The sequence below is a fragment of the Cohnella zeiphila genome, assembly GCF_014212055.1.
GTDB lineage: Bacteria > Bacillota > Bacilli > Paenibacillales > Paenibacillaceae > Cohnella > Cohnella zeiphila.
In genome coordinates this window covers 1-55,451 of the sequence record NZ_JACJVO010000012.1, presented here as the reverse complement: position 1 = coordinate 55,451, position 55,451 = coordinate 1, and the positions used below count along the sequence as shown (strand labels likewise).

Annotated in this window: 60 protein-coding genes and 1 pseudogene (1 of these 61 running past the window's edge); 20 read left to right on the top strand and 41 right to left on the bottom strand. The window is 54.9% G+C overall.

Annotation, left to right across the window (positions count from 1 at the left end; all coding sequences use genetic code 11):
- From H7C18_RS10985 to H7C18_RS10970, 5 genes and pseudogenes are all read right to left on the bottom strand, one after another.
- On the bottom strand, window positions 1-117 hold the beginning of the coding sequence (locus H7C18_RS10985) for a TetR/AcrR family transcriptional regulator (protein ID WP_185129105.1). The gene continues 477 nt to the left of window position 1, outside the view; 117 of the gene's 594 nt are visible here — the first part of the coding sequence; its start codon is at window positions 115-117; the stop codon falls past the left edge of the window.
- Window positions 118-384: 267 nt separating this feature from the next.
- Window positions 385-729 (bottom strand): DoxX family protein, encoded by a 345-nt coding sequence (locus tag H7C18_RS10980; RefSeq protein ID WP_185129104.1) that lies wholly within the window; start codon window positions 727-729, stop codon window positions 385-387.
- Between the two features lie 67 nt (window positions 730-796).
- Window positions 797-952 (bottom strand): annotated as a pseudogene (locus H7C18_RS36005) (transcriptional regulator); the annotation flags it as partial.
- A gap of 30 nt (window positions 953-982) precedes the next feature.
- Window positions 983-1,405, bottom strand: a complete 423-nt coding sequence (locus tag H7C18_RS10975) for a DoxX family protein (RefSeq protein ID WP_185129103.1) — start codon at window positions 1,403-1,405, stop codon at window positions 983-985.
- 21 nt (window positions 1,406-1,426) lie between these two features.
- On the bottom strand, window positions 1,427-1,906 hold the full coding sequence (locus H7C18_RS10970; RefSeq protein ID WP_185129102.1) for a GyrI-like domain-containing protein: 480 nt from the start codon (window positions 1,904-1,906) through the stop codon (window positions 1,427-1,429).
- A gap of 109 nt (window positions 1,907-2,015) precedes the next feature.
- Between H7C18_RS10970 and H7C18_RS10965 the strand changes: the two genes are divergently transcribed.
- Window positions 2,016-2,981, top strand: coding sequence for a helix-turn-helix transcriptional regulator (locus H7C18_RS10965; RefSeq protein ID WP_185129101.1), 966 nt, complete (start codon window positions 2,016-2,018; stop codon window positions 2,979-2,981).
- Between the two features lie 55 nt (window positions 2,982-3,036).
- Here the strand turns inward: H7C18_RS10965 and H7C18_RS10960 are convergent, their stop codons facing one another.
- Window positions 3,037-3,570, bottom strand: a complete 534-nt coding sequence (locus tag H7C18_RS10960) for a TetR/AcrR family transcriptional regulator (RefSeq protein ID WP_238357633.1) — start codon at window positions 3,568-3,570, stop codon at window positions 3,037-3,039.
- 152 nt (window positions 3,571-3,722) lie between these two features.
- On the opposite strand from H7C18_RS10960, the gene H7C18_RS10955 reads away from it, so the two are divergent.
- Entirely contained in the window at window positions 3,723-4,478 is a 756-nt protein-coding gene (locus H7C18_RS10955) for an SDR family oxidoreductase (RefSeq protein WP_185129099.1), read from the top strand.
- Window positions 4,479-4,630: 152 nt separating this feature from the next.
- Here H7C18_RS10955 and H7C18_RS10950 read toward each other — a convergent pair whose 3' ends face one another.
- Window positions 4,631-5,485, bottom strand: coding sequence for an SDR family NAD(P)-dependent oxidoreductase (locus H7C18_RS10950; RefSeq protein WP_185129098.1), 855 nt, complete (start codon window positions 5,483-5,485; stop codon window positions 4,631-4,633).
- On the bottom strand, window positions 5,482-6,372 hold the full coding sequence (locus tag H7C18_RS10945) for an NAD(P)H-binding protein (protein WP_185129097.1): 891 nt from the start codon (window positions 6,370-6,372) through the stop codon (window positions 5,482-5,484). The genes H7C18_RS10950 and H7C18_RS10945 overlap by 4 nt, the downstream gene beginning before the upstream one ends.
- A gap of 119 nt (window positions 6,373-6,491) precedes the next feature.
- Between H7C18_RS10945 and H7C18_RS10940 the strand changes: the two genes are divergently transcribed.
- The gene (locus H7C18_RS10940; protein WP_185129096.1) at window positions 6,492-7,043 is read left to right on the top strand and encodes a TetR/AcrR family transcriptional regulator; all 552 of its coding nucleotides are present in this window, start codon (window positions 6,492-6,494) and stop codon (window positions 7,041-7,043) included.
- 74 nt (window positions 7,044-7,117) lie between these two features.
- Here the strand turns inward: H7C18_RS10940 and H7C18_RS10935 are convergent, their stop codons facing one another.
- The gene (locus H7C18_RS10935) at window positions 7,118-7,492 is read right to left on the bottom strand and encodes a Rossmann-fold NAD(P)-binding domain-containing protein (protein ID WP_185129095.1); all 375 of its coding nucleotides are present in this window, start codon (window positions 7,490-7,492) and stop codon (window positions 7,118-7,120) included.
- Window positions 7,493-7,623: 131 nt separating this feature from the next.
- Here H7C18_RS10935 and H7C18_RS10930 point away from each other — a divergent pair, with 131 nt between their 5' ends.
- Complete coding sequence (locus H7C18_RS10930; protein ID WP_185129094.1) at window positions 7,624-8,157, top strand: TetR/AcrR family transcriptional regulator; 534 nt, start codon at window positions 7,624-7,626, stop codon at window positions 8,155-8,157.
- Between the two features lie 169 nt (window positions 8,158-8,326).
- On the opposite strand, the gene H7C18_RS10925 is transcribed toward H7C18_RS10930, so the two are convergent.
- The gene (locus tag H7C18_RS10925; protein WP_185129093.1) at window positions 8,327-8,731 is read right to left on the bottom strand and encodes a VOC family protein; all 405 of its coding nucleotides are present in this window, start codon (window positions 8,729-8,731) and stop codon (window positions 8,327-8,329) included.
- Between the two features lie 398 nt (window positions 8,732-9,129).
- Here H7C18_RS10925 and H7C18_RS10920 point away from each other — a divergent pair, with 398 nt between their 5' ends.
- The 4 genes from H7C18_RS10920 (at window position 9,130) to H7C18_RS10905 (ending at window position 12,980) form a co-directional block, all read left to right on the top strand.
- Window positions 9,130-10,092, top strand: a complete 963-nt coding sequence (locus H7C18_RS10920) for an AraC family transcriptional regulator (RefSeq protein ID WP_238357632.1) — start codon at window positions 9,130-9,132, stop codon at window positions 10,090-10,092.
- A 144-nt stretch (window positions 10,093-10,236) separates the two neighbouring features.
- Complete coding sequence (locus H7C18_RS10915; RefSeq protein ID WP_185129092.1) at window positions 10,237-11,187, top strand: aldo/keto reductase; 951 nt, start codon at window positions 10,237-10,239, stop codon at window positions 11,185-11,187.
- 550 nt (window positions 11,188-11,737) lie between these two features.
- Window positions 11,738-12,133, top strand: coding sequence for a DoxX family protein (locus H7C18_RS10910; RefSeq protein WP_185129091.1), 396 nt, complete (start codon window positions 11,738-11,740; stop codon window positions 12,131-12,133).
- Between the two features lie 73 nt (window positions 12,134-12,206).
- Complete coding sequence (locus H7C18_RS10905; protein ID WP_185129090.1) at window positions 12,207-12,980, top strand: pirin family protein; 774 nt, start codon at window positions 12,207-12,209, stop codon at window positions 12,978-12,980.
- 36 nt (window positions 12,981-13,016) lie between these two features.
- Here H7C18_RS10905 and H7C18_RS10900 read toward each other — a convergent pair whose 3' ends face one another.
- Window positions 13,017-13,979 carry a helix-turn-helix transcriptional regulator gene (locus H7C18_RS10900; protein ID WP_185129089.1) on the bottom strand — a complete coding sequence of 321 codons (963 nt, stop codon included), beginning with the start codon at window positions 13,977-13,979 and terminating at the stop codon, window positions 13,017-13,019.
- Window positions 13,980-14,106: 127 nt separating this feature from the next.
- On the opposite strand from H7C18_RS10900, the gene H7C18_RS10895 reads away from it, so the two are divergent.
- Window positions 14,107-15,000, top strand: a complete 894-nt coding sequence (locus tag H7C18_RS10895; RefSeq protein ID WP_185129088.1) for an alpha/beta hydrolase — start codon at window positions 14,107-14,109, stop codon at window positions 14,998-15,000.
- Window positions 15,001-15,261: 261 nt separating this feature from the next.
- Here the strand turns inward: H7C18_RS10895 and H7C18_RS10890 are convergent, their stop codons facing one another.
- The 4 genes from H7C18_RS10890 to H7C18_RS10875 all read right to left on the bottom strand — a co-directional run bounded on the left by H7C18_RS10890 (window position 15,262) and on the right by H7C18_RS10875 (window position 17,789).
- Window positions 15,262-15,549 carry a Dabb family protein gene (locus H7C18_RS10890; RefSeq protein ID WP_185129087.1) on the bottom strand — a complete coding sequence of 96 codons (288 nt, stop codon included), beginning with the start codon at window positions 15,547-15,549 and terminating at the stop codon, window positions 15,262-15,264.
- Between the two features lie 29 nt (window positions 15,550-15,578).
- Window positions 15,579-15,953, bottom strand: a complete 375-nt coding sequence (locus H7C18_RS10885; protein ID WP_185129086.1) for a nuclear transport factor 2 family protein — start codon at window positions 15,951-15,953, stop codon at window positions 15,579-15,581.
- 24 nt (window positions 15,954-15,977) lie between these two features.
- Window positions 15,978-16,778, bottom strand: a complete 801-nt coding sequence (locus tag H7C18_RS10880; RefSeq protein ID WP_185129085.1) for an SDR family oxidoreductase — start codon at window positions 16,776-16,778, stop codon at window positions 15,978-15,980.
- A gap of 78 nt (window positions 16,779-16,856) precedes the next feature.
- Window positions 16,857-17,789: a helix-turn-helix transcriptional regulator gene (locus H7C18_RS10875; protein WP_185129084.1), complete on the bottom strand. Its 933-nt coding sequence runs from the start codon at window positions 17,787-17,789 to the stop codon at window positions 16,857-16,859.
- A 271-nt stretch (window positions 17,790-18,060) separates the two neighbouring features.
- Between H7C18_RS10875 and H7C18_RS10870 the strand changes: the two genes are divergently transcribed.
- On the top strand, window positions 18,061-18,330 hold the full coding sequence (locus tag H7C18_RS10870) for a hypothetical protein (RefSeq protein ID WP_185129083.1): 270 nt from the start codon (window positions 18,061-18,063) through the stop codon (window positions 18,328-18,330).
- A gap of 24 nt (window positions 18,331-18,354) precedes the next feature.
- Here H7C18_RS10870 and H7C18_RS10865 read toward each other — a convergent pair whose 3' ends face one another.
- Window positions 18,355-18,852 (bottom strand): JAB domain-containing protein, encoded by a 498-nt coding sequence (locus tag H7C18_RS10865; protein ID WP_185129082.1) that lies wholly within the window; start codon window positions 18,850-18,852, stop codon window positions 18,355-18,357.
- Window positions 18,853-18,987: 135 nt separating this feature from the next.
- Between H7C18_RS10865 and H7C18_RS10860 the strand changes: the two genes are divergently transcribed.
- From H7C18_RS10860 to H7C18_RS10850, 3 genes are all read left to right on the top strand, one after another.
- On the top strand, window positions 18,988-19,206 hold the full coding sequence (locus H7C18_RS10860; protein WP_185129081.1) for a helix-turn-helix domain-containing protein: 219 nt from the start codon (window positions 18,988-18,990) through the stop codon (window positions 19,204-19,206).
- A 99-nt stretch (window positions 19,207-19,305) separates the two neighbouring features.
- Window positions 19,306-19,533, top strand: coding sequence for a helix-turn-helix domain-containing protein (locus tag H7C18_RS10855; protein ID WP_185129080.1), 228 nt, complete (start codon window positions 19,306-19,308; stop codon window positions 19,531-19,533).
- Between the two features lie 339 nt (window positions 19,534-19,872).
- Window positions 19,873-20,244, top strand: a complete 372-nt coding sequence (locus tag H7C18_RS10850) for a VOC family protein (protein WP_185129079.1) — start codon at window positions 19,873-19,875, stop codon at window positions 20,242-20,244.
- Between the two features lie 395 nt (window positions 20,245-20,639).
- On the opposite strand, the gene H7C18_RS10845 is transcribed toward H7C18_RS10850, so the two are convergent.
- From H7C18_RS10845 to pyrH, 5 genes are all read right to left on the bottom strand, one after another.
- Window positions 20,640-22,175 carry a caspase family protein gene (locus tag H7C18_RS10845; protein ID WP_185129078.1) on the bottom strand — a complete coding sequence of 512 codons (1,536 nt, stop codon included), beginning with the start codon at window positions 22,173-22,175 and terminating at the stop codon, window positions 20,640-20,642.
- A 51-nt stretch (window positions 22,176-22,226) separates the two neighbouring features.
- Window positions 22,227-22,898 carry a hypothetical protein gene (locus H7C18_RS10840; protein WP_185129077.1) on the bottom strand — a complete coding sequence of 224 codons (672 nt, stop codon included), beginning with the start codon at window positions 22,896-22,898 and terminating at the stop codon, window positions 22,227-22,229.
- 477 nt (window positions 22,899-23,375) lie between these two features.
- The gene (locus H7C18_RS10835; protein WP_185129076.1) at window positions 23,376-25,397 is read right to left on the bottom strand and encodes an AAA family ATPase; all 2,022 of its coding nucleotides are present in this window, start codon (window positions 25,395-25,397) and stop codon (window positions 23,376-23,378) included.
- 78 nt (window positions 25,398-25,475) lie between these two features.
- On the bottom strand, window positions 25,476-25,955 hold the full coding sequence (gene rlmH, locus H7C18_RS10830) for a 23S rRNA (pseudouridine(1915)-N(3))-methyltransferase RlmH (RefSeq protein WP_185129075.1): 480 nt from the start codon (window positions 25,953-25,955) through the stop codon (window positions 25,476-25,478).
- 136 nt (window positions 25,956-26,091) lie between these two features.
- On the bottom strand, window positions 26,092-26,829 hold the full coding sequence (gene pyrH / locus H7C18_RS10825) for a UMP kinase (protein ID WP_185129074.1): 738 nt from the start codon (window positions 26,827-26,829) through the stop codon (window positions 26,092-26,094).
- A 295-nt stretch (window positions 26,830-27,124) separates the two neighbouring features.
- Between pyrH and udk the strand changes: the two genes are divergently transcribed.
- Window positions 27,125-27,748, top strand: coding sequence for a uridine kinase (gene udk, locus H7C18_RS10820; protein ID WP_185129073.1), 624 nt, complete (start codon window positions 27,125-27,127; stop codon window positions 27,746-27,748).
- A 64-nt stretch (window positions 27,749-27,812) separates the two neighbouring features.
- Here udk and H7C18_RS10815 read toward each other — a convergent pair whose 3' ends face one another.
- Together H7C18_RS10815 and H7C18_RS10810 are read right to left on the bottom strand one after the other, a co-directional pair.
- Window positions 27,813-29,486 (bottom strand): SGNH/GDSL hydrolase family protein, encoded by a 1,674-nt coding sequence (locus tag H7C18_RS10815; RefSeq protein WP_185129072.1) that lies wholly within the window; start codon window positions 29,484-29,486, stop codon window positions 27,813-27,815.
- A 65-nt stretch (window positions 29,487-29,551) separates the two neighbouring features.
- Window positions 29,552-30,727: a YhgE/Pip domain-containing protein gene (locus H7C18_RS10810; protein WP_185129071.1), complete on the bottom strand. Its 1,176-nt coding sequence runs from the start codon at window positions 30,725-30,727 to the stop codon at window positions 29,552-29,554.
- Window positions 30,728-30,901: 174 nt separating this feature from the next.
- Here H7C18_RS10810 and H7C18_RS10805 point away from each other — a divergent pair, with 174 nt between their 5' ends.
- On the top strand, window positions 30,902-31,501 hold the full coding sequence (locus H7C18_RS10805) for a TetR/AcrR family transcriptional regulator (protein ID WP_185129070.1): 600 nt from the start codon (window positions 30,902-30,904) through the stop codon (window positions 31,499-31,501).
- 23 nt (window positions 31,502-31,524) lie between these two features.
- Here the strand turns inward: H7C18_RS10805 and H7C18_RS10800 are convergent, their stop codons facing one another.
- The 10 genes from H7C18_RS10800 to H7C18_RS10755 form a co-directional block, all read right to left on the bottom strand.
- On the bottom strand, window positions 31,525-31,785 hold the full coding sequence (locus tag H7C18_RS10800; RefSeq protein WP_185129069.1) for an HPr family phosphocarrier protein: 261 nt from the start codon (window positions 31,783-31,785) through the stop codon (window positions 31,525-31,527).
- Window positions 31,782-33,512: a phosphoenolpyruvate--protein phosphotransferase gene (gene ptsP, locus H7C18_RS10795; RefSeq protein ID WP_185129068.1), complete on the bottom strand. Its 1,731-nt coding sequence runs from the start codon at window positions 33,510-33,512 to the stop codon at window positions 31,782-31,784. The genes H7C18_RS10800 and ptsP overlap by 4 nt, the downstream gene beginning before the upstream one ends.
- On the bottom strand, window positions 33,509-34,672 hold the full coding sequence (locus H7C18_RS10790; RefSeq protein ID WP_185129067.1) for a mannitol-1-phosphate 5-dehydrogenase: 1,164 nt from the start codon (window positions 34,670-34,672) through the stop codon (window positions 33,509-33,511). The genes ptsP and H7C18_RS10790 overlap by 4 nt, the downstream gene beginning before the upstream one ends.
- Window positions 34,669-35,103: a PTS mannitol transporter subunit IIA gene (locus H7C18_RS10785; protein ID WP_185129066.1), complete on the bottom strand. Its 435-nt coding sequence runs from the start codon at window positions 35,101-35,103 to the stop codon at window positions 34,669-34,671. The genes H7C18_RS10790 and H7C18_RS10785 overlap by 4 nt, the downstream gene beginning before the upstream one ends.
- Window positions 35,100-37,214, bottom strand: coding sequence for a BglG family transcription antiterminator (locus H7C18_RS10780; RefSeq protein WP_185129065.1), 2,115 nt, complete (start codon window positions 37,212-37,214; stop codon window positions 35,100-35,102). The genes H7C18_RS10785 and H7C18_RS10780 overlap by 4 nt, the downstream gene beginning before the upstream one ends.
- A gap of 73 nt (window positions 37,215-37,287) precedes the next feature.
- Window positions 37,288-38,784 carry a PTS mannitol transporter subunit IIBC gene (locus tag H7C18_RS10775; protein WP_185129064.1) on the bottom strand — a complete coding sequence of 499 codons (1,497 nt, stop codon included), beginning with the start codon at window positions 38,782-38,784 and terminating at the stop codon, window positions 37,288-37,290.
- A gap of 853 nt (window positions 38,785-39,637) precedes the next feature.
- Entirely contained in the window at window positions 39,638-40,795 is a 1,158-nt protein-coding gene (gene rlmN / locus H7C18_RS10770; RefSeq protein ID WP_185129063.1) for a dual-specificity RNA methyltransferase RlmN, read from the bottom strand.
- 91 nt (window positions 40,796-40,886) lie between these two features.
- Complete coding sequence (locus tag H7C18_RS10765; protein WP_238357642.1) at window positions 40,887-42,320, bottom strand: MFS transporter; 1,434 nt, start codon at window positions 42,318-42,320, stop codon at window positions 40,887-40,889.
- A gap of 241 nt (window positions 42,321-42,561) precedes the next feature.
- On the bottom strand, window positions 42,562-43,104 hold the full coding sequence (locus tag H7C18_RS10760; protein ID WP_185129061.1) for a TetR/AcrR family transcriptional regulator: 543 nt from the start codon (window positions 43,102-43,104) through the stop codon (window positions 42,562-42,564).
- 108 nt (window positions 43,105-43,212) lie between these two features.
- Entirely contained in the window at window positions 43,213-43,590 is a 378-nt protein-coding gene (locus H7C18_RS10755) for a winged helix-turn-helix transcriptional regulator (RefSeq protein ID WP_185129060.1), read from the bottom strand.
- A gap of 141 nt (window positions 43,591-43,731) precedes the next feature.
- On the opposite strand from H7C18_RS10755, the gene H7C18_RS10750 reads away from it, so the two are divergent.
- Window positions 43,732-44,946 (top strand): MFS transporter, encoded by a 1,215-nt coding sequence (locus H7C18_RS10750; protein ID WP_185129059.1) that lies wholly within the window; start codon window positions 43,732-43,734, stop codon window positions 44,944-44,946.
- 23 nt (window positions 44,947-44,969) lie between these two features.
- Window positions 44,970-45,812: an aldo/keto reductase gene (locus H7C18_RS10745; protein ID WP_185129058.1), complete on the top strand. Its 843-nt coding sequence runs from the start codon at window positions 44,970-44,972 to the stop codon at window positions 45,810-45,812.
- 57 nt (window positions 45,813-45,869) lie between these two features.
- On the opposite strand, the gene H7C18_RS10740 is transcribed toward H7C18_RS10745, so the two are convergent.
- Genes H7C18_RS10740 through H7C18_RS10730 form a run of 3 tightly spaced genes read right to left on the bottom strand, consistent with a single transcriptional unit; the run spans window position 45,870 to window position 48,135 of the window.
- The gene (locus H7C18_RS10740; RefSeq protein ID WP_185129057.1) at window positions 45,870-47,000 is read right to left on the bottom strand and encodes an AbrB family transcriptional regulator; all 1,131 of its coding nucleotides are present in this window, start codon (window positions 46,998-47,000) and stop codon (window positions 45,870-45,872) included.
- Window positions 47,001-47,031: 31 nt separating this feature from the next.
- Window positions 47,032-47,679 (bottom strand): MBL fold metallo-hydrolase, encoded by a 648-nt coding sequence (locus tag H7C18_RS10735; protein ID WP_185129056.1) that lies wholly within the window; start codon window positions 47,677-47,679, stop codon window positions 47,032-47,034.
- A 54-nt stretch (window positions 47,680-47,733) separates the two neighbouring features.
- Entirely contained in the window at window positions 47,734-48,135 is a 402-nt protein-coding gene (locus H7C18_RS10730) for an RrF2 family transcriptional regulator (RefSeq protein ID WP_185129055.1), read from the bottom strand.
- A gap of 172 nt (window positions 48,136-48,307) precedes the next feature.
- Between H7C18_RS10730 and H7C18_RS10725 the strand changes: the two genes are divergently transcribed.
- Complete coding sequence (locus H7C18_RS10725; RefSeq protein WP_185129054.1) at window positions 48,308-48,871, top strand: sigma-70 family RNA polymerase sigma factor; 564 nt, start codon at window positions 48,308-48,310, stop codon at window positions 48,869-48,871.
- A complete protein-coding gene (locus H7C18_RS10720; protein ID WP_185129053.1) occupies window positions 48,819-50,480 on the top strand; it encodes a DUF4179 domain-containing protein in 1,662 nt (553 codons plus the stop codon). The genes H7C18_RS10725 and H7C18_RS10720 overlap by 53 nt, the downstream gene beginning before the upstream one ends.
- A gap of 107 nt (window positions 50,481-50,587) precedes the next feature.
- On the opposite strand, the gene H7C18_RS10715 is transcribed toward H7C18_RS10720, so the two are convergent.
- Both H7C18_RS10715 and H7C18_RS10710 read right to left on the bottom strand, forming a co-directional pair.
- Window positions 50,588-51,328 carry a Bax inhibitor-1/YccA family protein gene (locus H7C18_RS10715; protein WP_185129052.1) on the bottom strand — a complete coding sequence of 247 codons (741 nt, stop codon included), beginning with the start codon at window positions 51,326-51,328 and terminating at the stop codon, window positions 50,588-50,590.
- Window positions 51,329-51,998: 670 nt separating this feature from the next.
- Entirely contained in the window at window positions 51,999-52,358 is a 360-nt protein-coding gene (locus H7C18_RS10710; protein WP_185129051.1) for a YidH family protein, read from the bottom strand.
- A 125-nt stretch (window positions 52,359-52,483) separates the two neighbouring features.
- Between H7C18_RS10710 and thrC the strand changes: the two genes are divergently transcribed.
- A complete protein-coding gene (thrC, locus tag H7C18_RS10705; protein WP_185129050.1) occupies window positions 52,484-53,875 on the top strand; it encodes a threonine synthase in 1,392 nt (463 codons plus the stop codon).
- Window positions 53,876-54,214: 339 nt separating this feature from the next.
- On the opposite strand, the gene H7C18_RS10700 is transcribed toward thrC, so the two are convergent.
- The 3 genes from H7C18_RS10700 to H7C18_RS10690 all read right to left on the bottom strand — a co-directional run.
- Window positions 54,215-54,529 carry a hypothetical protein gene (locus H7C18_RS10700; RefSeq protein WP_185129049.1) on the bottom strand — a complete coding sequence of 105 codons (315 nt, stop codon included), beginning with the start codon at window positions 54,527-54,529 and terminating at the stop codon, window positions 54,215-54,217.
- Window positions 54,522-54,989: a UPF0158 family protein gene (locus tag H7C18_RS10695; protein WP_185129048.1), complete on the bottom strand. Its 468-nt coding sequence runs from the start codon at window positions 54,987-54,989 to the stop codon at window positions 54,522-54,524. Before H7C18_RS10695 ends, H7C18_RS10700 begins: the two co-directional genes overlap by 8 nt.
- 84 nt (window positions 54,990-55,073) lie before the next feature.
- A partial coding sequence (locus H7C18_RS10690) for a topoisomerase C-terminal repeat-containing protein (protein ID WP_185129047.1) occupies window positions 55,074-55,451 on the bottom strand: 378 nt, incomplete at its 5' end.

Genomic DNA, 55,451 nt, shown 5'->3' with positions numbered 1-55,451 from the left:
GCTCATCTTCGTACCGGAGAGCCCTTTCTCCGCGAAAATTTTAAGAGCCGCCTTTTTGATCTGGTCTTTGCGTTCGTCGAGCGCTTGTTCGGCTTGCGTTCTTGCGGTTCTTGGCATAGGTTACACCTCTTCCCTCTCTCGTCTCCCCCCCGAATAGGTCTGCGATGCGGCAACGAGTCCCGGATCAAAGGAATACGCGGATACATGCGTGGTTTTCTTCTTTTCAATTGAATGATTCATTCATCTATAGTATATGAACCGTTCATTCATTTGTCAACTTGTGATCCGGTTCTTCGCGCTGTCTGTAACGGCAAGTTTTAGGGCCATCCTTTTGTGGGATGGCCCTCGTTTTACTTTGATAGCATGACCGGTCGGGGAGTCCCTTCAGGCTTGCACGACTACCAAAGCAGCCGCAATTAAAGTAATCACGAAAGCCGGCACTGCCTGACTAACAGGATGCTTGACTCTGAGATGCGAAAGGCATGCGACCAGCATGGTAATGCCGATCCAAATGCCTGCCCATGCGGCTACCTCCCGATCCCAATAGCCAATGACAAGCCCGGCTGCCCCGGCTAGTTGGACGACTCCCGTAACCGCTCGGAACCATTGCGGCAATTGAAGCGAATCAAACATTTCAACGAAATTTTTCCCGCCGGCCAGCTTGCTTGCGCCTCCGAAGGCCATAGCGACAAGCAGAAAGCTTTGAAGAACAACAAACACGATATTCATCGGCTTCTCCCTCCTATTGCCGGTATACGTCCGTTGCCGGGATTCGACGACGTTACCCTACCCGACGTTATTTCAATCTCAAGCCGCCGTCTCGCTGCCCCATCTCTACCGTTGCATTGGGCCCGCCGACATAGGCGTAATGATCGGCTGCCGGCAACACTTGACCGAAGGCAACGCCCGCAAGCATACTGCCGAGCTCATCGGCCGACTTCCCTTCCCCTTTTCACGTAGTGCCAATGGTGGTAGAAGTTCATTAGAGTCTGCGGCTTTTCGGACGCAGCGCCCAGGAGGCGATGCCAAGCGCGGCATAGAAAAGCGGGAGAATCACATGGAATCCGCCATCGCCGTAATCATGAGCGAACACGTGAGATAGGGCCGCGCCCGTCATGAGAAAAAAGATACCGCTATAAGCCCATTCCTTAAGGCGAGGGAAACCTGGCAGGAGAATCGCAAGGACTCCAAGCAATTTCCAGGTCCCGAGAATGTTCGTGATATATAACGGGAAACCAATAGCGGTAACCAAATCGACATTGCCGCCATATCGCATCAATTGCCCGATCCCGCTTAAGGTAATGGAGAATGCAAGAATGACGGTGACGGTCCAATAAGCGGCCGTTCTTCCGATCGGGCGGGATTCAACCTTCGCGATTTTTTCATTACCGGTAATCGTGCTCATCCTTATTCCTCCTTTGGTTAATCACTTTTCCACAACCGGAATCCACATTTCCCCGTATACAAGGCCGTCTCGCCGCCCCATCTCAACCGTTGCATTGGGCCCGCCGACATAGGCGAAGGTATCGGCTTCCGGCAACACTTGACCGAAGGCGATGCCGGTAAGCATGCTGCCGAGCTCCTCCGACGTCTTCGCTTCGCCTTTAATGACGAGGTATTGTCCCTTAGGGAACGGGATCAGCCTGTGTTCTTCCGGTACCGATGCTTCCGTCATGACGCCGGCATAATACATCCTCTTGCGGTTGACCAATTCGTTGACGGCAAAGATGTAGTCGTTCGCGGCGACCGCCTTCAAAGCGTCAAGCCTTCCATCCTGCTCCACGGTCCGCCAAAAGTTTTCCTTCTCTTTGTTCATGCCGGCATAGTCCGTGTAATCGCTCTTCAATTCCGTTCCGATGCCCAGTACGAAAAAGCCGTCTTTTTCCTCAAGGGTGTACGCTGCCATCATCCAAGCTCCTTTTTTTTTGAAATTGATCAAGCCATTTGTTTTTCTGCTTGATGGGTTTATAATAACGATAAATCATGTCAAAATATGATACCGTTTAGAGGGCCCGATGAGAAAAGTAGAACGGATTAACGTCATCATGCGGTACATCAACAACCGCGCCCATTTTACCATTTCGGAGATCATGCAGGAGTTTAACATCTCCCGTTCGACGGCCATTCGAGATATCAGGGAAATCGAAGCGATGGGAATGCCTCTGGTCGCCGAAGTCGGGAGGGACGGGGGTTATTCCGTGATGAACAATTCCGTCCTGCCCACCGTCCGCTTTACCGACAATGAGATTAAAGCTCTTTTTATCGCTTTTATGGCCACCCGAAATCTGCAACTCCCTTATCTCAAGAGCCGTCACTCTTTAGCGGAGAAATTGCTCGGCCTTATCTCTGAGAACCAGCAGGACGATCTTGTTCTGTTAAATCAAATTTTGCTCTTCGAAGGGACCAACCCCCACAATCCCGACCTGCTGGATCTTTCGGATCTGCCCCATCCCATGCTGGAACAGCTCATCCAAATCCTTCTTGCAGACAGATATTTAGCGGTTTCCGTGGAAGAAGGCAGGGAAATCAAATCTTATCCCATCTTTCTCATGCGCCTATATCGCGAAAAAAGCTCTTGGCAAATTGAAGGCTTCGACCTGGAGGAGGAAAAGAGGCGGATCATCCCTGTCGACAATCTCACCGATGTCAAACCGTACCCGGGGAAAAAAAGAATGAGCCGGAAGAAGATTGCAGAACAACTAAGCAAGCAGGAAGAAGCCATCAACCTGGTCCTCGAACTTGGTCCCAAGGCGATCGCCCAATTCAAAAAGTATCATCCTTTAAAAATAACCATTTCTTACACGAATCCTTATCAAACCACGGCTATTTTAAAGACTTTCATCCATGTCCATCATCCGGATGAGCTGGCCGAAATCATAAATTGGCTGCTTTTCTTAGGCGGAGATATCAAGGTCAGGGAGATACCGAAAGAGGTTGTAGAAGGGTTACAGGAGAGAGTGGGTGTATTCGGTCGGCACTGAATCAGGCCGATCCGATACTCCGCCGATATCAATCGCTAATCCTATTTTCGTCCGCTTATTCGTCCGTCGATCCCGCAATCCCTGCTTCGATCAGCTTCCAGACCGCTTCGAACTCCGCTTTGAAATCAATCAGCAGCCAATTGTCTGCATAAGCCGGCGCGGAAAAATAAGAAAAAGCCAGCAAAATAGCATGAAGCCGCCCAACGTCCTCCATGCCGCTCGCCGCCTTTAAGCTTCCCGCCAAATCGCCGATGTGCCGTGCGAGTACCGCCGGATTTCGATCGATATAGGCCGTATACAGCTTAAACATTTCCGGCTCGCGCACATAAGCTTCATATTTCGATTGACTCAATATCCAGAGCCAGTCGTGCACGATATCCTTCGTAGACGAGTATTTATTCGCGTCAAATGGAAAAATCCCCGCCAGTTCACGGTCCAGCCACGACAACGCAAGCTCGGTCCACAACTCTTCTTTGCCCGAGAAATACTTGTAGATCGCGGCGTGGGTTGTCCCCAGCTCGGAGCCGACCTTGGACAGATTCACTTTCTCCATCCCGTGTTCGACGACCATTCGATGTGCGGTTTCCAAAATGAGTTCTCTGCTCAAAGTTTTCATGGTCTTATTATACGGATAGACGCGATCGGTTACAACTGTTGACTTTTGTAACTAGACGTCGTATGCTTAATTCACTCATTAGTTACAAATATTAAAATGTGTAACCGAAAAAGGAGAGTCACTTTATGAAGCTTGCAGGTCGTACAATCGTCGTTACTGGCGGCACTTCGGGCATCGGTCTTGCATTCGCCTTGAATTTGTTGAATCGCGGCAATAAAGTCATCGTCATCGGCCGGAATCAAGCAACCCTCGATCAAGCGACAAACAAACATAAGGGGCTCATCGGGCTGCAAGGCGACGTCTCCAATGCGAACTCCGTTCGTGAAATGGCCGCATCCCTTCGTAACCGCTACCCGGATGTTTCGATCTTGTTCAACTCGGCAGGGATTATGCGCGCATTCGATTTGATGAACGATACCCTCGACTTGGAGCGAACTACCGCGGAGGTGGAGACGAACTTGAACGGAACCATCTGGATGACGGAAGCGTTGCTCCCGCAATTGGCCCGGCAAGACGAAGCCATGATCGTAACCGTAAGCTCCGGTCTTTCCTACGTCACTTCTCCCGTTCATCCCGTCTATTCGGCTACAAAGGCAGGAGTGCATATGTTCACCGACGCGCTGCGAATCCAACTCAAGAAATCGGGAAAAAATATTCACGTTATGGAGCTTGTTCCGCCCCTCGTTGCGGAAACCAATCTTCAATCGGGCATGCAAAGCGGCAGCCGCGTTCCCAATATGAACCTGGATACGCTCGTGAAGCACGGGATCCAAGGAATGGAGCATAACAAAAAGAGGATCGTTCCGGGCTTCTCCAAATTTTTGCGCTTTGCCGGGAAATACTTTCCGGATGCCCTTTCGAATGCGATGGCACGGGGGTGAGAGGCTAATCCATAGCCCCTTCCACAGCTCATGGAGAAGATTCAAGCGGCGGTCGTTTCCTGGTATTGCATCAGGGCGACCGCTTTGTATTTTTGATCAGCAATTCCTTTAAGGTTCGCTTCTCCTCCGCGGTAAGGACGCTAGCGGCCCGGTTAGCCACTTGTCAGCTCTTCGCACAAGGTCCACAGTTTGTTGCCTGCTCCTTCATCAAACTGGGTCTGAATCGGTACGATCTGCTTCTTATCGTCGAAGAACACGCCATTTGCGCGCTCTATTTCTTTCGCTGACGCCAGATAAACTCCGATCCCGCATTCTGCTTTGACAGTTGCGTTCATGAGAGGTGCAGCGAGCCTTAGATACCAAGGCGCGTTCCTCGAAAGGTTGGATTTCACAAACCCCGGATAAAAAGCGTTGGAGGTCACTCCCGTTCCTTCCAGACGCTTTGCCAATTCGAAAGCAAATAGCGTCTTGGCGAACAGCGATTGGTTGGCTGCACGCATCCCGCTATACTGGTGCTCCATTTGAATATCATCGAAGTTAAGGACGGGATTCTTAAAAAATCTGGGGTTACCCGACACTGTGATCACGCGTGCAGGTCCGCTTTCTTGGAGGATGTCGAGCAGCCGGTTCGTCAGCAGATAATGACTAAGCACATTGACCGCGAACATACGATCGATCCCGTCGGCCGTCCATTCCTTCTTAAAATAGATTGCACCGCAAGCATTAACAAGCACATGCAATTGATCGTATTTCCGCTTGATCACGTCGCTGACTTCCCGGATCGATGACTGTAGGGAAAGGTCCGCCGCCACCCAATCTCCCCTGCTGTTGCCTGTAGCTTCCGAAATCTCCTTTAATGCAGCTTTTCCACTCTCCGCACTTCTGCCGATGATCACGACCTTGGCGCCGAGATTGGCTAGTCCCTTTGCGATTGCTTTACCTACTCCGGACGATCCTCCTGAAATTAAAAATACTTTGTTTTTAATATCCGTACGTGTTTCGTTCATCGTCTCTCCCCCTTGTATGCAACAGCAAAAACCTTCGCGAAATCTGCGAGCTTGACTTTGCCCAGGTGGTAGTCGGTGGCGCGGAGACTGGCGTAAAATTCATCGGGGCTCTCGCCGGCGCGGCTCATTAGGGCGAAGCGGTTAGCGGTGTCCTCGTGGAAGCCTGCTTTCATCATATTTTCAACGAGGGCTTCGAAAGGGATTTGTTGGTATTTGGCTTCGATCCCATTCTCGGCAAGAGCCTTGAGCCAGTCGTTGCCTGCGGCCCAGTCGCTAACGACGAATTTCGCGCTTTTGCCCGTAGGGGTGTGATCAATCAGGGCGTAAGCGACGTCCGCAATATCCATGGGGCTGACCCAACCGTGCGCGATGTCGGCTGATACTGGACTGAAGATGGTTTGCCGGGCTTTAAGGGTTTGCATGTCGGCAAAAAGATTGCTGTAAAAGCCGACAGGACGAATATGAGCAACGTTCACGCCTTCAAGCGAGTTAAGCGCGTCTTCTGCAAAATGATACATGTAAAGGATGCCGGCGTTGGGGTTGTCGGCGCCGACCGAGCTGAGGTTGACGACGTTTCTCACTCCCGAATTTTGCACGGCGGTCTTATAATTTTCAGAAAGCTCGATTGCGCTCTGCCACATGTCGATGCCGGAGGCTGGATGGATGCCTGAAATCATGAGATAAACAACGTCGCTGCCTGTGAAAGCCCGGGTTAGGAAGTCGACGTCCCGGTTTGAACCGACCGCCGATTCGGCACCGAGCGCTTCGATGTCGGCGATACGATCTCTGGAGCTGGTGATGACCGTGACGTCGTGTCCGTCAGCGACGAGGCGTGGAAGGTAGTAACGATTAATGTTGCCAAGCGAGCCGAGTACTGTGATTTTCATTGTGCATTCTCCTTCTTTTTGATAAAATAGTGTCACAAACTGACATTTGAAATGATTGTATGCCCGCGGGTTTTTATTGTCAAGAAAAAATGTCAGAAACTGACCTGGGAATGATAAAAATGAAAAGCAAAGAAAAATTACAGGCGGCGGCCGCCCAATTATTTATGGAAAAAGGCTATGTAAACACGACCGTGCAGGAGATTGCGAATCTTGCGGGCGTGACGGAGCGAACCTTTTTCCGGCAGTTCAAGGACAAGTCGGACGTGCTCTTTGACACGAACAATGACATGGGGCAGCGGGTCGCGGCTTTTATTACGGACCATGTTGACGTCGAAAAAAAACCGCTGAAGCTTGCGGTTGAAGGCTTTGTGTCGATTTCCGAGTTTTTCGAGGGCTCGCGGGAGAGGGTGCTGGCGCGGAATCAAATTATTCAAAGCAACCCTGATCTGCAGGAACGGGAGCTGTTGAAGGGGCAGGTACTCATTGCGTCTGTCACAAACTCGCTATCTGCCCAATATGATAGCGATCTGTCGGAGCTTGCCGCGCGTTTTGCGGTTGAAATTTTTCACATGGCATTTATGAAATGGATGAAAAGCGCTGAGAAAAGCCTCGCGGAGCAGCTGCTCGCCGTTTATGAGCTGTATGAGAACTCGTTTTGTTGCGGGGATTGAAACACCAAATTTTTCGCTGTCACTTATGATAAGGTTCGATTGAGCGAAACACAAAAGGCACCCGATCGGGCGCCTTACGACTTCTTCTGCTCTTTCATGATTTTTATCATGCTCTTGCCCGTTGCAGCTATGGCTTCTTCCGCCGAACGCGGTGTCCATCCAAGTAAACGTTTGGCCTTTTGATTGCTAGTTGACATATCTTGTCCCAGGAGCGTTGCAATCATTCTTAATTGCGGTTTGAAGATCGCGATCGCACGAACCAAAATATTAGGAAGTTCACCTTTTGGCGCGTTTTTAGCGTCTTCGCCCAAATGTTTTCTTAAAATATTCGCAATATCCAACATCGACAACGTCTCTGCGCTAGAGGCGATAAAACGCTCTCCATTTGCTTCGGGACGCAGCATGGCCAATAGATGCAAATCGGCTTGAATAAACGACAGGCCTTCCAAATGGGTAACTCCGCCTGATCTTAGCATATCTCTTACTTCATCTTGTCTACTCATGGTACGAAGCGTTGCCCGAACACGGTAACCTTGCTCGAGTGGACGACAAACATCTGTGACAAAATGGAGGAAGTGTAATGGCAGCGACGGAGCACGCCCAAAACATAAAAAAAGACACAAAAGAATGGATTGCTCTTGCGTTGCTGGAGCTCTTAAAGACCAATCGACTGTCAAAACTAACCGTTTCGGAAGTCGTCAAAAAAGCCGGCGTCAGTCGAATGGGATTCTATAGAAATTATGAAAACCTTGAACAAGTATTGAAGGAATACTACGAACCTAAATTTGCGGATATATTTAATAAAATCGCCTTTAAAAAAAGCCATGAACAGAAAATAGCCGATCTAACGAGCTTTTTTCTTGATCTGTCCAAGGATTTTCACATGGCGATTGAAGGCGATTATATCGGGTTGTTTTATCAAATTTTCAAATCCCGCGTTGCTCAACTTTATGATGAGATTATTCCCTTTCCGGACTGGACGGGAGCGAAACGAAACTATTGGATCGACTTTATGAGTGCAGGCGTTTTTGAAATTTGGGTGATGTGGATTAAAAATGGTCAAAAAGAATCCATTGAAGAAATCTCGACGCTTATTCGGTTGTTTCATAAATAAAAATTAGGAAAAACCCGCCATGATCCTATCTCTGCGTATGAACCGTTCATCCGAGACGAAAGCTGGATGTTCCATTGTTGAACGAACTCGCGGATAAGGTCACGGTTATGTTGAAGGAGAGTTGGCGCCCCAACTCTCCTAGTAAGTTTGTTCGCAGGTTTTACTCCCGTCAATGTCTACCTCTAAACCGTTTAATCGCATCCTCGGTCACCGGCTCGAAGAGGTTAAGAAGATTACCGTCGGGATCGCGGAACAGCATAGAACGGTTCCCCCACGGCATCGTGGTCGGTTCCATTACCCAATTATCGACAAATGGCTTCAGTCTTACATATTCGGCCTCGACATCGTCGACGCGGAACTCAATAATGACAGTGCGATTGTTAGCCCCTACTACGGAATCGGCGCCGAATAGCTGCGCCGTCTGGGAGTGGCCGATTGCAAGGGTGCATGATGGCATAACGAGTTCGGCAAATACGGGCGCGGGTCGTTCCGCTGAAACCCCCATGACTTTCTCATAGAACTCGACGAGACGATCCACGTCGTCAGTAATAATGCGTACAGAAGCGAAATTCACAAGCCATCATCCTTCCTATTATTACTTATCTATATCCTTTCCGTTTACATGTCCAATTATAAAAAAACGCTACTGACAACGTTATGTCAGTAGCGTTTTAGAATTCTGGGGGCTTCCTCATGAATCCGATTTCGAAATAGGGCGAGAGATCAACGCTGGATTCTTCGCCGCTCTCCTCGTCTGCCGTCTTCGCTAACGTGCGCTGCTCGTGTTCATCCATGACGTAGTTGATAACGAAGTTAAAAAAGTGAGAGAAAGTTATATTAATTTCAGACGATCTAAATGTCAATCCAGAAGCTAAACGAACAAGCCGTTTGAGCTTTTCAGCAAAGTATTCTCGCCGGTTTCCAGTTATACTAAAAGGACAAGTGTTGAAACGTCGAAAGGATGATGATGAAATGGAAACGAGAGCAATCGCAGGAACAAGGAAGGCGGGGACGCCCATGACGATGAGATCAAGCAAAATGGTCAAGGCGCCTCAAGATCTGGCCCCGTCTCCGGATCAAAAAGGGAGCTTGAAACTGGATGGGATGTCCGTTATCAAATTCTGTTTTTACACGCAAGGCAGAAAAGGAACCTTCTTTTTGCAGGATCATCTTCTGCTGATCGTCAAGTCGGGGGTCTATACCCTTCGGTTCAGCGATCAAGAATATACGGTGCGGAGCAACGAAATGATGTTTATTCATAAATCAGCTGGAGTCGAGTACGAGAAAACGGGTGAACCCGATTCCGATTACATCCTCGACTATATGATGTTTTTCCTGAACGAGAAGATCGTCGATGAATTCCTCAAATTCGCCGGTTTCAACCCCATTCATCCCATGAATGATGTTGTTCCGATAGCAGTCTATCCGATGAATGCCCGCATTGGAAGCTATATCGAGTCGTTAAAACCCTATTTCGAGAGCCCTGACGAAGTCAAAGAAGGACTGGTTCGTGTGAAGCTGATGGAATTGCTGTTTCACATAACAGATTCGAATGATCGTTTGCTGCATCAAATAATGCAACCCATAAGCAAGGACAGAGGCAGCATCGCAAAGATCATGGAGGAGAACTTCCTGAATCCCGTTTCCCTTAACGACCTGGCCTATTTGTCCGGCAGAAGCCTGGCGACGTTCAAAAGGGATTTTCAAGCCCTATACAACACCCCCCCGCTCAAATGGGTTCGCAATCGGAGGCTGGATAAAGCCAAGGAACTGTTAGCGGAAACGGAATTGTCTGTTACGAATGTCTGTTTTTCGACCGGATTCGAAAATATCGCCCACTTTTCCAAAGTATTCAAGGAACGATTCGGACTCCCGCCGTCGGAGTTTAGACAGCAGCTGAGGTTGAAGCTGAAGATACCGCTTCGCGGAAATTAACGCGAACGGTATTTTTTTATTTACAGAAACAAAATGAGCTAAATAAACAAGTCGAATGAGCTTGCAGGCAAAGCAATTCATTCGTCTCCTTGATATTCTTATCTCATGCGGTATTTAAAATTTCACGAAAAGGTGTTGAAACAAATGAAAAAGGTCAAATTGCAAAATGAAATGATTCCGGCGATCGCTCTTGGCACCTGGTCGTGGGGGACCGGTCAAGGCGGCGGGGATGCTGTTTTCGGGAATCATCTTGCCGCGGAAGACTTGAAACCGGTTTTTGATTCGGCGATGGAAGCCGGACTCCATTTATGGGACACTGCGACTGTGTACGGAATGGGAGCCTCCGAGAGCATTCTGGGCGAGTTTGCCAAAGGCCGCGACGATGTGCTGCTCTCAACGAAATTCACTCCGCAACTTGGCGGCCCTGTTGAAGACCGCTTGAACAGTACCCTGAACCGGCTCGACACGGACCATACGGATATCTATTGGATCCATAATCCTCTTGATGTAAAAAGATGGACGCCCGAGCTGATTCCGTTGATGAGAAGCGGAAAAGTAAAATATGCAGGCGTCTCCAACCACAATCTGGAGGAAATCAAACTAGCGCAAAGCATTCTGGCTGAAGAAGGGCTGAAAATCTCTGCCGTACAAAATCATTACAGCCTACTGTACCGTTCGTCCGAAGAAGCCGGAATTATGGATTACTGCAACGAAAACAACATTGTGTTCTTCTCCTATATGGTGTTGGAACAAGGCGCATTAACCGACAAATACAATGCGAAAAATCCTCTCCCAAGCGGCACCCGAAGAGGAGAGGCGTTTCCTGGAGACGTGCTGGCGAAGCTGGAAGGCCTGATCCGGGTTATGAAGGAAATCGGCAATCATCACAATGCGAATTCCGCACAGGTTGCAATCGCTTGGGCCATGGCGAAAGGAACCGTTCCGATCATCGGCGTTACGAGAACTTCCCAAATTGCCGATGCTGTAAAAGCCGCTGAAATCACGCTGACCGCACAGGAAATCCATGATCTTGAAGCAGCGGCGAAAGAGACAGGAATCGTAATCAAAGGTGAATGGGAAAAGCCGATGCATTAATCATGGGCCCGCATTATTTATGGCACGGTTCACCGCAATGTATAGAACGGCAAGTGTAAAGGGCCATCCTTCGGGATGACCCTTTCTTCTTCATTCACATCGACGTCGGCCGGCTGCTCAATGGTATAAGCGATTGCGTGGGCGGATGGCCGAAGCGGGCGGCGCAATACGCCGGAATTCCTTCATACGCTCTCAATCCGAATTTCGCCACTAAGCGCTCGGGAAACAGCGATAGATGAGCACTCGATCGCTTAGATGCGGAATCATCGCGATAGCTATTGACAAAAAGTAAGTAACTAATGTATTGTAATAAACACGAGATGTAACTAACTAAAAGTAAGCTTCTACAAATAATGTGGAGGATGATCGTTATGGGACATTGCACTCATTGGACCTGAGGCATACGTATTTTAATTCGTTAAGTTCATCCTATGCATGGAGTTGCTCGCTACAGAGATTGCTCCAACTGCATTTGGCCCACATCCATTTTAACAGATGCAATATCTCAGAATTAAGATTAATAACATGAAAACAACTGGAGATGATGTTAATGGTTGCAATCGGTATTTTGGCGGTTCGTTTAGTTGTTGGTTTGCTGTTCGCCGGTCATGGAGTTCAGAAGCTGTTCGGTTGGTTCGGCGGATATGGTCCGAAAGGAACGGGAGGTTGGATGGAGTCGGTTGGAATCAAGCCCGGTGTCTTGATGGCTGTGCTTGCCGGGTTGATGGAGTTGTTCGGGGGCGCTCTTCTCGCTGCCGGCCTGTTCACTCCGGCGGCTGCGGCGCTCATCGTCCTGACCATGCTCGGCGCGATCAAAGTGCATGCCAAAAACGGACTCTGGGTCGCCTCGAACGGGATGGAGTATCCGTTGGTTCTAATCGCGGTAGCCGTTGGAGTCGCGCTGGCGGGCCCTGGCTCCTATTCGCTCGACGCGTTACTGTTCTAAAGGAAGGGATAACGGTACGGGCTTAGGGGCAAGCAAAGGGCTAAATCTATTTTACCTTGAGGAGGAGACCGCCATGCAAATTCATGTATACGGTCCGGAACGGCAAGCGACAGGCGGATTTGATGGAGGCAAAATCACAGAACAGAAGCCGATCGGGTTCCCGCGCGAGGGCTCGGCCGTTGACCGGGTCGGCCCGCTCTTTTACTGGGCATGGGCGTTTGCCGAGAAAGAAGGGTACATTCCGTCCCACCCGCACCAAGCCTTTGAAATTATGACATACGTCGTGAACGGCAAAGCGGAGCACGGGGATTCACTTGGCACCCGCAGCGTCGTCGGCCCCGGCGGGGCGCAGGTCATTCAAACCGGGAGCGGCGTTTCCCATGAAGAAGGATTCGTCGGCCCGAACATGGAAGGCTTTCAAATTTGGTTCGAGCCTCATTTATCCGAAGCGATCAAGAGGACGCCTACCTACAACCAATACGATCATGAGGAATTCCCGATCACCGAGACGGAAGATGCCTCGGTGAAAACGGTCATCGACGGTGAAGCGCCGGTCAAGATTGTTGCGGAAGCCCGGATGTGGGACGTTACCGTAAAGCCGGGCCGTACCTTCGTTCAGCCTGTGCGTAAAGACTACAACCTGACGGCGCTTGCCATCCGCGGCGACGGCGCAGTTGCCGATGCGGCGTCCAGTAAGGACGTTACTGCGCTCCGGCAAAAAGACTTTGCCGTCATTGAGCCGGAGCAAGCGTCCGCAGCGAACTTTACTGCAGATAGCGACTCCGAGTTCCGCCTGATTCTGATTGAAGTGCCGGCACGAGTCAATTATCCTTTGTACCGAAAATAAGATTGACGCTCCCCGTAATTCTGAAATAACGGTTTATTATTTATACTCTTCAAGAGCACGGACCAGCTTCCTTCTGACAGCTTCTTTTAGTTCTTCCGGTTGGAGCACGACCGCTTCAGCGCCGAACGAAAAGAAATATTCAGCAAAGAAACGTATTTCCGAGGGGAAGATAGCCATCTCTAGAATGCCTGTGCCGTTATGGGTGCGATGTACTTCCCCCCAAGGGAAAATCCAGCTTTTTTCTCGAAATAACTCAATCCCTTTTGCCGTTAGTTTCACTTTGACATCTACGCTTTCTGGTTTGCTGTAGAAATGAAGGCCCCAGTTCGTTAAATCCACCTCTGAAACATCCACTGCAGGCGATACTGCTTCGGCATCCGCCCAGACGGCTGACTCCATCCGATCCGCCCGGAATAATCGAAAGGCCTTTCGCAGATAGCAGTAAGCCGGGCAAAACCAATATCCCTCGTGGGCATAGATACCAATGGGCTGAATCGTTCTTTCCTTGGTCTCATGCTTCTGAGCTCCATAACGGATTGTTACAGGCAGCTTCCTAATGGATGCTTGAAGCAATAACTCAAGGCAGCCGGCTCGTTCTGACCGAGTATGCGTAAAGAAGTCAATTCGGTGTCGCATCTCGTCTATCTGACTTTTCACATCATCCGGTAAATGCCTGTAAAATTTTCGAAGGGCGGATTGTGCAGATGCCTCGAAGGGCAGCGAACTGAAGTGGCGAAGAGCATGGGAAGCAAAAAATATGGAGAAGGCCTCATTTTCCGTAAATGAAATCGGCGGCAGGCTTCGTTCTGCAAGAACTTGGTATCCGCCTCCTGCACCCACTTGAGCGTATAAAGGCACTCCCATTCCGCTCAGTTCCTGCAAATCGCGCAGCATGGTTCGGGTAGACACGCCAAATTCTTCGGCAAGCTCTTTGACGGTGAATCTCCGCTTCCGGTTTACGGCCATCATCAATTCAATCAGGCGCCTCGACTTTCCCATTCTATTCACCGCCTTCAAAAATATAGTGACACGTTTTGTCACAATTAAATTATACACTATGAATAAGCCGTTCGCCGGAAGTGATGACGGCAGCAATCGAATTGATAAAGGAGAAGGAGAACAACCTATGAGTAGAGAACAGCGTAAGGATTTGGATCAAATGCTGCGTCGTCCCCAACCCGCCAAGCCGCAAAGCGTCGAGGAAATGCGCTCGAACTTCGCGGCCATGATGGCAGCGATGAAGGTACCTGCGGGCGTGCGCACCACGCCGACGACCCTCGGTAATCGACCCGGCGTGACCGTTGACCCCGAACAGGATGCCCGCCCGGGGATCATTCTTTATTTCCATGGCGGCTCGTATATGATGGGTTCCCCCTACACGGCCATGTCCCTTACCGCGAACCTGGTCGACAGGACCCGTATCCGGTCCGTCTCGCTCGATTATCGCCTGGCTCCGGAGCATCCGTTCCCTGCGGCTCTCGAGGATGCTCTCGCAGCCTATCGGGAGCTTCTGGACCATGGCGCCCAGGCGGCGTCCATTGCGTTTGCCGGCGACTCTGCCGGTGGCGGTATTGCGGTCTCGACTTGCCTGATGGCACGGGACGCAGGTCTGCCGATGCCGGCAGCGGTAGTGGCGTTCTCGCCGGGGCTCGATAAGACGCGCTCCGGAGCTAGCATGGATAGCAAAATGGGGATCGATCCGTTCTTCACCCGTGAGGGTTTTGCATTGACGGACGAGATGTACCTCGCTGGTCAGGATCCGAATCATGCGCTCGTTAGCCCCGCCAAGTTCGCCGATCTTGCCGGATTCCCCCCGGTCCTGCTGCAGGTCGGAACCAACGAGCTGCTCCTTGACGACTCCACGCAGTTCGCCGACCGTGCGCGGGCAGCAGGCGTGGATGTCATCCTCGACGTTACCGCCGACGTCCCGCATGTTTTCCAGGCGTTGACAGGTATTCTCGATGAAGCCGATCAAGCCCTGGACCGTGCTGCGCTTTTTATCACTCAGCACCTCAGATGAACATTTGATCCTAACGAATACGGGTGTTGAAAACATAAAATAGGAGAGCCCTCCTATTCAGATGGCTCTCCTTATCATGCTTTATCAGGTCGAAGTTCATTGGTTTGCTATGAACTCGGATTAACATTTGCGTTACTTGTGATACGGTTCACCTTAACGGGGCTATCGGCGAAAACAAATGGCGGCCACGTGGCCGCCATTGCTCATCCTTTGCAACTTGTCGTAGACCAATTTCTCATGGTCTTATTAAAGCTTACTTCATCAGATAGAGCAGCAGACAGATGCCTGCGTTTCTAAAACCGTGCCAATCAACTTGGCGACATCCTGATGGGCCGGATGGATAAGGTATTCATCCATGTCCTCTAAGGTTGCAAACTTGGTAATCAGAATCAAATCATATGCGGAAGGGCCAGGTCGAATATTAGCTTCGGCCTGAACATCGAGAAGAACGTCTATTTTCCCTCTCATGCTCAGCAGAACGGTTTGAACTTGCTCGATATGCTTTGGACTCCGGTCTTTCAGCTTTAATAGCAAGTGATTTACAATCATTTTTTAGGTTCACTTCGTCCCTTATCTGATTAGCGTTCTTCTATTCGTTCCGATCCTTTAGACAGTCGTATCGCCAGTTGCTTAATCTTAAGGTTGCCAATTTGAAAATAAAAATCCAAATAAAGAGGATCCGGGAGGCCGGTTTTATCGAAATCCCCGTCAACCTTAAAAACCACCACGATATCTTCCTCATGCTGTTTATGCTGTTTGAGTTCAAGCGTTATGTTAGCACCAAAGTGATGTTCGGCACTCCACTTTTTTATATCAGCTTTGCCTGCCCATTCTTTACCTTCGTCAAGGACAAGAGCATCTTCCGAAAAGCAGTCGACATAAGCCTCCGGATCGGGTTTATTGGCAGCGGCTATAAAATCTTGTATAACTGGCGGAAGCAGACTAGGCTCCATAAGATCAACTCCTTTGTAATTTCGTTAAACGGTGCGGATGGTTCCGCCGTCAATGACATACTCACAGCCCGTAATAGAAGAGGCTCTGCTTGAAGCAAGGAAGGCGGCAAGCTCGGCAACCTCCTCAGGTTTGGCCGGCCGGCCGAGAGGAATACCGCCAAGCTCATCCATTAACTGCTGGCGGGCAGCCAGATAGTCCGTTCCGGCTTGTTCAGCCATTCTCTCGATTAACCGTTCCGCCGATTCCGTTTCGGTAAATCCCGGCGCCAATGCGTTGATTCTTATCCCCATAGGGCCGAATTGGGTCGCGATGTTCTTGCTGTAGTTAACGAGCGCAGCTTTGGCTGCCGAATAAGGCATGGTCATGTTGCCTGGCAATTTACGCTGAATAGAGGATATATGGACAATCACTCCGCTTTGCTGTTCAACCATGTAAGGCAGAAATCCACGGTCGAGACGGACAGATGAGAACAGGTTGGCGTTAAACGTCGTCTGCCAATCCTCATCTGTTATAGCTAAAGCCCCTGCCGTGCTCGTTGAGGAACCTCCCACATTGTTAATCAAAATATCCAGACCGCCGAATTTATGAATCGTCTCCTGAATCATATGATCCACACCTTCTGAGAAGCTGACATCGGCTTGAATGAACTCTACCCCCTCCGGTAATGCTTCGGGCAGCGATCTTGCTGCGGCTATCACTTCAGCTCCTCCTGCATGCAGACGTTGGACGATCGCCCTGCCGATTCCTCGAGTTCCGCCGGTCACCAGGGCTCGTTTACCTGCAAATTCTTTGCTTATATCCAATAAGTACGGGCTGTTTTCCATCGTTCTGCTGAATCCTCCCTAGTATGTTTTGAATACAAGGCTAGTTTAAACAGCAGAACCTGACAGCTGCGTGTTCAGTTATCTAAAATATTTTTCGGCCATTTTGGTCGAGCGATTTTTCATCTCCAGTCTGACAGACGCCGGTTCAATCACTTCCAGTAAATCTCCATATGATAGAAGATATTGATAAAGCCATTCTCCGGAAGGCATATCTGACGTGACCCGGAAAGTCCCGTCTTCCTGTTTCAAAATGTCCTCTTCCTTAAACTCATCCACGATGCGATAAGCTCCCGCCTGCTCTATTTTTAATACCAGAGGGATTCTAGGCGTTTCGTTACCCCTAACTTCTGCACGAGAAGTCCTGGTAGCCTCCATCCACTCCCACTTAACCTCAAAGAGATTACCCTCGTCTCCGTCTAAAAGCTGTACATTCGACATCCTGGTAATCTTAAAGGTTCTTAGAGCATTTTGTTCGAAACTATAGGCCTCAACGTACCAGGCTCTATCCTTAAAAAGCAGTTTCACCGGAGCACCTCTCCGGCTTTTTTGTTCTCCGGCCGCGCTCAAGTAGGTAAACGAAATCACTTTATGCTCCAGAATGGCCTGTTTCAGTAGGACGTATAGCTCTTTTTGTTTTTGCCCGCTTCCCCAAGAGGAGAAATCCACCTCAATCCAGTTGGTGCTGTTCTTCCTGAACAAGCTGCTCAGCTTCGAGAGAACCTCGTCGGAATCGGGAAATTGGGCTGCGGACAAGCTTTGCAGGGCAAAAAGTATCTCATCCTGCTCTTTGTCCGAAAGCAAAGATTTGTTCAGGACAAACCTGTCGGAAAGGGAAATGCCGCCCCCTTTTCCTTGGCTGGTATAGATCGGAACTCCGGCCTGGCTTAAAATCTCAACGTCTCTATAAATCGTTCTGACAGACACTTCAAACCGTTCAGCCAACTCTGGGGCCGTAACAGTTCCCTTTTCCAATAAAATATAAATCACTTGAAATAATCTGCTGATTTGCATCCGCTCACCCCTAGTCTTCAGTATATCCGTTAAAACTGGACAATAAGATGTCAGGTTATAGTTTGAAGAACATACGCTAAGATGTACAGTCGCATACAGATATCTCGTACGGTGCAACAAAAAAAAGCCATCTTATCAAATGGCTTTTTCATGAGGAAATTAACTCGCTCCAAATCTTTCTCTCCATACTGAATCCTTGTCTGTTCCCTTGTGCGGTTAGGGTCAAAAATTTCGCCATCGTTTCTGGGCCGGTCCGAGGAAGGATAGAACCATGACAAAGTCCAGAATTGTCATGATACAGGAACGAGTGGGCAACCGGATACCCGTCGTCGGCGTCGGTGGATTGTTGACGCCAGAAGATGTCGTCAAAGCTTTGGAAACCGGCGTTCCTTTAGTCGCGCTCGGCCATGCTCTCATGATGAATCCGGACTGGCCATTTGGTCCAAAGCGGGCGCGAAAAGGAATTAAAAACCGCCATTTCTCGCTCCTCTCAAAAGGAATTGGCGATTCCCGACAATCTATGGGCGGGTATTCCGAATAGACCGGGCTGGTTCCAATTCGTGGATTAAACGTTGTACGGCGGGGTACCTTCCGGAGTCGCCAAGCTGCTCATGATGCCGCTCTCTTTAAGACTAAGATAATCGTCCCCTGCCCCCAGAATCAAGTGATCCAATAGCTTAATGCCCAACAGCTCTCCCGCTTGCATCAGCCGATGCGTGACCTTCACGTCCGCCATGCTCGGCTCCGGATCCCCGCTTGGGTGCCAATGCGCGCAAATGATCGAAGCCGCATTGGCCAGAATCGCCGTCTTGAACACTTCCCTCGGATGAACCAGCAAGCTGTCGAGCGTTCCCACAGCCACGACCTGAATCGCCGTTGGCCGATGCTTGGTATCCAAACATAGCAGCGCCAGGTGCTCCCGATCCGTCTCCCCAGTCAGCAACTGGCGGAATACAGCCTGTGCTTCCTCCGGACTTTCCACCTTGGGCTGAGAATAGAAGCCCTCCTCCCGGATCAACTGTAGGCGGACGAGAGATACTTGATGCTGTTGGACATTCTCCATACAAGCCTCCTGCTGAAAGTCGACCTATTCCAGGCCGAAAGAAATGCAGATTGGCACGCATATGCGTACCAACCCAATTTTTATTATATGGTACGTTTTTGCGTATAGTCAATCCTTTAGGGGGACAAGTGATCAATGGGAAAAAAAGTGGTTGTCAACATTCCAGAGTTGCTCAAAAAGCATGGAATCTCCCTCAGAGAGCTCTCCCGACTCACCGACATTCGCCACGCCGCACTTAGCGAGCTATCCAACCAGAAACGTCATAACATTAACTTCCATCACATTGAAAAGATTGCAGAAGCCCTTCACATTCACGATATCCGTGAAATCATAGACCTTGTTGATTCTGAGTAGACCATAGTCTACATTTTAGCACACCGCTCGGTCGAGGACTATAGTCCGTAGACCATTTGTCGAGTTGATGGGAATAATAAGCCTCAAGGAGTGGTGTCCTTGAGCATCGAAGTCATTTTCGGCCAACAATTGCGCAAAATTCGCGAGGAGCGCAAGCTAAGCCAAGAAGAACTGGCCTTCCGTTCCAAGCTCGACCGTACCTACATCAGTTTGCTTGAACGCGGCAAAAGACGGCCAACATTAAACACGATCTTCGCGCTGACCGCCCAGTTGGATATTGCACCCTCGGAACTTGTTAGGATGGTTGAAAAGAATTTAGATATTTAATTGCCGAAGTGTTGGCTTCTCGATTATTGTTTGGTGAACACTCTTTTTTGTCTCTTAATAATGATAAGGTTCTGCTTAACGGGTCTATCGGCGAAAAATATGTCGTTGGCGGAGTTCACTCTACAAGCTTCGATATCTCAGTGCCGACAATATAAGAGTATGCAAAAAACCGAAAGGCGAGGATCATTGTGTCCAGCGCGGTCGAAGAGATAACAGGACAAAAGGTGACTTCGTTCGAAAGATTTGTCAGGGATTATAAAAGTGCGTTTATAGGATAAACATCTAGACCGTCACTTGGTGATGCAAGTAACAGTACATGAAAATCAGGAGGTATGGTGTATGAAAATAGCGAGTCCCTTTGTAGTGGTGGACAATTGCACGGAAGAAATCGAGTATTACCGGTCTGTGCTCGGCGGGGAAGTTAAAATTTTTAGAAAACAGGATGATAAGGTGCTGAATGCGGAATTAATTTTAGGCAGCAGCACGATTTACTTCGCCGATAGCACCGCAGCTAAGCCTTCTTTTAAAGGCGACTATGTAAAGGTCACTCTGACGCTTGAGACTGAAGAGGAATTTCGCCAAGTTTATGAAGACCTGACAACTGACGGGACTATAGATAACGAGGTGTTCGAGGCTCCTTTTAACGGACTTCTTGCTGGCATCACGGATCGAAACGGCATTGGCTGGGTACTTTCCAACTTCAGAAGTTAACACAATGGAGAATCAATCCCCCCCTCTGAGACTCTGTTTCGTTATGCCGATGATTTTGTCATATCGTATTGTGGTTCTATTCCCCCGGTAATATTACGCTCACGAATTCCCAAAAATTCGCCGTCACTTATGATACGGTTCCCCGCGGCGGGGGGAACGGCAACGAAATGAGCCGAGGAAGTCCCCGGCTCATGAATCTTTTAAATACGTCCAGAGCATTCTTAAAACTTTTTCACACTGTTTTACGGGCAGGGGCTTTTCTTTCGTTACCCTTCATTCCCTTGTTTTACTGAAGAGGCTCAGTTAAACCAGTTTCCGTTAGTAGGTAACTTGCTAATAACTCCCCTCTCAATTCCCTGTTTTAATTCTGGCCATTAAGTCGCACGTCTGCTGATTCAAAAATCTTTATCAAGCTGCTCTAGTTTTTTTAGATCAGTATGATATCTAGATATGGTAATTTGCATTACTGATTTTCGATTAGCAGGGTCCCTCTGATCTTTGTATTTTTTATTATAAAAGTAAGAAAAGTCATGAATTGTACCCAATAGTGATAAATGAGCCTCTCTGTAATCCTTTATTTTTGTCGATGAAAATCCAATGTCAGTTAAAGTTAAAAAAAGCTCATCTAGTCGAGGACATAATGGTGTGATAATATCAAACAATTCATCTTCGCTGAGGATATGATTACACAACTCGTTAAAAGAAAAAATAATATGTTCGGCTATATTTATCATTTCAAATCTAATCTGCTTAATTTGTTCAAATACTTCCATATCGCTAATGCTATTTTCATTTATGAATTCCTTTAGCATATTGTAAAAAGGAACTTTCTTGAGATGGATATCATTTATTATGTACTCATGCTCACTGCTTAACCGATGCCACCATTCTTTACTTTGCTTTTCATCGACCCATGTAGCTATACAATAAAAATTACCATTAATAATGTCTTCTTCGGAGAATCCAAAATAGACCCACACTATATTGGTTTCTTGCCCCTTAAACATTAATCTTTGTCGTTCACTATTGTACACATCAGCGTTTTTAAGTAGTTCACTTATCTGAGCTGCCCAATTCGCTAATTCCTCATCGGTCGGTATTGATTTTAGTATTACTTTAGCAGCATATCGTTTAATCGAACCAATATGAACAGGATCTACAGAATGAATAATAAACTCATTCTTTTCGATGTAATAATGTTCTCTAGGATACGGTTTAAAATCCCCAGTGTGAAAGAAAATCGTGCCTCCCATGTCGGCTCTGAAGATAGCATGTTGAGGAGAATTAGGGTTATTTCTTGTGTATATTTCCAGAGCTCTTTTTACCCATAGTTGTAAATCTTGAAGGGATATAGCTCCCTCCCTGATTAAGAACTTATTGGTTAATGCGTTGCATAAAATATTCGTGAATACACTCCCTATTCTATCACCATAGGAGGGCTCATATGCATTACTAGATGTTAAAATCGCATATCCTGTCCCATTAAATTTATCAATAGAGTCACTTATGTCGATTTTCGAACTCATTTTGATACTAAAGTTTCCAGAATAACAGCAATCCAAAAACAAAATCTTATTTTTTGCTTTCGACTGACTTAAAACTTCAATTAACTTTTGTGTTTCTACGAAACCATCACTTAAGACGAGGTAGTGCGGATTAGTCGAAGTACCATGTCCTGAAAAGTAGAAAATAGCCGTATCATGGTGATCTAACTTAGCATTAAAACTTTGTAACTCCTTCCAGAATTCAGCTTCGGATACAACTCCATTATTTAATAGCCCTAGACGAACAACCTCCTTCTCCTTAACATGCATTCCAACTTTTATTGCTTGACTGAAGTTAAGCATATCCGACTTGCAAAAAGAAAGGTCTTTTGCTCCTACCGCTTTATAATCACTGACTCCTACTACAAATGCTTTTATATGATTCAACTCTTGTGTCACCTACTCTACATAAAAAATACTAATCTGCGTCTACCAACGTTAGTCTAGACTAACCTCTAATCCCTTTTTTCCGTACATCAGCTTGAAGTACCAAGTATTAAGCTCCTTTTCAAGAATATCTTTTGCGTTTTTATATGCATATTTCATTATCGTTTTATTGCCTTCCTGATCCTCAATTTCACTAACCCTAAATGTAATCAATTCTTTATCAAGTTCTTCGATAAAATGATTCATTACGTTAATATTTGTCGTTTTCCCTGATAGGTAAAGGCTAAAGTGAAATGACTTCTGTGATATTGCTTTTCTCATCATTACAATCCTTGAATAGATGTTATTATAAATACGTGCTCTGTGTTTCTTACCGTTCCAAAAAAAATCAATATTGGCGAATGCATTATCCAAAGCACTATAGTCGTAGCTTGCCATTTGGACTACAGATCGCATTGTTTTCTCAGCATTCCCATTACGTTCATACGAGATTATATTACGTACGGCTTTACAGGCTAGTAAATAAAACTCTTCCAAAATTCTTCGGCGCTCTACATTGTACCCTACGATCGAAATAACTATTGCAAGAATTCCACTTGATAGTATCCCTATTGCAATATTTGACCAAAAATCTTGGGAAATCTGCTTTAGTACCCAAGCAACTATGAGAGAGATTGCGCCTACAACACCCATCCAGATTACCGTTAGCTTATGGATTCTCATTTAGACGTTCCTCCCAATCAGCTTTCTGTCGCAGGAAAATTATACAAAAGACTACTTTTGACGTTATTTGTGATACTTTCACTGTGGAGGAGACTTTGGCAAAGGAGTCACTGAAGAACAGTTAATGTATTCATTGAGAATTTATAGGAATATGAGCTCTTCAAATTCTGAAATGGATTGAATTCGTTTACGTTCTATAAGATGGATAGCAATTTTTTAAAGCAATTCCCTTACCTCAGTATCCTTTTGTGGTATCTTCGAAAATGTCAGCCATGAGAAACGGAAGCAGCTTGTGCATACAATGATCAAGAAAATAACGGTTACTAAGGATAGAAATATAAGCCATATTAGATTTAATATTGGAGACAGTCAGAAAGTAATTATCTAAATCTATTCTGGAACATCCGTAGGCCACTAGTAAAAAAGGGCAGAAGGGCTACTCAAATTGAGCTCGCCCTTCCTCATATCTTTCGAGCTTTACTTTAGTGCTTTATTCACTTGCTCAATTAAGGCTTTCCACTGTCTACGTTCCGTTTCAGTCAATGATTGTGAATCATTGTTTCTTGACCATCTGAGAAAAGCTTTTGCAAGTTGATACTTCGAAAACTCACTGATTTGAGAAGCAAATATATCAGCAATTGGACGGCCAACCTGAACTTCTGCAATATCAGCAACATCCCAGTCAAGCTCCGTTCTAGCCACTTTTACAAGTGTTTCCCGTAATAAATCCTCAACCTCAACTTTTTTTGAGGTTCCCGTATAGAAGTCCTTTATTTGTAATATTGATTTGCTCTGTAGTAAATTAACTAAAGTGTCTTGTTTGGCCGCTTGTTCTCCCTCTGGATCAGAGTCAAATAAAGCAGCTACCTTTAAATTTTGTGCACGCAAAATGGTTGCATAGTATACAACTTTGCTTGCAGTTCCAGCCGGTATCAAGGCAATTTTTTTATTTAAATCTATGATTCCATCATTACGCAACATTTCGGAAATGGACTCAATGTACCAATAGTCTGTAAGACCTTCAAAAACAAGATTCCGCTGCTGAGTGAACAAACTTTGCGCTAGATCGTAACCTAGTGCCTCTTGTAAGGGAAGCATTGCATTGGAATCATTTGCTGTAATAGTTGTATGAACCTTAGTCCCAGTATATCTGTCTGTCATTTCTACAACACGCACTAAATCCAGTTCATTAGCCCCGACCATAAAAGGAGAATGAGTCGTATATACTGTTTGATTAGACTCACCTAATTTAGAAATTGTCTGACGGAAATCAGACTGTTTCAATGCATGTAAATTAAGTCCAGGTTCATCTAATAGCAATATTGCATTTGCATGCTTACCTTCGGCCTCAGCAAAGAAAACAATAAAAAAAGACACTAACCACTGAAATCCTTCGGATCTTTGGTCCAACTCTATTTCGACACCTAAATCATCTTCAACTACTACCTTTAGATATTGACCATCCGCAGCTACCCTAAGCCTATCTGCTTCATTTCTACTCCGATCGGGCATCCATACTTTTCTTATTTCCTCAGTCAGTCTAACACTTGCTGCATTTAATTGGTATTGGCGTTTATCAAGCTGATCTCTATAACTTTGGATTTGCTGCTCTGACGAATTTGCGGCAGTCGCCTTTCCAAGATTAGATAGATCCCGTGCATTAAACCCAAGCAACTTTAATAGGCATATATTACCATAATCATAATATTCATCTAGTAGGTTGTTTTGTTCAATTCTATTTGCTAGCTGCTCAAGATGGATTAATGGCTTTACCCTGGAGTAATTATTGAAATATACAAATAGAGGCAATTTCTTATAACAAGAACTAAGAATCTCATCTTTTATTTTATTTTGAGATACAGCATTTTTTAATCTATCAAAGCGCTCTTCTTCTGTACTATTGGTTTCATCAATATGTGTAAACAAACTATCTAGCCATTTCGATAATGATTCCGCCTTCTCACCTACAATATATGAATTCTCACTCCATTCTTCGGTTATGGTCGCTAATTTCCCAGCAAATAATTCCACCTTATCCGGTGTTGATTCATCTTCAGTAGCCATTTTGTCGACATGACTTGCCATACGTTTCAAATCTTTTATAATAGCTTTGTATGTAGTAGTTGCTGGGCATTTTTCTAAGTTGTGTGTAGCCTTGTTATCTAACTTTCTTGTAAAAACATATACACAATTTTCATAACCAGGTGGCAAATCAATATTGTCTGAAGGTTCAATCTTAAATTTACCTTCAACCACCACAACATTAGACGGGTCTACTTTTCCCGTTGTAATATCGTTATATTTTGAGCGAGGATAATCACGCAAAGCATCAAATGGTTTTACATCTGGAGGAGCATTTAATTTTTGTAACGCTTGTAGAACTGCGGTTTTTCCTGCCTCATTTGGGCCTACAAGGATCGTTTTATCATTCTCCAACTCAAACCAACCGGTATCCATAATACTTCTGTAATTTTGAACCCTTGCTTTGATTAACCTCATAATGAACCTCTCCATTCGACACTTTTCTTTATTATACAACAATTAGAACAATTACATAGATATGCAAATCCGTTGCCGTTACTTATGATACGGTTCACCCCGATTAATCTTAAAAGCCCTATATACCTGCTCCAGAAGAAGCACGCGCATCAGTTGGTGAGGGTAGGTCATTCGGCCGAAGCTGAGCTTCTTGTCGGCGCGGGAGAGGACGGCGGGCGAGAGGCCGAGGGAGCCGCCGATGACGAAGGAGACGGAGCCGCCGCCGTAGATGGCTTGCTTGTCCAGGTGGGCGGCAAGCTGCTCGCTCGACCAGGGCTCGCCGTCGATGGCGAGCGCGATGACGTGCGAGCCGTCGCGCAGCGCGGCGAGGATGCGCTCGCCTTCGCGCATGCGTACCTGCTCTTCTTCCGCCGGGCTCATGGAGTCCGGCGTTTTCTCGTCGGGCAGCTCGCGGATGTCGAGGCGGGCGTAGGCGCCCAGCCGCTTGGCGTATTCGGCCACGCCGTCCGACCAATATTTTTCCTTCAGCTTGCCGACGCATACGACTTGAATCTGCATAAAGCCAAGTTCCTCCGATGCTTCCTGATCTTATGCCAACAGCTTATCCTATCGGCCGGCTTCGTGCAAAGCCCCGGCATGAGGAACCGATTAAAAAGGAGTCCGCCGCAGCAGACTCCCCCAATCTCCCCCATCCTCACTCCATCACCAAAGCCGAGTCCCGGCTGATCAGCGTCCCGTGATCGGTCCCTTCGCAGATCTCGCGCATGGTGCCCGGCCGGTCGAAGTTGAAGACGTGCATGGGCAGGTGGTAGTCGCGGGCCAGGATGAACGCCGATTGGTCCATCACCTTCAGGTTGCGATGAAGGACATCGTTATAATGGAGCGACGTGAACTTCCTCGCCCCCCGGTCCAGCCGGGGATCGGCGCTGAGCACGCCGTCGACGCCTTGCTTGGCCACGAGCAGCGCGTCGCAGTTCACTTCGATCGCCCGCTGCACGGACGGGTAGTCGGTCGTGACATAAGGCTGGCCGTTCCCGCCCGCGAAAATGACGATGTACCCCTTCTCCAGATGGTGAACCGCCCGCAGCCGGATGTACGGCTCGGCGAAGGAGGCGACCGGGATCGCGGTCATGACGCGCACTTCTTTGACGGTTTTGGCTTTGAGCACGCCGCGGAGCATGAGGCTGTTGATGACGGTCGCCAGCGTGCCGATGTTGTCGGCTTCCGCCCGCTCGATGCCCCAGCTCTCCGCCATATGGCCGCGGAAGATGTTGCCGCCGCCGATGACGAGCGACACTTCGACCCCCAGATCGACGACGGACAGAATCTCGCTGGCGATGTGGTCCAGCTTTTCCGGCTCGAACCCGAACTCCGACTGTCCGGCCACCGCCCCTCCGCTGAGCTTGATCAGAACCCTTCGATACCTGGCCATGATCCATGCACCTCCGCATCCAAAATAAAAAACACTAAGACCTCAAAGGCCTTAGTGCTTCAATGGAATGAACGAATGAAAAGCGAAACGACGCCGTTCGACCGGGGCCGACCCGCCTTCTCCTCATACGCCCACTCCTTCCCTGAAATTGGCATTACCCTATTTTACGACGAACCCCTTCCGGAAGTAAACCCATAACCTTCGGAATGGGGAATAGCGGAAAAGGCAGCGATGTCGAACTATGCTATACTAAGGGAATGATAACGGGAAGTTCAGAGGAGGATCATCGACTCGCATGCTCACGATCGGCATCGCAGGCGGCACCGGATCGGGGAAAACGACGGTCGCCCGCTCCGTCATGGAGCGGCTCGGCACGGGCCAAGCCACCTTCATCTCGCAGGACAACTACTATAAGGATCACTCGAATCTGGACCTGGAGGATCGCGCGACGATCAACTACGACCACCCGCTGGCCTTCGACAACGAGCTGCTGGCCGAGCACTTAAGGTCCCTTCAGGAAGGCCGCGTGGCGTTCGCTCCCGTTTACGATTTTACGGTGCATGCCCGTTCCCGGACGGAAAACGTCAGGCTGGAGCCGAACCCGATCGTCATCCTCGAAGGGCTTCACGTGCTGTCGGACGAGACGCTTCGCGGGCTGCTGGACATCAAGGTGTTCGTCGACACCGATCCGGACGTGCGCATCCTCCGCCGGGTGCTCCGCGACATCGAGGAGCGCGGGCGAACGATCCAGTCGATCCATCATCAATATCTGTCCACCGTGAAGCCGATGCATGAAGCGTTCATTGAGCCTTCCAAAAAATACGCCGACCTGATCATCCCCGAAGGCGGGCATAACGAGGTCGGCATCCAACTGCTATCCGTATTGGTGGAAAAATATTTGACCGGCGTTGAAGTCTAGCGGTACGCCCGGTCGCCAGAGAGCGCAGCCCCACCGAGGCTGCGCTCCTTTGATAGGCGCGAGCTCACGCCCGCGCGTGCTCCTGCACGAACGCTACGATCGGAGCCGGGTCGGACAGGCTGTGCGGATGGTGGCCGACGCCCGGCTTCACGATCGTCTCGATCGTCCCGCCGAGCTCGCGGTACCGCTCCGCCAGCAGCGCGCCGTTCTCCTCATAAGGCACCGGCTCGTCGGCATCTCCGGCCACGATCAGAATCGGGATGCCGGCCGCGGCCACGGGCTCGACCTGATCCAGAGGCGACACCTTCGCGTCCCGAGCCGTCTCCTCGGTCAGCCCGTACACGGCAAGACACAGCGACCATTCGAACGCGCTGCCGGGTCCCGCGCCCAGGCCGCCGGGCCAACTGCGGATGTCGAGCACCGGCGCATCGAGGTAGAGCAGCCGCACCCGCTCGGGATGCGCCGCCGCGTAGTTGAACGAATACAGCCCGCCGCGGCTGAAGCCGAACAGCACCGTCCTTTTTGCCAGATCGAACTTCTCTTCCGCGTAATCCTGGAACTGCCGCATCCGCTCCACCGCGCCCGGACAGCCGTACATATCGCTGATGCGGTAGTAGGCAAGGCACCAGCCCTGCGCCAGCAGCGCCCGATCGGCATAGGCGAACGCGTCGAAAAACTCCGCCCGCCACACCCAAGGCCGCCCCGCCGCCGGCTCCTTCGGCAGGATCAAGAAGCCTTCTCTTCCGTCCACCATAAAGTCGATCCGCTCATGGCCTTCCCACTCTGACCAGCTGACCGCCTCGCGAAGCTCCGGCTTCCCGGCAACCAGCTCCCGAATGCGCGCCTCCAGCGCCTCGATCTCCGCCTGCGCCTCCGCGAGCGGCAGCGCTCCTTCCGCTTTGTTCGGATTCGTGTGCCCCACGTGCTCTTTCCAGGCCGCGCTCGCGAGCCGGTGCCGGGACCGGATCAGATCGAAGGAAGCCGAGCCGTCCGGGTCCGCCACGTAATCCGGAGCCCTCTCCAGCGAGACGTTGAACAGCGTGCGCAGCAGCGACTTCGCCATCACCCAGTGGCTCGGAGCGAACGGATGGATGCCATCCCCCGACAAGTAAGCCGGGTTCGCCGCCCGCTCCCTCGCGATATGCGCCAGCATCTCGCCGTGAATGCCGACGGTCGCGTCCGCCGTATCCTCGCCAAGCGACAGCACCCAGTCCGCGTAACGCTTCAGCACGCTCTCGTAATCGGCGTAAGGCGTCTCGTAGCTGTATGCCGGAAGGCCTTCCGGCAGCAGCTTTTCCGCGCCGCCCGCCAGCGATGCCGGATCGAACGGCGGCGGCGTCATGGCGATCGCCTTCGCGCCCGCCTGCCGGATCCGGCCGAGCAGCCGGAGGATGCCGTCCCGATAAGCCCGGAACCGCTCCTCGGACAGCGGATGATAGATGCCGTCGTTCATCCCGTAGCAGACGACGACCCAATCGGGCCGGGTCTCGGCGAGGGCCCGCTCCAGCCGGTCGTGCACGCAGGGCCGCGGGAACGGGTGAGCGGGCTCGCTCAGGCCCGAAGCCGTCTCGCTGCTGACGCCGAGGTTGATCAGCTCGATCCGGCTCTCCGGCGCGTGGAGGCGGAAGTAAGCGTCCATAAAGGCGATATAAGTACCGTCGTCGGTAATGCTGTCCCCCAGGAAAAGGATCCGGAGCTTCTCCGGCAGCAGCGCGTCTTTCCCGTATAATGGCTTCATGTCAGACTCCTAACTCTCGCGAGGAATGATAACGTCAAGGCCATTATACACGCGATCGGGATCCCCTACGAGAGGGCTTGAGCGCGCCCGCTCGCCGGCGCCTTGCGGGGGAGCAGCCCCGAAGCGAGCAGCACCGCGAAGCAGATGCCCGCCAGCCACCACAGAACGGCGCGGCTGTCCGCCAGTCTCCCCTCGCCTCCGAAGTACATCAGGCTGCGCAATCCCTGCGCGGCGTAGCGGAGCGGCGTCCACGAATACAGCCAATCTTTGGTCGCGTCCGGCAGGAATTCCGGCGCCAGGTTCAGCACCGGCATCGAGAAGAAGAACAGCAGCGCCAGCAGGCCCACGGCCGGAACGCCGATCAGGTTAAGAAGCGCGGACTGAAGCAGGAAGAACGCCGTTCCGGTCAGCCACAGGTACAGCCAGACGTCGCCGCGGGCCATCTCCATGCCGTACCAGGACGAAGCCATCCACACGAGCAGGCCCGACACCGCGGGCATGAGCAGCAGCCCGGCGATCGCCTGACCGGAGAGCGCCGCCCATGATCCGCTGCCGGCTTCTTTCGCTTTCCGCCCCGCCAGGAACAGGAAGACGCCGGCGAACAGGCTGCCCAGCCACGTCACCTGGATCAGCATGGTCGGCGCGTTGCCCCCGGCGTTGTTCGCGCCCGCAGCATGCAGCGACTCTTTCTCCACCGTGACCGGCGCGAGCAGCGCCTTCGCTACCTCGACCGGAACCTGCCCCGTCTGTTGCCCGGCCATTGCCAGAACTTGCCCCGCCAGCTCCGCCCCGATCGTGTCAGCCGCCTGCCCCAGCACCTGCTGAACGAGCAGCGCCGCCTGCGCGTTCGAGCCTTCGTTCACGAGAATTTTCAGGGCGGCCGGCTTCGGATTCGGCGAGGCAAGCGACAGCAGCCCTTGGCTGAGATCGGCCGGAATGATAAGCGCGCCGTAAACGTCCTGCCGGTCGATCGCCGCCCGTGCTTCTTCCTCCGACGAGACGACCTGCCAGGAGACCGGCAAACCTTTCAGAGCCAACAGATTCTCCCGAATCATCTGCCCCGCGTTCAGCTCCTGACCGCCTCCGGCCTGCGCTCCCTGATCCAGCACCGCCAAGGCGACCGGCACCTCCTTGGGCTTCGCCCCGGCTATCGACCCCATGAGCGCCAATCCGAAAACGATCGCCAGAACGGTAACCCCCGCCACTCCGATCCACAGCAGACGCTGCTTGAAAAAGTTCATTTTCCCCCACTCCTTAAATGGACAATACGTTGATTACTGATCACAATGTTCATTATAATGAGGGGAGGAGAAGTGGCAATCGTCAATCGCGCCGCCGAATGTTCATTAATCGGCACTCGAGCCGGGATCTGTTCAGTAACGCCAAAAAAATCCGCAAAAAAAGGAGCCGCCCGCATGACGGAAAAGACGGACCGCCGCAAAACGAGGACGAAGCAGCTGCTGCAGAAGGCGCTGATCGAGCTGATCGAGGAGAAGGGGATTCACGCGATCACCGTCAGCGATCTGAGCGAACGGGCGGGGATCAACCGGGGAACGTTCTACCTGCATTATCGCGATACGGCCGATTTCCTGGAGCAGCTGAAGGCAGAGATGTTCGACGGCTTGACCCGGGAATTGGGGAAGGTGAATCCGCTGGAGGTTGCCGCTTACGCCGAGAAAGGCCAGGCGTACCCGGTCAGCGTTCGCATTTTGGAGTTTTTCGAGAGGCATGCGGATTTCTTCCGGGTCATTCTCGGACCTAACGGCGACATCACATTTCCGCTCCAGATCCGGGAATTCATGAAGGAACGGCTGTTCCAAGAAGTGTTCAGCAGGCTGACGTATGATGGCCCCGTCCCGCGAGACTACTTGATCGCCGCGATCACCTCGGCCAACTTCGGCATCCTCATGCACTGGTTCGAGACCGGCCGGAAGCTGCCGCCCGCCGAAGTCGCGATGATCATCACCCGCATCCTGGGCCAAGGCCCCCTATTTTTAATCAATGAAAAAGGGTGAAGCCGAAGCCTCACCCTCCATCGTTATTCATGAATCCGGACGAGCAGCTCGCCCAGCGTCTTCATCGCTTCCTCTTCCCGCTCCCCGTCGATCTCCAGCGTTACTTCATCCTGGGCGGCGATGCCCAGCGTGAGCATGCTCAGCGAGCTTTTGCCGTTTACCGTCTTGCCCTTGCAGCTCACGCTCACCTTGCAGGGGAACTCCCCCGCGGCCTGAACGAAGCTCTTGATCGGACGGACGTGAAAACCGGCCGGGTTCGCGACCGTGAACGATTGCGCGATCATGCGTCTTGCCTCCCTTCCATCCGAGCCTGCACGAAGCTCTGTACTTCCTCGCTGCCGCTAAGCGTCAGCGCCTGCTTGGACAGCGTCTGCCAGTCGCGATGCGACAGCGAGCCGATGCGCTCCCGGGCCGGCAGAACCGAGCCCGCGCTCATGCTGAATTCGTCCAGGCCGAGCCCGAGCAGCAGCGGAACCGCCGTCAGGTCGCCCGCCATCTCGCCGCAGACGCCGACCCACTTGCCCGCCGCGTGCGCCGCGTCGATGACGTGCCGGATCAGGCGCAGCACGGACGGGTGGTACGGCTGATACAGATAGGACACCGTCTCGTTCATCCGGTCGGCGGCCATCGTATATTGAATGAGATCGTTTGTCCCGATGCTGAAAAAGTCCGCTTCCTCCGCGAACAAGTCCGCCGATACGGCTGCCGAGGGAATCTCGATCATGATGCCGACTTCGATGCGGTCCGCCACTTCCACTCCGGAGGAGACGAGCGCTTGCTTCTCTTCTTCGAGCAACCGCTTGGCTTCGACCAGCTCCTCCAGCACGGCGACCATCGGGAACATGATTTTCAGGTTCCCGAACCGGCTTGCCCTCAGCAGCGCGCGAAGCTGGGGACGGAACACGTCCGGCCGCGACAGGCAGAAGCGAAGCGCCCGCCGGCCGAGGAACGGATTGCTTTCCCGAGGCAGCCCCAGATAAGGCAGCTCCTTATCCCCGCCGACGTCCAGCGTTCGGATAACGACCGGTTTCCCGGCCATTTTCTCCAATACGTACTTGTAGCTCCGGAACTGCTCTTCCTCCGTCGGCAGCCGATCACGGCCCATGTAGAGGAACTCCGTGCGGAACAGCCCGATCGCTTCCGCTCCGTTGTCGAGCGCCTTCTGCACGTCCTCCAACTGGCCGATATTGGCCGCGATCTCGACGCGCCGCCCGTCGGCCGACGCCGTGGGCCGGCTCGCCCACGCCCTGAGCTCATCCCGCCGCCGCTCATACTTCTCTTTCTTGTCGGCGTAGGCGGCCAACTCCTCCGGGCTCGGATCGATGAGCAGCAGGCCTTCGACCGCGTCCATCGCCACAAGCGCTCCGTCCGGAATGTCGCGAATGCCCGGGCCCGCGCCCACGATCGCGGGGATGTCCAGCGATCGCGCCATGATCGCCGAGTGCGACGTACGGCTGCCGACTTCGGTCACGAAGCCCCGAACGGCTTCCAGGTTGAGCCCCGCCGTATCGGACGGCGCCAGGTCGCCGGCCACGACGATGCACTCGTCGGAGAGAAGCGACAAATCGCGCTTCGGCGCGCCGCGCAGAATGCCGACGATTCGGCCGCAGATGTCGCGCACGTCCGCCGCGCGCTCGCGCAGCGTCTCGTCGTCCAGCGCCAGCAGCGCTTCGACGAATGTCTGCGCCGTCTCGTACAGCGCGTACTCGGCGTTCACCGCCTCCTCGCGAATCCGGCTCTCGGCCGTCTCGATCAGATCGGGATCCTCGAGAATGAGCAGATGCCCTTCGAAGATCGCCGCTTTCTCCGCGCCCAGCTTCTCTTCCGTCGCCGCCCGGATCCGTTCGATCTCCGCGCGGGCTTGCCCGATCGCCGCCTGCAGCCGCGCCGTTTCCCGCTCCGGCTGTGCTACCGTGGTCCGAACCGGCACATATTCCTCCGCATTCAAGACGACCGCCCGGGCGATGGCAATGCCCGGCGAAGCGGCGATTCCCGCGAGCTGCTTCGTCATCGCGCAACCCCTCCTTGCGCCGACGCCCCATATGCCGCCAGGATCGCGGCGTGAAGCGGATGGTCCGCCGGAAGCCCCGTATAGCGAACCAGCGTCTTGCTCAGCCCTTGGCCGCGAATGGACATCTGAAGCTCGACCGCCTCCGCGTCCCCTGCGTAATCGAACCGCAGAGCCGCCGCGATCGCGTCCATCAACTGAGCCGTCTCCAGGCCCAGCTCATAGGCCAGGCGGGCGGGGCGAACGAGCCGGTCGTTCGGCGCCAGCTTGCGCAGCGGCGAGCGGCCGACGCGCACGACCTCGTCGGTGAGATGCGGATTGCGGAACCGCTCGACGATCTTGTCGATGTAGCTCCCGTGCTCGGTCTCGTCGAAGCCGTGCAGCCGCGTCAGTACCGCCCCCGTCTCGTTCATCGCCCCGCGAACCTTGGCCGCGACTTCCTCGTCCCGCATCGCCTCCTGGATCGTCGCGTACCCTTTCCGATACCCGTGGTAGGCGGCGCAGCAATGACCCGTGTTGACGGTAAACAGCTTCCGCTCGATATAAGGCTCGAGGCGGTCGACGTAATGGACGCCTTCGAGCTCCGGGAAGCCTTCCGGCAGCGCCGAGCGGTCGACGACCCACTCGTAGAAAGGCTCGACCGTCACCTGCAGCTTGTCGTCATGCTGCTGAAGCGGCACGATCCGGTCCACCGCGGCATCCGGGAAGAAGGCCGCTTCGCCCGCCCGGGCCCGCGCGTCCGGGGAGAGGAAGCCGTAGACGTGCTTTTTGAGGTCCGTGCTCGCCCCGATCGCGTTCTCGCAGGCGATGACGACCAGCGGACCCGCTTTTTCATCGGCCAAGCGCAGCTCGATCCCTCTCGCAATGTTCTCCGCAATGAACCGCAGGACGTTCGGCCCGACCGCCGTCGTCACCAGATCGGCTTCCGCGACCGCCCGCGCGACGCTCTCCGCGTCCTTGCCGTCGATCGCCGAGACGCCGCTCACGACCGTCGTCTCCGCCTTCTCGTCCGCCAGTGTTACCCGGTACGCCCCGCGCTCGTTCAGCAGCGCGACACGCTCCGCGTCGATGTCGACGAACCGGACTTCATAGCCGGAACGGGACAGCAGCAGGCCGATAAAGCCGAGCCCGATGTTGCCCGCGCCGAAATGAACGGCCTTCATTCGCCCATCCCCTCTTCGAAAATGGCGATCAGCTCTTCCTCCGTGGACGATTGCAGAATGCGCTGCATGTCGTCCTCCTCGGATACGAGTACCGCCACGTTGGACAGAATGTCGAGATGCTCCTCTCCCACCGCCGCGAGGCCGATGACCAGGTTCGCCTTTTCCCCGCCGAAGTCGACGCCCTCCGGAAAAATAAGCACGGACATGCCGGTGGAACGAATGAGCGGCTTGGCGTCGTTCGTGCCGTGCGGCATCGCCAGCCCTCCGCCGATATAGGTGGACGACACCTGCTCCCGCTCGATCATCTTCTCGACGTATTCGGCGGGCACGTGACCCGCATCGACCAGCAGCCGGCCGGCCATCAGGATCGCTTCGAATCGATCTTGCGCTTTCGCGTTCAGGACGACTTTTTCTTTGGATAAAATGCTCATGTCGGTTCTCCCCATTCCTCTTGTTGTCTCATGAACTCTTCCAACTCCTGCGAGATAAACGACTTGATCTCCTCCGCGCCGCCTTCCTGCAGCAGCCGGATCATCTCCGGCTGGAGCAGCATGGCGCTGATCTCGCTCAGCACTTCCAGCGCCGGGCGGTTCAGCTCCGGCGGCGCCAGCATCAGCAGAATCTGCCGCGCCTCTCCCGAGCCGAGCGGCAGCGGCGTCGCCAGCCGGAACAGCGCCAGGAGCGGCTTCGGCACCCATTCGCTCCGCGTATGGAACAGCGCCGCCGGCGTGCCGGCGATGAGCTGGGACCCGCTGTGCTCCCGTTCGATCAGCCGCCGGACGATCGCTTCCGGATTCTGCACCCCGCCCTGAAGCGCCACCCGGTCCAGCATGGCCGACAGGACCGCTTCCAGATCCCGGCCGCGCTTCCCCAGATCGAGGGGATACGCCACGAACCGGTCGAGCAGCTGCAACATCTCCGCCGTGTAGGCGTGAACCCTTTTCAGCCGCTGCAGCGGGTCTTTCTCCTTGTGCTCTCCCGCGTGAACCGCCCCTTCCTCCTGCTTCCTCGCAGCCGGAGGAGTGGCGTCGGCTCGAGCGGAAGACGCATGGGCGTCAGGAGCGGTAGCGGCTCGCCAGATCGCTTCGCGCAGCCGCTCCGTCTCTTCACGGGTGAGCAACGGACTGAGCTTGACGTAGCGGTCCGGCTGCATCGGCAGATCGACCGTCGAGACGATCAGATCGTAGCGGTCCGGAGAAATCCGCGCGGCCTCGTACCACGAATAATGCCCGATCAGGTCCACCTGCGGGAATTCTTTGTGGATCCGCACCGCGAGCAGCTTCGAGGAGCCGATCCCGCTCGTGCAGACGAGCATCGCCCGCACCGTCCGCGGGAACAGCCGCCACCGCTCCGCGGCCGCGCCGAAATGCATCGTCAGATAGCCGATCTCTTCCTCCGGAACGCGATAAGGCACGAGCGCTTCCCCCGCTCCGGCGCGGACCGCTTCGAACAGCGCTCCGTAGTCTTTCTTGATCTGGGGCAGCAGCGGATTGCGGATCGTCTCGAGAGCGCGAAGCCGCTCCAGCGCGGGGCCCAGGTGCCGGATCAAGCCGTCGAGCAGCGAGCGGTCCCGGTCGAACGGAACGTCCCACCGCTTCGCCACCGCCCGGATCAGCTTCGCGGCCGATTCCGCGACCGCGGGCCCGTACCGGCTGAGCAGCGCGGCGCCGCCGCCGGACTCGGCCTCTGCCTTCGCTTCGTCCAGCAGCCGCTGGACGTAGTCTCGCTCCGCCTCCGGCCAATCCGGGCCGAACGCTTCGAGGAAGCGGTCCAGGGCGGGCGATGAAGCTCCCGCCGAGGCGCCGCCTTCGATGAAGCGCTGCTGCCTCTGCCGCGTCAGCGCCACGGACAAGCGAACGAGCAGACGGGTATACGCCGTCTCCGACAGCCTTCGCGGCCAAGCCTCCTCCAGCTTCCATAACAGCTGCTCGACCGCGTGAAAAACGTCCTTGCCGACCATCCGAAGCAGCTCTTTGGCGACCGGCCCCGTCCTCGCGTCGTCCGAAGAAGCCCCGAACAGCTCGGAGTCGTCCAGGTAAAGGTGCGCGAGCGCCGCGATCAAGCCGCGCTTGTTCTCCTCGCCGCCGGCAAGCTCGACGCCATAGCCGCGGCGCCGGACCAATTCCAGCCCCTGCCGGTTCAGCTGAGGCTCCAATTCGTCCAGATCGCGGGTCACCGTCGGGATCGCCGCGTGGAGCATGTGGGCCAGCGCGAACAGCTTGACGGGCTCCTCTTCCCGCAGCAGCCGGCACAAGATCAGCGCCTTGCGCTCGTCGGGCGAATAAGTGGCGCTGACCGAAGCGCCGAGCTGTTCCTTGAATCGGGCGAGCTCCTCTTCGCCTCCCTGAAGCGAGATGCCGATGCCCGATTTGCGTACCAGCGACAAGCCGTTCGCGGCGAGCATCGGCTCCAGCTCCTGCATGTCCCGGTGAACCGTGCGGGCGCTGATCCGAAGCTCCTCCGCCATCTCCCCGGCCGTCACTTCCTCCTGCCGCCGAAGCAGCAATTCCAGCAAGCGTCGCTGCCTGTTGGAGACGATCATGTTCGGATCTATCCCCCCTCCTCCGAGAAACGGACGAGACGCCGACGACTAATCGTCAGCGCCGCGCCGCAGCTCATGATTCCGGATTCGCATTCCCCAGGCGCTCGACGAGCTCGTCGTACTCCGCCGCCTTCAGGAAGTCGTCTATGGAAATATGCTCCGCCCCGGGTACTTTTAAACGGGCGCGGTCGGTCAGCGACCGGTGGGTGACGACGATGTCGGCGTCCGCCGGAATATCGCCGATGGCCGTGTTCGTTACTTTCACGTTCGCCTGGGCCTTGTTCAGCTTCTTCCGCAGGATGGAAGCGCCCATTGCGCTGGACCCCATGCCGGCGTCGCAGGCGAATACGATCTTGCTCACTTCCGCCTTCGTCTTCGCGGCCGTGCTTGCCGGTGCCGAAGCGACGGCGGTCGCGGCAGCCGCGGCGGGAGCCTGCCCCTTGGACTGCGCCTTCATCTGCTTCATCTTTTCGGTGGCCGCTTCCAGATCTCCTTCATCCGTCTTGCGGCTCGTCTTCAGCAGCAGGGACGCCAGCAGGAAGGAGACGACCGCCGCCACGACCACGCCGCTCAGCATCGGCAGGTACCCGCCCTTGGGCGTCATCGCGAAGTAGGCGAAGATGCTGCCCGGGGACGGTGTCGCGACAAGGCCCGCGCCGGTGGCGGAGAAGGTCGCCGTTCCGGCCACGCCGCCGCAGATGACGGCCAGGATGAGCCGCGGGTTCATCAGAATGTATGGGAAGTAAATCTCGTGAATCCCGCCGAAAAAGTGAATGATGACCGCGCCGGGAGCCGATTGCTTCACCATCCCGCGCCCGAACATCCAATAGGCGAGCAGGATGCCGAGGCCGGGACCGGGGTTCGACTCCAGCATGAACAGCAGCGACTTGCCGGTTGCCGTCGACTGCTCCAGCGCGATCGGGCTCAGCACCCCGTGGTTGATCGCGTTGTTCAGGAACAGCACCTTGCCGGGCTCGATCAGAATGTTCGCGAGCGGAATCAGATGATGGTTGACGAGAAACTCCACGCCGTTCGCCAGCAGTTTGCTGAACGCCTCGACGACCGGGCCTACGCCTGCGTAGGCGCCGATCGCGAGCAGGCCGCCGATGATGCCCGACGAGAAGTTGTTGACCAGCATCTCGAAGCCGGAGCGGATCTTGCCGTCGATCGAACGGTCGAACTGCTTCAGGATCCAGGCCGAGAGCGGACCCATGATCATTGCGCCGAGGAACATCGGGATGTCGGTGCCGATCACGACGCCCATCGTCGCGACCGCTCCGATAACGCCGCCCCGGGTGTCGTGGACCATTTTCCCGCCGGTATAGCCGATCAGCAGCGGCAGCAGGTACTTGATCATCGGATCGACCAGCTTCGCCAAGCTCTCGTTCGGAATCCATCCGGTCGGGATAAACAAGGCGGTGATCAGCCCCCAGGCGATGAACGCCCCGATGTTCGGCAGCACCATGCCGCTGAGGAACCGTCCGAACTTCTGTACCGCGACTTTCGCCCCGCCTTCCGGCGCCGTCTCGGAGGAAGCCAGAACGCTTTGCGGTTGAACCGCTTGACTCATGTGAATAGCCTCCTTCTATCGTTTCTCCAATAGAGATTAGGATTTGTTTGTGAATTCATCATAATCCGTAAGCGCTTCCAGGTTCAATCAAAGGAAAAACAGCTTTCGTCAGGAAAGCTGTTGACAGAATGTACGGTAGGCAGCGGACGAGCGGAGCGAAGGCGATGGACCGCGTCGCCGGATCCAGGTCCGAATCGCGTACGATTTGCCGCAAGTGCCCGCCCGCGAAGAGGAGGATAGCCGCCGGATCGGCACCTTTGCGCACGGATATCCCCACACTTATACACAAGTCATCCACAAGTTGTGTATAACTGTTGGGGATATTTACCGATCCCGCACGGGCGGGCCGGGATTCGGCAAGCTTGCTCTCGTCCATCTCGGCCATCTCGGCCATCTCGACCGCTAACGAAACCTAGAGACGCTAAATCGTCGTACGATCCTGCTTATTTTCTCTAACGAAACCAGCAGATCTTATTTCCCCTATTTCGTGCCGGAACCGTTCGGAATGGGCGGTATAGCGTCGCTGAGATTCGTTAGCCTTAGAAAAGCTGCGTTTTATGCCCAATAGCGCTCCCTCGTTTCGTTAGAGCGGGAATTAAAAACGCACCCCTCCGTGAGGGATGCATCCCAACTTACTCGCGCTTGCCGCGCCGGTCATCGGCGCTGACCGGCATCGTTCAGCTCGCTATGCCGCTCGCCCGACGCCGGGCGTCACTCTGCCCGCCGCGCCGGTCATCGCCGGCAGCCGTCACTCGTTCGCCGGCCGCGCCGATCATCGGCGCTGACCTCGCTATGCCGCTCGCCCGACGCCGGGCGTCATTCCGCTCGCCGCGCCGGTCATCGCCGGCGGCCGTCACTCGTTCGCTTGCCGCGCCGATCTTCGGCACTGATCCGCATCACTGAGCTCGCCATGCCGCCCGCCCGACGCCGGGCCGTCACTCGTTCGCCGGCCGCCGCCGGAGATCTGCTTGCTCCGCAGCTGCCCGCACGCCGCGTCGATGTCCGCCCCGTGCTCCACGCGAGTGCTGCAGCGGATGCCGCTCTTCTTCAGCGCGTCGAAAAACGCGCGGACCGTCTCCGGCTCGCTGCGCTGGTACTGGCTGTGCTCATCCACCGGATTGTACGGGATCAGATTCACGTTGACCATCGGGCGCTTCATTCGGCCGATCAACTCGGCCAGCTCGCGCGCGTGCTCCAACCGATCGTTGACGTCCCTCAGGAGAATATACTCCACCGTGATCCGCCGGTTCGTCCGCTCCAGGAAGTAGTCCATCGCGTCCATCACCTGGGCGATCGGAATCGCTTTGTTGATCTTCATGACCCTCGTTCGCAGTTCATCGTTCGGCGCGTGCAGCGACACGGCCAGGTTGACGTTCAGCCCGCTGTCCGCGAACTCCCGGATCTTGCCCGCGAGGCCGCTCGTCGACACCGTAATGTGCCGAGGACCGATGGCCAGCCCTTTCGGATCGAGCACGACGCGCAGGAAATCCATTACGTTCGCGTAATTGTCGAACGGCTCGCCGATGCCCATCACGACGATATGCGTGACTCGCTCTCCCTGGCCCGCCCGGTCCAGATAGAACTGCACCTGCATGACCTGCTCCACGATCTCCCCGGCGCTCAGGTCGCGGCTCTTGGCGAGCAGGCCGCTGGCGCAGAAGCTGCAGCCGATGTTGCAGCCGACCTGCGTCGTCACGCAGACGGACAGGCCGAACGGATGCCGCATCAGCACGGTCTCGATCAGATTGCCGTCGGCCAGCCGGAACAGAAATTTGACGGTCCCGTCCGACGACTCCTGCCGCGTATGCTCGGTCATCGTCGTCGTCGTATATTGCTCCGCCAGCAGCCGGACCGCCTCCGGATGGGCGTCCGTCATCTCCTGGAAGTCCGCCGTCCGATTGCGGTACAGATAATCCCACACTTTCAGCGTTCGGGACTTCTTATGCCCGCGCTCCGCCAGCCAGGCGGCCAGATCCTCCAGCTTCCGTCCGTACACCGATTCCTTGTTCATGCTCGCGCTCGCCCTCTTTTCCCCGTGCTCCGGTACTCATGTCTCTTTATTGTCCCAGAGTTGAGGGAAATACACAAGAACCGTCTATTCGTCAGCCCGGCTGCTTGATCCCGGCGGCAGCGTCCGACCCGCTCGATCTTACGGCCCGCCTCCGGCTGCTCCGCACCATGAAAGCAACGGCCAGGAAGCCGACGGCCAACATGGCGGTCAAGACGAAGAGCGAAGGCACCAGATGATCTCCGAAGTCGTCCGGGGTAGCGACGGCGCCGCCGCGGGCGAAGACCAGCCCTCCGATCGCGACGCCGAACGCGCCGCCCAGCTCGCGGGCCGTGTTGCTCAGTCCGCTCGCCTCGCCTGCCGACTCCTCCGGTATCGAGCTGAGCAACCCGTGGGAGAGCGGAGTGAAGCTGAAGCCCATGCCGGCTCCGGCCGCCATCATCATCGGCACCATGTAGCCGAACGGGAAGCTCGCGCCTTGGTTCTGGATGACAACGGCTAAGCCGAGCAGTGCGGCGATCTGCAAAAACATGCCGAGCAGCAAGATTCGCTTGGAGCCGAAGCGGCCGATCAAGAGACCCGCGAGCGGCGCGCAGATCATCGTGCAGGCGGTCCAGACCATCTCCCGGAGGCCGGCGCCGAGGGCGGAGTAGCCTTGGGCTTGCTGCAGGAACAGCGTCAGCAGGAAGATGGCCCCGAAGATGCCGGCGTTCAACCAGAAGCCGGCCGACAGATACGCGCTGTAGTTCCCGCTGCGGAAAAGCGAGAATTGCACGAAAGGCTGCTTTCGGCTGCGTTCCCAGGCATAAAAAGCAAGAAGCAGAACAGCGCCGCCGGCCATCGAACCCCATACGCCGAACGTACCCCACCCGTAATCGTTGCCGCGTTCCAAGCCGAAGACGAGCCCGAACAAGCCGGCGCAGAGCAGCAGAATACCGAACGGATCGATCGGCTTGCGTTCCCCCTTCGATTCTTTGAGCCAGCGCATACCGAGGAGCACTGCGATCAAGCCGATGGGGACGTTGATCCAGAAGATCCATTGCCAGGGGGCGCCTTCGATGATCGCGCCGCCGACGAGCGGGCCGATCGAGAGGCCCAGCCCGGAGATGCCGGACCAGATACCGATGGCCGCCGCCCGCTTCTCGGGAGGGAATGCGGTATTCACCAGCGTCAGGCTGATCGGCATGATAGCCGCAGCGCCTATTCCTTGCAGCGCGCGGGCCAGAATCAGCTGCATCGAGCTGTCGCTGAGCGCCGCCGCGAGCGACCCCAGCGTGAACATCGCGACGCCGGACAGGAAGACGCGCTTGCGGCCAAACCGCTCGCCGAGCGCGCTGAACGGAATGAGCAGCGCGGCGAAAGCCAGCGTGTACGCGTTCAGGAACCATTGCAACTCGGCCATGCCGGCATGGAAGGAAGCCTGAATGGATGGAAGCGCCACCCCGACCACCAAATTGTCCAGCATCGCCATGAACAGCGCGATACAGGTAATGACCATCAATCGAACCCGGTAGCCTGCGGTTACCATTTTCACAACACTCTCCTAATATATTATTTATAGATAAATAAATAGATCAGCAAAAAAAATTTGTTCTTCCCGCGGACTCCTTGATGCAAAAACGCCCTTAGGCGGCGAACCCGGCAAGCCGGGCCTTCTGCCGCCAATCGAAACCGGGTTCCGGCAGATAGACCGCCCGCCCGCTCGCTTCCGACTTCGACGAGGCGGCGCCTCGGGCCTCCCAAGCGGCCCTGTTGCAGTCCCCGCGCCGTCAGTCGCGCTCGTCCGGATCCAGCATTTTCAGCTGCGGCAGTTCCAGCACTTCTCCCATGGAGATGACCATTCCGCAGCCGATAAACAAGGTTGCTTGCAGATCGGGATTCGGTATGCCGGCGCTCTCGAACCGCCTGGAGACGAATCCGTGAATGGTCTCGAACTTCCCGCGCACATACGTCCGAACGTCCGGCTCCGGAGTCGCGAAGGAATGCATGCATAGCAGAATCTCGTCGCGGTGCGTCTCCATCAGCACGTTGAACGCCTTCCCCATCCGTTCGATAAGCTTCTCGGGAGGAGCCTCGACCGCCCGGAACGCCTCGATCAGCCGGCCGACCGCCCGCTCCAGCACCGCCAGGTACAGTTCTTCTTTGGTTTTGAAAAAATGAAACACATACGGCTGGGTAACGCCGACTTCGGCAGCCACCATCGCCGTCGTTGTCTTATAGAAGCCGTTATTGGCGAACAACGTTGCCGCGGCGTCCAAGATCTGATCCTTGCGATTGAGGGAGCCGAGGTCGAGATCTTTGTGTCTGGCCATCATCGTACCTCGTTTTATTTATTTACCAATAAATTAATTCATTTGATCGGCCATGTCAACCTCTATTTTCGGCGCCGCCTCATCGAAGAGCAGCCGGCACGGACAAGCTCAGCGATTCAGAATGCTGTCCTCCAGCACGTCGAACTTGTTGCCGTATTCTTTGATGATATGCGTCTCTCCCCATGCGCACAGGGAATCCAGAATCGACTTCAGGCTCCAGCCGTACTCGCTCAGCTCGTATTCGACCTTCGGCGGAACCTGGTTGTACGAGATCCGGTTCACGATTCCGTCATCCTCCAGTTCCCGAAGCTGCTGGGTCAGCATCTTCTGCGTGATGCTCGGCATGAGGCGCTTCAAGTCGCTCGTCCGCTTTTTCCCGTAGGTCAGGTGGCACAGAATGACGCACTTCCATTTGCCCCCGATCACTTCCAGGGTCGCTTCGACCGCGATATTGTATTTCTTCTTCGTTTTCGTCTCGCTTGTCATGGCATTCGATCTCCTTCCCGAGTCGATAGGCACTTAAAAGTACGTATAGCACCGTAAAGTACGTACTATTCATTCTCTTCCTTATCCTCCATAATAGCCGTTGCCGGCCGGATGACACAACAACGCTTAGGAGGAGGAATCATGACGAACGACAATCGAAGAGCGACGATGGCGCTGCTCGCCTTGGCCATCAGCGCCTTTGCCATAGGAACGACCGAATTCATCAGCGTAGGGCTGCTTCCGCTGATCGCCGACGATTTTGGCATCTCCATCACCGCATCGGGACTTACCGTGACCTTATACGCGCTGGGAGTGACCTTCGGCGCTCCCGTTCTGACTTCCCTGACCTCGCGGTTCTCCCGCAAAAAGCTGCTGCTCGCGATCATGCTCGTCTTCATCGCCGGCAACTCTCTCGCGGCGGCCGCGTCCGGCATCGCCGTACTGCTCGTCGCACGGGTTATCTCGGCGCTGGCTCACGGCGTCTTCATGTCGATCGGTTCCACCATCGCCGCCAGCCTGGTACCGGAGCACCGCCGGGCGAGCGCCATCTCGATCATGTTCTCCGGCCTGACCGTGGCGACCGTGACCGGCGTCCCGCTCGGCACCTGGATCGGGCAGCAGCTCGGCTGGCGGGCGGCCTTCATCGCCATCGTCGCGGTAGGCATCGCCGCCTTCGCCGCGAACTTGACGCTCGTGTCCTCGAACCTGGGGACCGGGGCCCGCATTCGCCTGGGCGACCAGCTTAAGCTCGTGACGAACGGCCGGCTGCTGCTCGCCTTCTCCATTACTGCGCTAGGCTACGGCGGAACCTTCGTCGTCTTTACCTATTTATCCCCGCTTCTTCATGAAATTACAGGCTTCGGGGAACGAACGGTCGCGCTTCTCCTTCTCGTCTACGGAGTCGCCATCGCCATCGGGAACGTCGTCGGCGGCAAAGTCGGCAACCGCAAGCCGCTGACCGCCCTGTTCTACATCTTCCTCATTCAGGCGGTCGTTCTGCTGGCGCTCGGCTTCACGGCTCCCTATAAGGCCGCGGGACTTCTCACCGTTTTCGGCATGGGCTTGTTCGCCTTCATGAACGTGCCGGGCCTGCAGCTGTATGTCGTCATGCTCGCGGAAAGGCTCGCTCCGCAGGCGAAAGACGTCGCTTCCGCCGTGAACATCGCCGCCTTCAATGCCGGCATCGCCCTGGGCGCTTACCTGGGCGGCGTGGTCAATGATTCGATGGGTCTGATCCATACGACGTGGGTCGGGGCGCTGATGGTGTTCGCCGCGGTCCTGCTGACCGCTTGGGGACTCGCGCTGGAGCGGAGGGAGAGCCGCGCCGCCGTCTCGTCCGATCGGGTTCATGGATAAAAAACAAAAAGGAGAGTTACGCTATGATTCAACATCTGCAAGATGCGGTTACCCTGTCTAACGACGTTCGCATGCCCGTGTTCGGACTCGGCGTGTTTCAAGTAGAGGACGGTCCCGCGCTCGCCTCGGCGGTGAAAGCCGCGATCCGCAACGGCTACCGCAGCATCGACACGGCGGCCGTCTACGGGAATGAACAAAGCGTCGGCCAAGGCATCCACGGGGCCGTCGGGCAAGGGCTGGTTGCGCGGGAGCAGCTGTTCGTGACCACGAAGGTGTGGAACGCCGACCAAGGCTACGACTCCGCGCTGGCCGCATTCGAGACGAGCCTGAATAAGCTCGGGCTCGACTATGTCGATCTGTACCTTATCCATTGGCCGGTCCAAGGGAAGTACAAGGAGACTTGGCGGGCGCTCGAGACGCTGTACCGGGAAGGCCGGGTCCGGGCGATCGGGGTGAGCAACTTCCAGATTCATCATCTCGAGGACCTGCTGGCCGATGCCAAGATCAGGCCGATGGTCAACCAGGTCGAATTCCACCCTCGCCTGACTCAGGAGGACCTGCGCCGTTACGCCAAGGAGCAGGGCATCCAGCTCGAAGCCTGGTCCCCGCTTATGCAGGGCCGGCTGTTGGATGACCCGGTCCTCCTCGAGATTGCGGCCCGCCACGGCAAGTCCGTCGCGCAGACGATCCTCCGCTGGGATCTCCAGCATGGCGTCGTCACCATCCCGAAGTCTACGAAGGAACATCGAATGGTCGAGAACGCATCCGTGTTCGATTTCGAATTGAGCCCGGAGGACATGGCGCGCATCGACGGTCTGAACCGCAACTTGCGCGTTGGGCCGGATCCGGATCGCTTCGATTTCTAATACAGCCCGTAAAAATGCCCGCCGTTCCTCCCATCGGGGAACGGCGGGCTTCTTCGTTTATATTTTCTCGCCTGCGGCCTTTGGCCGGGTCGCTCGCCGAATGACGGACCGAAGCAGCGGCGGCACGAGGAAAAAGATAAAAAACGTGCGGAACAGCTGATATCCCGCCACCATCGACAGATCCGCATGGACCTCGTGGGCGATGATGCCCATCTGGTCCATCCCGCCGGGCGCCAGGCTAAGCAGCGCCGTCGCCATCGACACCCCGTGCAGGCGCGTCAGCAGCCAGCCGAGACCGAGCGCGCCGAGGACCAGCGCCGCCCCGCTCGCGAGCGCGAGCGAGATCGAGCGGATCTTCCGCGGCAGAGCGCCGGGCCGAAGCAGCAGGCCGACGTAGCTGCCGATCGCGAACTGGGCGGCGGCGGTCAGGGACGAAGGCAGCGCCGGGCCATGAAGGCCGGCCAGCTGCACGATGGCCGTCGCGAACGCGGGGCCGAGCAGGTACGCGGTCGGGAAACGGATGCGGCTCCCGCCGATGGCGCAGGCGACGCAGATCGGCGCGAACGCCAGAATGTTCGGGAACAGGGCGGCCCAGTCCGCCGAAGCCGAGGAAGCCGCTTGAGCCGCCGCCGCGGAAGCGGCCGCCGCGCTGTCGTGCTCCAGCCCGAGCAGCGGGCTGAAGATGAGCAGGGGCACGCAGATGATGATCATCATGAGCCGAATGACTTGCGTAACCGTCACCAGCGTCAGATTGACGCCCGGCGTCTCCTCGGCGAGGATGAGCACCTGCGTAAGCCCGCCGGGAACGCTGCCCATCAGCGCGGTCAAGAAATCGCCGCCGGACAGCTTGGATACCGCATAAGCCATCCCCGCGCAAAACAGCAGCAGCAGTACGGTCATCAGCAGCATCGTCGGCAGCTGGCCCGCCATCTCCCGCAGCGCCTCCGCCGTAAGCGAGAGGCCGATCGTATAGCCGACGACGATCATGGCGCCGTTCCGCGCCGCACCCGGCCAAGCGTACCATTCCCGCCGCAGGTTGGAGCCGATCAGCACGGCGATCATCGGGCCGAGCAGCCAGGGGATCGGCAGGTTCAGCAGCGTAAACGCCCCGCCTCCGATCAGCGCCGTGACCAAGGTGATCAAGTAGCGGACGATCTTCACGGGCGCCGACGGTCGTTGCTTGTTCATTTTCGCGTTCTCTTCTTTCCGTATTCGTTATTTACTCATAAGATAGCTCGACGACGCCCGCGAATGCTTGAAGCCGATCCGGGGTGAGCTCCAACTCCTTCTCTTTGCGGAAGCCGCGCCCAACCGCCTCGACGAACCGATCGACTTTCTCGAAAATAAACTTGCCGAGGAGGCCCAGCGCCTTGGTGCGGTAATGCATCGGAATCAGCACGGTCGCCTGCAATTGCTTCGCCACTTCGGCCGCCTCCGCTCCGTTCAGCGTCATCCTGCCGCCGACCGGTACGATGAGCACGTCGACCGGACCGATCGCTTCCGCTTGTTCGGCCGTAAGCAAATGGCCCAGATCGCCGCAGTGGGCGACGGTCAGGCCGTCCGCGCGAATGACGAACACGATGTTCTCGCCTCTTTTGGCCCCGTTCGCCTTATCATGGTACGTTCGGACGCCCCGCAGCTCGAAGCCGCCGCAGGCGTAAGTTTCCGGCCGGTTGGCGAGCTTGTAACGGCCCGAGATCGCATCGAGCCGGTTATGATCCCGGTGATCGTGGGTGACCGCCACGATATCGGCCTCCACCGCCGGCATCCGGTAGCCGAGGAACTTGCCGCACGGATCGATCGCGAGCCGGGTGCCGTCCCGAGAAGTGAGAAGAAAAGCCGATTGCCCGAACCAGCGGATTCGCATGAACCCCATCTCCTTATTCTGTGCATATTCGCGCACAATTTAGCGCAAAAAAATTTATTTCAGCAAATCGGCGATCGTATAGGTGCCCAGCACCCGAACGACCTGGACGTTGATATCCGCCATAATCCGTCCGAACGATTCGCGAACTTTCTCCCCGAGCCACCCGTCGCCCGCCGTGTCGGCGATCCCGTCCCAGCCGGGTTCCGCTTCGTGCACCGAACGGTACACTTCGACCAGCGTAATCTCTTCGGGACGCTTGACCAGCTTGTACCCCCCGGACCGTCCCTGCCTCGCTTCCACCAGCCCCGCGTCGGCCAGCTGCGACAAAATCTTGCGAAGCGCCGTCGGTTCGCAGCGGATCTGGTCGGCCAGCTCCGCGCTCGACCATTGATCCGGGCGCGAAGCCAGCGCGATCAGCGCCTGCAATCCGAATCCGAAACGCCTCAGTTGAGCCATAAGGTCGACCGCTCACCTTTCGTTTATTTAATGTGCAAATTCTAGCACATTTAATCCAAGCCTGCAAGCGGCTTTCTCCATTTACGACCCATTGGCGCCGATACCTAGAAGTGAACCTTTTGTCTGAAAGCGTTGTTCATTAAGTAGGCCGGGTCGAAAGGGGGGAGAAAGCGTGCAGGAGCGGGAGCTTTTTGAAACGTACCGGAAAGAAGTGTATCGGACCTGCTATTTTATGCTTCATCACGCGGCGGATGCGGAGGATGTATGTCAGGACGTATTTGTCTCCGTCTTCCGGCATGACTGGCGTCGGGTGGAATTTCTGCGGACCTGGATCATTCGGGTGACGGTGAACCGCTGTCTGAATTATATCAAGCTAAGCGGACGGCGAAAGCGCAGGGAGATCAGGCTCCAGCTTCTTAGCGTGCATACGGCGGAGAAGGCGGCCGAGACCGTTGCGATGGAGCAGGAATCGGCCCGGGACGTGCTGCGGCTGCTGCAGCGGCTGCCGGCCAAGCTTCGGGCGGCGGCGGCGCTTCGCTACATAAACGAATACAGCTTGACAGAAATTGCGGACATTCTGGACGTTCCCGTAGGAACGGTCAAATCGCGGCTGAACAAATGCCGCAAGCTGATGAGAAAGGAATGGCAAAGCGGCGACGCAGAAACGGAAAGGAGCGGCGAATATGAAACAAACGGATCGGATAGAGCGAATCTTTACTCGATATCTAAACGATGAAGCACCGCTGAACGAGCCGGATTTCGACGCGATGTGGGAGCGGATCGAGCAGCGCCGTTCCGATGCTTCCGAGATAACTTCGGAGCTTCCGGCGCCCGCTTCGGCCCGGAGACGGGTATCCCGGACGGCGGTGCTGGCGACGGCGGCGGTGCTGCTGGCGGCTACTCCGGCTTTCGCGGCGTTATCGGACAAATGGAGTTATTTTACTCATCATTCCGGTGTCCGCTCGGCGTTGGAGCAGGGACTCGGGCAGCAGATCGGAAAAACGGTCTCCTTCGGCGGCGCAAAGCTTACTCTCGACACAGCCGTTGTCGACGATAACCGGACGGTGCTGCTGTTCAGTCTGAACCTGCCTCATGCCGATCCGGCAAGCTACCCGCGATTTTCCGGCATGAAGCTGTCGGACGGCAAGGGCAACGCGATCGAGGGGGATGTGTCCCTCACCTGGAATCCGGACAGTAAAATATGGCAGGGAGAATTCTCTACGGACTGGACGCCGGACAGCCTGCTGGCCGATGTGCATCTCTCTGCCGAGAACCTGCAAATCTTCGCCGCGGCGCAGCGCGAGATTTCCATCGATTCGGAGAATAACAGGAAGCAGACGATCGAGATCGGTCAGGACGGAATCGACCGGCTTGTCGTGCTGCCCTTCGCGCAAGGGGACAGGACGCTGCTGTCCACGTCGGTATTTTTCAGCGACAAGGCGGCGCAAAGCTGGTCTTACCCCAGCATCGGCGTATACGACGGCGAGACGCAAGTCAAGGAAGCGGCAACCGGCGCATTCGGCAAACCGGGCGCACAGGGCGAATATACCGGGCTGCAATATTTTCACACAGCCGATCTGGGAACTGCAGGCGTTACCTATAAGCTGAACTATACGAGGAAATCCGCCGAGATCGACGGAAGCTGGAGCTTCGACCTGCAGCTCGACAAGGAGCGGATGCTGGACGGCACCATTACGCGCCCGATCGATCAAACCGTGGAAACGGCGGCCGGGCCGATCGAGCTGAAGGAGATGACCATAACGCCCACCCAGATTCGCATTACGGGTACTCACGAGAAATACAAGGAGCTAAGCTTTAAGCAAATTTATTTGGATGTGAACGGGACGCGGCTTAAAGGAGGCTATCCGAGCAGTGAACCGGGCGACTTCAACGGCTTTACGCTCCGGTTCGAGCGGCAGCCCGGTCTCGTTCTGTCGGAGCAGACCCCTATTGCGCTCGATATGAAATACGAGGTGACGGAGCGTCTAGACAAAAATCCGATCCATCTGGCCGGGATCGGCAGCGGGAAGAAGACAATCACCACCCGACTGGGCGGATATTCGGTCAACTGGACGTACTACAAGGAAAACGGAAATCTTTATATCGAAAGCGGCAGCGACGATCCGCGCTTCGGCGGCGTCAATCAGACGTATATGATGAATGGCAAGCAAAGCCAGCCCGGCAGACCGGTGACGGCCAACTTCTCCGGAGACGGCAACAACCGGGCCATCGATATGTATAAGGATTTCGCCGGTACGGAGGCAGATATCTACATTTACTTCTATTCGACGGACGATCCCGACAAGGAGCTGCGTATCGATTTGCCGGCTCTCCCGGCCAAATAAAAGCCGGTGCGCCCGCGGATTGCGACGCACGGATCGGGCACCGATTATGCGCTCCCATAACGGAAAAGCCGCCCTCGCCAGGGCGGCTCTCTGTGTCCGATCGGCCGTCAGTCCCGGCTCGAGATCTTGGCGACCAGACGAAGCATTTCGACGTACAGCCAGACGAGCGTCACCATCAAGCCGAACGCCCCGTACCATTCCATATACTTAGGTGCGCCCTGGTTGGCCCCTTCTTCGATAAAATCGAAGTCGAGCACGAGATTGAGCGCCGCGACGGCGACGATCACGAGCGAGATGCCGATGCCGAGCAAGCTGCTGTCGTACAGGAACGGAACCGTCACGCCGAACAGGCCGAGAACGAGGCTGACGAGGTAGACCAGCATGATGCCGGCCGTCGCCGCGAAGATGCCGATCCGGAACTTCCTTGTCGCCTGAATGATGCGGAACTTGTACGCCAGCAGCATCATGACGAACACGCCCATCGTCAGCGCCGCCGCCAGCAGCGTAACGCCGTGCGTCCGGTCTTCGTAGACGGCGGACAACGCGCCGAGGAACACCCCTTCCATCACCGCGTATATCGGCACCAGATACGGAGCCGTCGTCGGCCTGAAGCTGACGATCATGGCCAGGATGAACCCGATGATCGCCCCGCCGATCGCATAGCCCCCGACATTATTTCCGTCGAAATACTGCGACCACGTCACGAACGCGCCGCCCAGAAGCAGAGCCAGCATAATGAACGTCTTGTTCACCGTGCCGTCGATCGTCATCCGGGACGCGCCCGAATACCCTCCCGTTCGCTCGAACGTCTTCTCGTTCAAAGTCGGGTTGCCGCTGCGCCCTATCAAGAGTCGATCCCCTCCGTTGAAATATAGTTGTCCTTCATTGTAGCATATCCCTTTTTGTCCTCCCAGATGCTTCCTTCTTTTCTTCGCGGCAAAGGAATATCATTCTGATCCGTCAAAAGTACGTTAGCCGACGAAGCTCGTTCCGGTATTTCGGAATTCGGGCGGAGCGCTCGGCATCGTTCCATCCTTCAGCGAGCGCGAACGCTAACGAAACCCAGAGACGCTATCCCGGCAAAATTGAGGCTCGATCATACGTAACGAAACGGGTAAACCTTATTCGAGCATATGACGCCCGTTCTTCGAGCGAAATGAGCAAATAAGTCTTCTACGATTCGTTTAGAACGCCGAACTCTCTCTTTTTCGTCCCATAAGATCGTATCGTTTCGTTACGGGTAATCGCTCGGGCCGCAACGAGAAGGCCGCTCCCAACAGTGCGGGTTCGGACCTCTCAAATGGCGCAAGGCGCTGGAGATCAACCTGAGCGCGCTGCGCAAATCGAAGTCGGAGCCGGCGCAGCTCTCCGCCCGATATCCGGATGACGGAAACCTGCAGGAGCAGCTGCAGGCGGATGTCGCGAAGATGGACGGAGCGATCCGCTACTATTCCTGGCTGGATCGGCTCATCGAGACGTTCGAGTCCGGCGATCTTTTTACCCTCGCTCCGAATCCTCTCAAACGTAGAGCAGCAGCGCCAGCAAGAGTGCCAGCAGATCGATCAGCACCAGGCAGACGACCAGCACCAGGACAAGCCGGGTCGAGGAGCGAAACGAGCCGTCGTTGATACCTTTGCGCTTGTCGAAATAATTCCGGGCGGCGCTGACGGCTAGCGCTCCTCCGAACAGCACCGCTCCGATGCCGGCGACGGCGGACAGCGCGTGTCCCGCATGCTCCTTGGGCGTCGAGCGGAAGACGATTCCGGCGGCCACGAACCCGAGTCCGACGATGGCCAGGCTCGTCCGGATCCAGGCGAGAAACGTCCGTTCGTTGGCCAGATGCTGCTGCGCGTATTTCGATTCGTCGGACGATGGCATGGCGATCCCTCCCAGGCAGAGTTAAGTTGCCCATTCCCGCGCGATCCGTATCCAAAAAACGGGTTCGAAATCGGGCCTGTTTTTTGATACAATGGTTGAAAATTCGCATGCACAAGGGGACTGTTATGGATTACATCAGCACACGGGGCAAAGTAGGGGCGGTCGGCTTCATCGACGCCGTCCTGATGGGACTTGGCGACGACGGCGGCCTGCTCGTTCCGAAGCGGATCCCGCAGGTTCCGGCCGATACGCTGGCGCAGTGGAGCAAGCTCTCCTATCCGGAGCTGGCGCTGGAGCTGTTCTCGCTCTACACGGACGGGGAAATTCCGCGCGAGGACCTGAAGCAGCTCGTGGACGACAGCTACGCCGCCTTCCGCGACAAGGACGTAACGCCGGTCCGCAAGGTGAATGACGGCACGTACGTGCTGGAGCTGTTCCACGGCCCGACGTTCGCGTTCAAGGATATCGCGCTTCAATTCCTGGGCAACCTGTACTCTTATATTTCTCGCCAAAAAAACTCCATCATCCATATTCTCGGAGCCACGTCGGGCGATACGGGCGCATCGGCGATCGAGGGCGTGCGCGGCAAGGAAGGCATCCGCATCTGCATTCTGCATCCGCACGGCAAGGTGAGCAAAGTGCAGGAGCTGCAGATGACGACGGTGAACGACGCCAACGTGCTCAATCTGTCCGTCGACGGCAACTTCGACGATTGCCAGCGCATCATCAAGGATCTGTTCGCCGACGTCGCGTTCAAGCAGGAATACCACCTGCGGGCGATCAATTCGATCAACGTCGCGCGCGTGCTGGCCCAGATCGTCTACTATTTCTACGCTTATTTCCGGTTGGACGAGAAGGTCCGGGCGGCGGGCGGAGTCAACTTCAGCGTCCCGACCGGCAACTTCGGCGATATCTTCGCCGGCTATCTCGCCAAGCGGATGGGACTGCCGGTCGGCAAGCTCATTCTGGCGACGAACGAGAACAATATTCTGGAGCGGTTCGTAAGCGAGGGCGTCTACCAGCCGGGCGAATTCCATATGACGTACAGCCCGTCCATGGACATTCAGGTGGCGAGCAACTTCGAGCGCTACCTGTATTACCTGTACGGGGAAGACAGCGAGGCCGTCTGCTCGCTGATGGACAGCTTCAAGAAGGACGGGCGGATCGGGATTCCGGCCGAGAAGCTTGCGCAAGTGCAAAGCGACTTCGCCGCCTACGGCGTCCAGAACGACGAATGCCTCGCCACGATCGGCGAGTACCACGACGAGTACGGCTACCTTCTTGATCCGCATACCGCGTGCGGCGCGACGGCTTCGGCCAAGCATACGGCGCAGGGCGAGACGACGATCGTACTCGCGACCGCCCACCCGGCCAAGTTCAACGAGGCGATCGAGCTTATCCACATCGAGCAGACGTTCCCGCCGCAGATCCAGGCCCTGTTCGACAAGCCGCAGTTCCAGACGCGCGTCCCGGGCACGAACGAAGCCGTGAAGGCGGAGCTTCTGAAGTTCTTCTGAGGGTGAGTGAGGCCGCATCGATTCGGGTGGCGACGATACATGCCGGCCGATTGTGCGTTAAAACTGCAAAAATGCAGTTTTATGCCTTCCTTGCTCGCGAACGAGAGCTTAAACCTGCAATTGTGCAGGTTTTTCGAGTCGCAACGGCCTGTCGGGTAAGTTTACAGGGGAAATTCCTGCACTTTTGCAGGCTTTGGGGCGATCGTCCGCCGAAATGCTCGGAAAGCCTGCACTTTTGCAGGATTTGCTTCCTGAAAGTAAGAAAAGACGCTGCCGAACCGCATGACTCGCGGCGGGAAGCGTCTTTTTTGCGCTTATTGCGTCACCGTGCCCGGTACGTTACTTTACTTCCACGACGAACTCGGCCCATTCCGTCGCGCCCGGTCCATCGCCTGGATACGGGATGTTCTTCGGACTATCGATCTTGATCAAATAATAGCCTGCCCCGCCGACGCCGACCGATCCGGAAAATGTGCCGTCCTTGGTCACCAATTCCTTCGTGCCGGCCTCCCGATATGCGGGATGGGCGAATCCTTGGCCTTGCGGATCGTATTGCAGGATCTCAACCGTTACGGAGTCGACGAAGCAGTCGATCAAATCCGGGGAGATGTCCCCGCACCTCGTCGCGTCCGGGATGGATCGGGTATCATTCAACGTACTTCAGGTCCAAATCGTTACACCAATCAATGGCAATCTGTCTATACCGCTCATCCCGGAAAGCATACCAGTCCTTTTCTATTCCCAAATCATACACCTTGTCTTTGAACCTTCGGAAGGCTCCTCTTCCGCGAATCGCGTCTAAAAGGACGCTGCTGTGTCTTTCATTGGCAAGCTGGTAACTGAAATCTTCTATCATCTCATATTCGTTAATCTCGAATTTCGTCGGCAGCGATTTGTAATTCTCGAAGTTCTCCAGAACGTCAATCGCTACTTTAATATCTTCTTGCATCCAATCCGGCAAGTGATCGAACGGTTCGTCTTCCTCCGCTGCCCGGAGAGTCTCATGGGATACGGTAACGACTTCGCCCGTTTCCACGTTTAAATAATTGCTTTGCTCGTCGAACTGGATTTCCATTCCGCCAATCAGATCCTCAAGCTTAACCGGCTTGGCCATTTCTCTCATTCCTTCTTGTGAAAATATTCCTCATCTCATCGTATTGGCGATGATAGAAACAATATTCAACATCCAGCGAAGCCGCTATTCCCGCTCCAACGCCAGCTCCCCGGTAGCGGGGTTGGCCAGCCGCAGACGGGCGTCGTAGGATTCGCCGGACGCGCTCTTGAACTTGAGCTTGGACGTCCTGCCCTTCTCGATCAGGCTTCGCACCATCGCGTCGCTCAGCGTGCGGCCCAGGCTTTCTTTCCAGATGACGAAGGAGCATCCGGATTTGTAGTGGCTGCAGCCGTACCCCTTGCGCCCCATGAAGATCTGCCCGCCGCATCCCGGCCGCGGGCACGTCCCGACGACGGCCGGCGCCGCCGCAGCGGCCGTCTCCCGCGTCGCGCGGGCGGCTTCGCCCGCCCCCGCGCTGCCGCCGCTTGCCGCGCCGCGGCCCCGGCCCGCGCGACGCGGGAG

Coding starts and splice junctions, on each gene's coding strand:
- H7C18_RS10980 (WP_185129104.1), bottom strand. CDS start 729: ATGAATATCGTGTTTGTTGTTCTTCAAAGCTTTCTGCTTGTCGCTATG.
- H7C18_RS10975 (WP_185129103.1), bottom strand. CDS start 1,405: ATGAGCACGATTACCGGTAATGAAAAAATCGCGAAGGTTGAATCCCGC.
- H7C18_RS10970 (WP_185129102.1), bottom strand. CDS start 1,906: ATGGCAGCGTACACCCTTGAGGAAAAAGACGGCTTTTTCGTACTGGGC.
- H7C18_RS10965 (WP_185129101.1), top strand. CDS start 2,016: ATGAGAAAAGTAGAACGGATTAACGTCATCATGCGGTACATCAACAAC.
- H7C18_RS10955 (WP_185129099.1), top strand. CDS start 3,723: ATGAAGCTTGCAGGTCGTACAATCGTCGTTACTGGCGGCACTTCGGGC.
- H7C18_RS10950 (WP_185129098.1), bottom strand. CDS start 5,485: ATGAACGAAACACGTACGGATATTAAAAACAAAGTATTTTTAATTTCA.
- H7C18_RS10945 (WP_185129097.1), bottom strand. CDS start 6,372: ATGAAAATCACAGTACTCGGCTCGCTTGGCAACATTAATCGTTACTAC.
- H7C18_RS10940 (WP_185129096.1), top strand. CDS start 6,492: ATGAAAAGCAAAGAAAAATTACAGGCGGCGGCCGCCCAATTATTTATG.
- H7C18_RS10930 (WP_185129094.1), top strand. CDS start 7,624: ATGGCAGCGACGGAGCACGCCCAAAACATAAAAAAAGACACAAAAGAA.
- H7C18_RS10920 (WP_238357632.1), top strand. CDS start 9,130: ATGGAAACGAGAGCAATCGCAGGAACAAGGAAGGCGGGGACGCCCATG.
- H7C18_RS10915 (WP_185129092.1), top strand. CDS start 10,237: ATGAAAAAGGTCAAATTGCAAAATGAAATGATTCCGGCGATCGCTCTT.
- H7C18_RS10910 (WP_185129091.1), top strand. CDS start 11,738: ATGGTTGCAATCGGTATTTTGGCGGTTCGTTTAGTTGTTGGTTTGCTG.
- H7C18_RS10905 (WP_185129090.1), top strand. CDS start 12,207: ATGCAAATTCATGTATACGGTCCGGAACGGCAAGCGACAGGCGGATTT.
- H7C18_RS10900 (WP_185129089.1), bottom strand. CDS start 13,979: ATGGGAAAGTCGAGGCGCCTGATTGAATTGATGATGGCCGTAAACCGG.
- H7C18_RS10895 (WP_185129088.1), top strand. CDS start 14,107: ATGAGTAGAGAACAGCGTAAGGATTTGGATCAAATGCTGCGTCGTCCC.
- H7C18_RS10890 (WP_185129087.1), bottom strand. CDS start 15,549: ATGATTGTAAATCACTTGCTATTAAAGCTGAAAGACCGGAGTCCAAAG.
- H7C18_RS10885 (WP_185129086.1), bottom strand. CDS start 15,953: ATGGAGCCTAGTCTGCTTCCGCCAGTTATACAAGATTTTATAGCCGCT.
- H7C18_RS10880 (WP_185129085.1), bottom strand. CDS start 16,778: ATGGAAAACAGCCCGTACTTATTGGATATAAGCAAAGAATTTGCAGGT.
- H7C18_RS10875 (WP_185129084.1), bottom strand. CDS start 17,789: ATGCAAATCAGCAGATTATTTCAAGTGATTTATATTTTATTGGAAAAG.
- H7C18_RS10870 (WP_185129083.1), top strand. CDS start 18,061: ATGACAAAGTCCAGAATTGTCATGATACAGGAACGAGTGGGCAACCGG.
- H7C18_RS10865 (WP_185129082.1), bottom strand. CDS start 18,852: ATGGAGAATGTCCAACAGCATCAAGTATCTCTCGTCCGCCTACAGTTG.
- H7C18_RS10860 (WP_185129081.1), top strand. CDS start 18,988: ATGGGAAAAAAAGTGGTTGTCAACATTCCAGAGTTGCTCAAAAAGCAT.
- H7C18_RS10850 (WP_185129079.1), top strand. CDS start 19,873: ATGAAAATAGCGAGTCCCTTTGTAGTGGTGGACAATTGCACGGAAGAA.
- H7C18_RS10840 (WP_185129077.1), bottom strand. CDS start 22,898: ATGAGAATCCATAAGCTAACGGTAATCTGGATGGGTGTTGTAGGCGCA.
- H7C18_RS10835 (WP_185129076.1), bottom strand. CDS start 25,397: ATGAGGTTAATCAAAGCAAGGGTTCAAAATTACAGAAGTATTATGGAT.
- rlmH (WP_185129075.1), bottom strand. CDS start 25,955: ATGCAGATTCAAGTCGTATGCGTCGGCAAGCTGAAGGAAAAATATTGG.
- pyrH (WP_185129074.1), bottom strand. CDS start 26,829: ATGGCCAGGTATCGAAGGGTTCTGATCAAGCTCAGCGGAGGGGCGGTG.
- udk (WP_185129073.1), top strand. CDS start 27,125: ATGCTCACGATCGGCATCGCAGGCGGCACCGGATCGGGGAAAACGACG.
- H7C18_RS10815 (WP_185129072.1), bottom strand. CDS start 29,486: ATGAAGCCATTATACGGGAAAGACGCGCTGCTGCCGGAGAAGCTCCGG.
- H7C18_RS10810 (WP_185129071.1), bottom strand. CDS start 30,727: ATGAACTTTTTCAAGCAGCGTCTGCTGTGGATCGGAGTGGCGGGGGTT.
- H7C18_RS10805 (WP_185129070.1), top strand. CDS start 30,902: ATGACGGAAAAGACGGACCGCCGCAAAACGAGGACGAAGCAGCTGCTG.
- H7C18_RS10800 (WP_185129069.1), bottom strand. CDS start 31,785: ATGATCGCGCAATCGTTCACGGTCGCGAACCCGGCCGGTTTTCACGTC.
- ptsP (WP_185129068.1), bottom strand. CDS start 33,512: ATGACGAAGCAGCTCGCGGGAATCGCCGCTTCGCCGGGCATTGCCATC.
- H7C18_RS10790 (WP_185129067.1), bottom strand. CDS start 34,672: ATGAAGGCCGTTCATTTCGGCGCGGGCAACATCGGGCTCGGCTTTATC.
- H7C18_RS10785 (WP_185129066.1), bottom strand. CDS start 35,103: ATGAGCATTTTATCCAAAGAAAAAGTCGTCCTGAACGCGAAAGCGCAA.
- H7C18_RS10780 (WP_185129065.1), bottom strand. CDS start 37,214: ATGATCGTCTCCAACAGGCAGCGACGCTTGCTGGAATTGCTGCTTCGG.
- H7C18_RS10775 (WP_185129064.1), bottom strand. CDS start 38,784: ATGAGTCAAGCGGTTCAACCGCAAAGCGTTCTGGCTTCCTCCGAGACG.
- rlmN (WP_185129063.1), bottom strand. CDS start 40,795: ATGAACAAGGAATCGGTGTACGGACGGAAGCTGGAGGATCTGGCCGCC.
- H7C18_RS10765 (WP_238357642.1), bottom strand. CDS start 42,320: ATGGTAACCGCAGGCTACCGGGTTCGATTGATGGTCATTACCTGTATC.
- H7C18_RS10760 (WP_185129061.1), bottom strand. CDS start 43,104: ATGGCCAGACACAAAGATCTCGACCTCGGCTCCCTCAATCGCAAGGAT.
- H7C18_RS10755 (WP_185129060.1), bottom strand. CDS start 43,590: ATGACAAGCGAGACGAAAACGAAGAAGAAATACAATATCGCGGTCGAA.
- H7C18_RS10750 (WP_185129059.1), top strand. CDS start 43,732: ATGACGAACGACAATCGAAGAGCGACGATGGCGCTGCTCGCCTTGGCC.
- H7C18_RS10745 (WP_185129058.1), top strand. CDS start 44,970: ATGATTCAACATCTGCAAGATGCGGTTACCCTGTCTAACGACGTTCGC.
- H7C18_RS10740 (WP_185129057.1), bottom strand. CDS start 47,000: ATGAACAAGCAACGACCGTCGGCGCCCGTGAAGATCGTCCGCTACTTG.
- H7C18_RS10735 (WP_185129056.1), bottom strand. CDS start 47,679: ATGCGAATCCGCTGGTTCGGGCAATCGGCTTTTCTTCTCACTTCTCGG.
- H7C18_RS10730 (WP_185129055.1), bottom strand. CDS start 48,135: ATGGCTCAACTGAGGCGTTTCGGATTCGGATTGCAGGCGCTGATCGCG.
- H7C18_RS10720 (WP_185129053.1), top strand. CDS start 48,819: ATGAAACAAACGGATCGGATAGAGCGAATCTTTACTCGATATCTAAAC.
- H7C18_RS10710 (WP_185129051.1), bottom strand. CDS start 52,358: ATGCCATCGTCCGACGAATCGAAATACGCGCAGCAGCATCTGGCCAAC.
- thrC (WP_185129050.1), top strand. CDS start 52,484: ATGGATTACATCAGCACACGGGGCAAAGTAGGGGCGGTCGGCTTCATC.
- H7C18_RS10695 (WP_185129048.1), bottom strand. CDS start 54,989: ATGGCCAAGCCGGTTAAGCTTGAGGATCTGATTGGCGGAATGGAAATC.